The following is a 57,671-nucleotide window of genomic DNA, read 5'->3' on the forward strand; positions in this document are numbered from 1 at the left end:
GAACGTCACGATGTGGATGAGTACCGCCGCGATTGGGAAGCACCTAAGCATGAGGTGAACATCAATAAGCGCTTCGGAATTATGCCTACTGAGGTCACACGCGAAATGTTCGCGGCCTTTGTTGATGAGACTGGTTATGTAACCGCAGCGAACGGAATTGGTTTCCCTGACCCGCCGGAGTCCACGGAACCGACATCCTCCATGTACCGTGAGGGCGTTACGTGGCAGGAACCGGGTATTCCGCAAGATTCGGACAAGCACCCAGTAGTGCAGGTTTCTCGCGCTGACGCCGAGGCTTTCGCTGAGTGGCTCAGCGCTAAGACTGGGCAGACGTGGCGTCTGCCATCTGAAGCTGAGTGGGAATACGCAGCGCGTGCGGGCACAGATAGTGCTTACTTCTGGGGTGAGGATGTCGATGACGGCGCTGAATATGCCGCAGGATATGATCAGCGTACTGACAAAGCTACTGGATACGGGTTTACCCCAATCATGGAGGCGGATGACGGCGCCGAGTACACGGCTGAGGTTGGTAGCTACAAGCCAAATCCTTGGGGTCTGTACGATATGACCGGCAATGCCCGTGAGTGGGTGTCTGACTACTGGGAGCCTAACCTCGAATCTGGTCCTAAGGATGAGCAACCACGCACCGCTGGTGTGTCCACGTTCCCTGTGCTGCGCGGAGGTGCGTGGGATTACATGCCGCAGAACCTGCGTATCGCCTACCGTTCGGCCTACTACAACAACTACATCCACTCCACCATGTGGGGATTCCGCTTGGTTCGTGAGCTCTAGCCTAAACTAGCTATCCCGAGCACCCCTTGCCCTGAGAAGGATTTGTCAGGGCAAGGGGTGCCGATTTCTGAAGGTAAATAAGATGCGCTCACACTAGCTGAGTAGCGGTGGAATCGGCGGGAAAATAATAAAACGGAAGCCGTCTTTGACCAATCTCACAGAAAGTTAGTGCTGGAGTCGATGCCTGAGGTTTCGTGTGAAAACTGACGTCTGATTACTGGCTTACGCTGCATGTTCAGGGCGGGGAAGCGGAGCTTTGTGCCAGCCAAGTGTTTCCGACTTGTTGTGATTATGTGGATTCGGGCGTTTGTCCGCCATATTCCGAGGTCAAAACGTGCGGAAACGGGCAATCAGGCCTACATTGGTAGACATGAGCCCTAGAACTATTGGAGTGACCGAAGTCGCACTGCGCGACGCGCACCAGTCCCTGTTCGCTACTCGTATGGCCATGGAAGACATGGTTGATGCCTGCGAGGATATTGACAACGCGGGATTCTGGTCCGTGGAGTGCTGGGGCGGCGCAACATTTGACGCCTGCATCCGCTTCCTGAACGAGGATCCATGGGAGCGCCTGCGCACCTTCCGCAAGCTGATGCCTAATTCCAAGTTGCAGATGCTGCTGCGCGGACAGAACCTGCTTGGCTACCGCCACTACGAGGACATGGTGGTGGACAAGTTTGTGGAGAAGTCCAAGGAAAACGGCATGGACGTCTTCCGCGTATTCGACGCACTGAACGATCCTCGCAACATGGAGCGTGCCATGGCTGCGGTGAAGAAGGTGGGTGGCCATGCGCAGGGCACCATCTGTTACACCGTCTCCCCACTACACACTGTGGAAGGCTACATCGAGCAGGCTGGTCGCCTTCTCGACATGGGTGCAGACTCCATCGCCATTAAGGATATGGCGGCGCTGCTGAAGCCACAGCCAGCTTTTGATATCGTCCGCGGTATCAAGGAGGCTTACGGCGAGGATACTCAGATCAATCTCCATGCGCACTCCACTACCGGTGTAACTCTAGTGACCCTGATGAAGGCTATCGAGGCCGGTGTTGACGTAGTGGATACGGCAATTTCTTCTCTGTCTCTTGGCCCTGGCCACAACCCAACCGAGTCTCTCGTTGAGATGCTCGAAGGCACAGAGTACACCACTGACCTGGACATGGAACGCCTGATCAACATTCGTGATCACTTCAAGCAGATCCGCCCTAAGTACAAGGAATTCGAGTCCAAGACTCTGGTTGATACCAACATCTTCCTGTCTCAGATCCCAGGCGGAATGCTCTCCAACATGGAGTCTCAGCTCAATGCTCAGGGTGCTGGCGACCGAATCGATGAGGTCATGGCTGAGGTGCCACGCGTGCGTAAGGACGCCGGTTACCCACCGCTAGTGACCCCATCCTCCCAGATTGTGGGCACCCAGGCTGTGTTCAACGTTCTGATGGGACGCTACAAGGTCATGACTGCTGAGTTCGCAGACCTCATGCTCGGTTACTACGGCGAGTGCATTGGCGAGCGCAATGAGGACTTGATCAAGCGAGCTGCAGAGCAGACCAAGAAGGAACAGATTACGGTCCGTCCAGCTGACTTGCTGGAACCTGAGTGGGAGAGCTTGGCAAACCAGGCGGCAGAATTGGAAGGCTTTGACGGCACCGACGAGGACGTGCTGACCAACGCACTGTTCCCAGGCGTTGCGCCGGGCTTCTTCAAGACGCGCCCAGAGGGGCCAAAGAACGTGGGCAAGGATCCGTCCAAGCTCAAGACTCGAGAGAACCAGGCAGTAATGGAGCCAATTACCTACAAGGTCACCGTTGGTGGTCGCTCCCAGACTGTCCACGTGGAACCAGCAGACGACTAAGGAGTAAACAATGGCTCAAGATCCAACAATGGCCGAGCGCCTAGAGCGTCTGGCTGAAGCCCGCCGCGAGGTAGAACTCGGCGGCGGTGAGGACAAGCAAGACAAGCAGCGTGCCAAGGGAAAGATGACCGCGCGTGAGCGCATCGCCGCGCTTATCGACGATGGCACCTTCCACGAAACCGGAATGTTCACCAAGCACCGCACCACCCACTTCGGCATGGACAAGGCAAAGGCCCCAGCCGACGGCGTGGTCACCGGTTCCGGCTTCGTTTATGGGCGCCCAGTCCACATCGCTTCCCAGGACTTCACCGTCATGGGTGGCTCCGCGGGTGAGGCACAGTCCAACAAGGTTGCGGCGATGCTCGATGCATCCGCTACCACCGGTACCCCGTTCATCTTTATTAATGACTCGGGCGGAGCCCGAGTACAAGAGGGTATTGACTCCCTGTCCGGTTACGGCAAAGTCTTCTACCGCAACGTTCAGCTGTCTGGTCTGGTCCCTCAGATTTCCATCATCGCAGGCCCGTGCGCTGGTGGCGCTGCATACTCACCAGCGCTCACGGACTTCATCATCCAGACCCGCAAGGCCAACATGTTCATCACCGGCCCTGGCGTGATCAAATCCGTCACCGGTGAGGACGTCACCGCCGACCAGCTCGGCGGACCAGACGCACACATGGCCAAGGCTGGCAACATTGACTTCGTCGCTGAAGATGACGAGCAGGCGATTTTGATCGCCCAGAAGCTCCTGAGCTTCCTGCCACAGAACAATACCGAGGAGCCACCGATCGTGGATCCTGATGAGGTCGTTGAGCCAGACGAGTCCCTGCGTGACATCGTCCCAGTAGAGGGTAAGAAGGGCTACGACATTCGGGACGTGATCACCCGCATCGTGGACCACGCTGACTTCCTGGAAGTCCAGGCTGGTTACGCAACCAACTTGGTAGTTGGCTTCGGCCGCGTTGTTGGTCGCACCGTGGGCATCATCGCCAACCAGCCAAACGTCATGAGCGGTGTCCTCGACATCAACTCTTCTGACAAGGGCGCCAAGTTCATCCGTTTCTGTAACGCTTTCAACATCCCATTGATCACTTTGGTGGACGTCCCAGGCTTCATGCCAGGCGTGGCGCAGGAGCACGGTGGCATCATCCGCCACGGTGCGAAGATGCTCTACGCTTACTCCACCGCCACTGTTCCAAAGATCACCGTGGAAATCCGTAAGTCTTACGGTGGTGCGCACCTGGCTATGTGTTCCAAGGACTTGGGCGCTGACCGTGTGTTTGCATGGCCAACCGCAGAGATCGCCGTCATGGGTGCCGAGGGTGCCGTGAACGTGGTCTTCCGTAAGGAGATCGCCGAAGCAGACGACCCTGAGGCGAAGCGTGAGGAACTCATCCGCGAGTACAAGGAGACTTTCTCTACTCCATTCATGGCAGCATCCCGTGGCCTGGTCGATGACATCATTGACCCAGCCGAGACCCGCCTGCACATCGCGGATGCCCTCGAGGTTCTGGCAAATAAGCGCGTCACTCGTCCTGCCAAGAAGCATGGCCTGTTCCCGGTATAAGAGGTAAACGACATGAGTGAACTTTCTAATCAGGAACTCCAAGCACTGGTAGAGCAACTTGCTGGTCGCCTTGATGCGGCAGAGGCAGAGATCGCAGAGCTGCGCAAGCGTTCTGATGCCTCCATTCCTGAGGACGTCATCATCGCCATCTCCGCTGCGGTGTCCGCGTTCTTGGGCAATAGGGGCAAGATCAAGGCGGTACGCTACTCACGTCACCGCACGTGGGCAATGCAGGGACGCCAGCAAGTCCAGCAGGGCCGAAGAAGCTAACACAGAAGTAAAGGCACAAACTATGAAACTTAACGTGACAGTTAACGGCATCGCCTACTCTGTCGAGGTCGAGGTCGAAGAAGAGAAGCGCACCATGGCACCGATTATCTTCGGTGGCGGCAGCGCAGGCACCAGCTCTCACACTGAGCCATCCAACGCATCCGTTCAGGGTGTATCCGCTAACGCAGTGGTTGCGCCGTTGGCAGGCTCCGTGTTCAAGATTTTGGTGGAAGAAGGTGAGCAGATCGAGGCAGGTCAGGTTCTGCTCATCTTGGAAGCCATGAAGATGGAAACCGAAATCACCGCCCCTGCAGCCGGAACTGTTGGCAGCATCCGCGTTGACGTTGGCGAATCGGTGCAGGGCGGCCAGGCCCTCATCACCATCGACTAAACACGTCCACACTTAAAGCCGTCTTGGTCCATATTTTCCTACGGGCCAGGGCGGCTTTTGTGTGGGTACTCATCGTTGCGAAAACAGGGGAAATGCCGGTTGTGGTGTGCTTTTAATCCACTCGCCTGGGTTTAGTTAAAACTTGTCCTATACAGCAGTTTTAGGGGTTTACACCCAACGGGGGTGTGAATGATGTGAAAAGGGAAACTTAGTGGCAAGATGTAGAACATTCCGCCATGCGCCACCGACTTTTCGCAGAGAGGCTAGAGACTTTATGCGCATCTCATATCGCCTGAAACCACTGTTTACTTCCGCACTAGCAGCTTCCGTGGCGATGGGAATTTTCGCTAGTGCACCCGCGGCAAACGCTTCCGAAGTCTCGCCGTCAGTCATCACGGTGGAATCCTTAACCGCACAGGTTAAGACGGCCGTGGACAAAGTCAACAGGGATGTCCAGACTGCCGTGGATCAGGCAAACAGGGATGTTCATGCCGCAGTCGCGCAAGCACGTAAGGATGTGGACGCGGTGGTGTCCCATGTTCAGGCTGAGGTTTCCAAGCAGATTGAGTCTGTGCCAGTTTCTGCTCCGGCCCCGGTTTCCGCTCCCTCGGCTCCAAAGACCAAAGCGCCAGAGCGGGATACTCTGACGCAGGATGACCTTTTGGAAAAGCGCACTGGAGAAGACTTCGTTCCTCTTATCCAAGGGCCTAATTACCAGTGGCGCCATGACATCCCATCCATGATTGCAGCTCAGCACTTCGGTCCAGTCCTGCATCGTGTTCCAGGTAGCTACTTCAACCAGCCGGATATTCCACAGGAATCGCTTGACGCTGAGCGCGAGGGCTACTCCCTTTATGGTCCGGGCACGCCGGTTTACATTGGTGAAGAGCACCTGTGCACCATCGCCGCCACCGGTGTCGACGAGCAGGGCCACAAGGTTGCCATCACCGCCGGCCACTGTGGCAAGGTAGGTGAGGGTGTGACGTCCGCTGACTCCTGGCGTGTTGGACCATCGGGGACTGTTGTGGCTGTCGGAGAGAACCTTGACTACTCGGTGATTGAGCTTGGCTCCAATGCCAAGGTAACAAACAGCTACAACGGTGTGGTTATACACCAGCTCGGTGGTAAGCCACTCAAGGAAGGCGAGATGTCCTGTAAGCGCGGTGTGGCAACCGGCCGATCCTGCGGTATCACGTGGCTTACTGATGAAAACTCCCAGATGACCCAGCTGTGTGCGGGACAGGGCGATTCCGGCGGTCCAGTTCTCAAGCAGGGGCGTCTGGTGGGCATCATTTCCGGTGGTGTTATTCCAAACTACAACTTCTCCTGCCGCAGCCCATGGCAAGGGAACCTGTTCATGCCCACCATCTCCGTGTCTGCGGATGCCGTGTTAGCTGACATTGATGCTCGCGGCGGGGTTGGCAAAGGATTGAAACTGGTCCAGCGCTAAAAGCTTTCACCCTGTGCTCCTTAAAGAGCACAGGGTTTTCTCGTGGGCAGGTATAGCTGGGATGAGTGAATGAAACCCAAGGTGCGCCTATCATCACGCAGTCCCTACCTGCCATTTCGTTGTCCACGCCTTGCGCATGCCCGAATTAGGTTAGGGAACCTTTACTTCCTTTGGGGTCAGGCGTAGCTTGAGCCTTGTAGGGAATTTTAGTTGCGCATCGAAAGGCGTGCTATGGACATCCAAACTGCCTGCGCGGCAACCGAGAAACATGTTCAGCTCACCGCGGTGGAGGCGAATTGTGCCTGTGTGCTCGCGGATCTACATGATTGTCTAGATCCGTCTCATAGGCGCAGGCTCGCTGAGCTTGGGCTGCGTAAGGGGTGTGTTTTTCAGGTGGTGCAGAAGTCTTCTGCGGGTGCCGTGGTGATCAAGTGTGGTGCCACGCGTTATGCGGTGGATAGGAAGACTGCAGAGTGTATGGCTGTGAAGGTTGATCAGTAGTGGGTGATTTGTCCTGTAAGTGCGATGATGGCGGGCTTCGAATTGCCCCGCAGGGTTCGCCTGTTGTGGGTGTGATCGGTGCTCCCAACTCGGGTAAATCCACTCTGTTTAACGCATTGACTGGGGCAAGCGTGCAGATGGGCAAGGTCAAGTCCTGGGTAGTGGTGTATCTGTATTTCGAATCTGGGGTTAGTTTCATGGCGGTGGTTTAGGGGCCGTCTCGGGGATGGGGGGTGAGGGTATTCACGCGGCGTTTTCCTGGTTGTTGTCGCGGTCCTCGTCGATGACCCCAGCGGCGATGATCTCTTTGGTCTGTGTCAGGCTGGCCAGTGACATATAACGTTTCTGTTGGATCCAGTCATCGTGCTGTTCGGCCAAAACCGCCCCAACAAGGCGCACTACAGCGTCTCGGTTTGGGAAGATTCCTACGACATCGCTACGCCGGCGGATCTCTCTATTGAGCCGTTCAGTGGGGTTATTTGACCAGATTTTGCTCCACACCGCTTTCGGCGCAGCGGTAAACGCCAACAGCTCGTCGAGACACTCCTCGAGGTAGTCTGCCACGTTCGGGAATTTGTGCTGGCAGAACTCCACCACATCCCTGGCCTGGACCCACACGTTGGTGGCATCGGGTTGCTGGAAGATCGTGTGAAACATTGCTGATAGGGTCGGCCACTGGGTCTTCGGTACCTGGGTTGATAGGTTCTTCGCGAAGTGGGTGCGGCACCGCTGCCAACTAGCCTGCGGCAGGCAATCACCCACGGCTGCTTGAATACCAAGATGGGCATCGCTGGTGACCAGGAATACCCCGGTGAGGCCACGGGCGATGAGGTCGCGGAAGAAACCCGTCCACGACGCGGTAGATTCCGCTGTAGCAACCTGCATGCCAAGCAGTTCGCGGTAGCCGTCAGCGTTGACACCTGTGGCCAGTAGCACGCTGGCTTTGACGACTCGGCCGCCTTCCCGCACTTTCATCGTCAACGCGTCACAGGAGAGGTAGTAATACGGGCCCTGGTCCAATGGTCTGGTACGGAATTGTTCGACCATCGTGTCAAGCTCTTTGGCCATCTCGCTGACCTGTGATTTCGATAGGTTGTTGATACCGAGTGTGGCGACTAGGTCGTTCATCCTGCGGGTGGAGACCCCCTTGAGGTAGCAGGTGGCGATAACTGTGGTCAGGGCGCGTTCGGTGCGGCTGCGGCGCTCTAGCAGCCAGTCGGGGAAAAATGAGCCGGTGCGTAGCTTCGGGATTGCCACATCAATACTGCCGACGCGGGTATCTAGCTGTCGGTGACGGTAACCATTGCGGGTGTTTGTACGATCCGGCGACACTGTTGCATAATCTGCCCCGCAGACGGTGTCTGCCTGGGCGGAGAGAATCTGGTTGATGAAGTCAGTGAGCATTTGGCGCATCAGGTCTGGGGATGCTTGAGTCAGTAGCTCTTCGACATACGCGGTCGGATCGATATGATTGGGGTCAGCGGCCATCGCAGGGTACTTCCTTTCGAGGATAGGTAAGAGTTGATTCGAAAGGTACCCGCGATGGTCGCCTCATTGTGCACCGGCACAAGGCCTACCGCGGGCTACAGATACACCACGCTAGCGGACGCAACCGATGGGCAATTGGCCTGGGACGTCGGTGGAGATTTCGCGTGGTCAGTGGAAAACCCCTGCTGCCACGTATGATCTGATCGATTTCCCTGGTGCCTATTCTTTCGACCCAGTCACGCCGGACGAGGAGTTTACGCGCGACATGATCATTGATGCCGCGCCGGAAGATCGCCCGGATGCGGTGATTGTGGTGGTGGATGCAGTAAGCATGGATCGCGGGCTCTACATCTTGGCTCAGCTGCTGGAAACTCCGCATCGAGCGGTTGTGGTGTTGACCAAGCTGGATGTTGCACAATCCCATGGCATGCTTATCGACGTCCCCACGCTCGCCTCGCAACTTCAAACCCCCGTCGTTGCGGTGAACCCGCGCCAGCGGCGCGGAGTGGAGCAGGTAGCCCAGGCCCTTGATCAGGTGCTCCACCAAGAGCCGCGCACCCGTATGACTAATCCCGATGAAGATGTATTGGATGATCGTTTCGGGTGGATTGAGAATGCCACCAGTAAGGCACTGACAACGGCTCCTGATGCCCCGCGCACGTTTACTGAGCGATTTGATCGGGTTGCTCTGCATCCGCTGTTTGGACCGCTGTTGTTCATGGCTGTGATGTGGCTAGTTTTTCAGATCACCACGACGGTGGCTGGTCCTTTGCAGGATATATGCGCAGCCTTAATTGAGGGGCCAGTGGCGGATGGGCTCACGTGGGTTCTGAATGCGCTTGGCATTAGTAACAATGTGGTACGTGGTTTTGTGCTCAACGGTCTCGTGCCCGGTGTGGGGGCGGTGGTCAGCTTTGCGCCGTTGATGGCACTGATGTTTGTGTGCTTGGCGGTGCTGGAGGATTCCGGTTACATGGCGCGCGCTGCGGTAGTTACGGATCGGCTCATGAAGCTGATTGGTTTGCCCGGTAAGGCGTTCATCCCCATCATTGTGGGGTTCGGATGTAACGTTCCGGCAATTTCAGCTACCCGTGTTCTGGGCAGGCCGGAACACCGTATTCTGACAGCGCTGCTGATCCCGTTTGCTTCGTGTTCCGCTCGGCTCACCGTGTACGCCATGCTAGCTTCCACTTTCTTTCCTGACCACGTGGGGTCCGTGGTATTTGCTATGTACGTTCTGTCCATAGTGTTAATGATGGGTTTTGGATTTGCGCTTCGTTCCACCTTATGGCGCAGAGTGGGCAACGAACCGTTGGTAATTGACCTGCCGGTGTATCAGATTCCTGGTTTTCGGCTGGTGGGTATTGTTGCGTGGAATAGGCTGAAGTCATTCCTGAAAACGGCTGGATCCATCATTGTTGTCTGTGTGGCTGCGGTGTTCGTGCTGCAATCTACTCCGGTGGTAGAGGAGGAGCCCTTTGGCTCTGAAACACTGTCGGTCCAGGATTCTGCCTATGGCGTGGTAAGTGATGCGATCTCACCGATATTCGAACCCGCTGGCTTTGGGTCGTGGTCGCTGTCTGGAGCGTTGGTGACCGGTTTCATTGCCAAGGAGGCAGTGATTTCCACGTGGGCGCAGACTTACGCCTTGGAGGATCCATCCGATGCTTCGGTGGAGGAGCAAGGTCGCTCGAGCTTAGCGCACGCCATCTCACAGGACTTCGATCAGGCCTCTGGTGGCCACAGCATCGCAGCAATTTGGGCGTTCATGATTTTCCTGCTGGCCTACACTCCGTGTGTGGCCACGCTGGCAACTCAGCGACGGGAGATCGGCTGGAAATGGACGCTCATGGGGCTTGGCCTGCAGTTTGCAGGGGCGTGGGTGCTGGCGGTCGCGGTGTTCAATGTGGTGAAGATTTGGTGGTAAAGAGATGAAGCCTGCAACTGCGGTGCTGGAATCCATCCAACGTGGAAACAACAACATTCATGACATCTCGCGCGATACCGGTTTACGTGAGCAGCTGGTGCAGACCGTCATTCACGCATTGAAGGCCTCCGGTGCCCTGGGGCATGAGTCACCGGCGAACGCTTGCCTGAGCGGCAAAGAATGTAGTGGTTGCCCCGTGAATAATACGTGTGGCTCTGCTGTTCTACTGACGTTATCCGTGCCCCGTCACGTGCACGAGTGACTTCTTTTAATTGTGGGCAACCCCTTTAGGGGGTTGCCCACGTGGCGTTTTCTTGGGTTGTGGTTTTAGGTGACAAAAGTGTTCCTGACCATGGGGTAGTGGCGGTATGATTAGGGGTTGAACCTTGTTGTCTACGTGAAGGAAAAAACGTGACTGAAAATACCCGCATTGAAACCGACTCCATGGGCGAAGTTAAGGTAGCTAATGACCGCTACTGGGGTGCTCAGACTGAGCGTTCCCTGCACAACTTCAACATTGGTCGCGAGACCTTTGTTTGGGGCCGCCCAATGGTTAAGGCACTGGGTACCCTGAAGAAGTCCGCAGCTCTGGCTAATGCTGAGCTGGGCGAGCTGCCACAGGACATCGCTGATCTGATCGTTCAGGCTGGTGACCAGGTCATCGCTGGTGAGCTTGATGATCACTTCCCATTGGTTGTTTTCCAGACTGGTTCTGGCACCCAGTCCAACATGAACGTCAACGAGGTTATCTCCAACCGCGCAATCGAGATCGCTGGTGGAGAGATGGGCTCCAAGTCTCCTGTTCACCCTAATGACCACGTCAACCGTGGCCAGTCCTCTAACGACACCTTCCCAACCGCAATGCACATTGCCGTTGTCCAAGAGCTGCAGAACATGTACCCACGTGTTCGCCAGCTGCGTGACACCTTTGCTAAGAAGGCTGAGCAGTACCACGATGTCATCATGGTTGGCCGTACCCACCTGCAGGACGCGACCCCTGTTCGCCTGTCCCAGGTATTTGAGTCATGGGTAGCTCAGATCGACTTCGCTCTCGAGGGCATCGAGTACGCTGACTCCCGCGCTCGCGAGCTCGCAATTGGCGGTACCGCTGTGGGCACCGGTTTGAATGCCCACCCAGAGTTTGGCGCACTGTGTGCACAGAAGATCTCTGAGGAAACCGGCATCGAGTTCAAGCAGGCGGACAATCTGTTCGCAGCTCTGGGTGCACATGACGCACTGGTGCTTGTTTCCGGCGCTTTGACCGTTCTGTCTGACGCTCTGATGAAGATCGCTAACGACGTCCGCTGGTACGCTTCCGGCCCACGTAACGGCATTGGCGAGCTCATCATCCCAGAAAACGAGCCAGGTTCCTCCATCATGCCGGGTAAGGTCAACCCAACCCAGTGTGAGGCTATGACCATGGTTGCAACCAAGGTATTCGGTAACAACGCTACCGTCGGTTTTGCCGGTTCTCAGGGTAACTTCCAGCTCAACGTTTACAAGCCAGTTATGGCGTGGGCAATCTTGGAGTCCATCCAGCTGCTGGGTGACACCTGTGTTTCCTTCGACGAGAACTGTGCATACGGCATCGAGCCTAACCTCGAGAAGATCGAGCAGAATCTTGGTACTAACCTCATGCAGGTCACTGCGCTGAACCGCCACATTGGTTACGACAAGGCTTCCAAGATTGCCAAGAATGCTCACAAGAAGGGTCTGTCCCTGAAGGAGTCTGCTCTTGAGCTCGAGTTCCTCACTGAGGAAGAGTTCGACAAGTGGGTTGTTCCTGCTGACATGTGCCAGCCTTCTGCTGCTGAGGATTAATTCTCACTAGGCCTTTACAACAACTAAGCGTGCCCCGCGCAATGCGGGGCACGCTTAGTTTATGTCGGTACTAGGTGGTCAGTAGCGCGCGTACCTCATCATGCAGCAGGCCGTTGGTGGCGAGGGCATCCCCGCCGTGGGGCCCGTCTACACCGGCCAGGGACGTGAAGCGACCGCCGGCCTCTTCCACCAGGATGGCCAGTGGGGCCAGATCCCAAAGTGATACCTCCGGCTCTGCGGCGATGTCCACGGCTCCTTCGGCGACGAGGCAGTAGGAGAAGAAGTCACCGAAACCGCGCAGGCGCCAGGTGATGTCGGAAAGCTTGATGAAGTTATCGCCTAGGTTACGCTCACGCCAGCCGTCCAAGGATGAGAATGAGACTGACGCGTCCTCTAGCTCGGTCACGCCAGAGACGGAGATCTTTTGTGCTGCTCCGCCCTTGAATGACTTGTACGCTCCGTCACCCTTGGATGCCCACCAGCGACGTGCGAGCCCAGGGGCTGAGACCACGCCCACCACAGGCTTACCATCGTCGAGCAGTGCGATCAGTGTTGCCCACACGGGCACGCCGCGGACGTAGTTTTTGGTGCCGTCGATGGGGTCAATAATCCACTGGCGGCCTTCCAATACGGCGTCGCCCCCGAATTCCTCACCGAGGATGGCATCATCGGGACGTTCGCTTTCTATACGGCTGCGAAGCATCCGCTCGCACTCGATGTCGGCATCGGAGACTGGGGTCATATCTGGTTTGGAGTCCACAGACAAGTCTGAGGCTTCGAAACGGGACAGCGTCAGCTTGTCGGCGGCATCGGCCAGCTGCAAGGCAAAGGCGAGATCATCAGCAAAAGACATAACAGCAATCCTATGCGGTGAATGCGGACACGATCTCAGAAACGGTCTGCGAGTTTCCGGCCACGCACCAGGTCTTGCCACCGGACTCTACCTTCTGGCACACCCCGCCAGCGCCCTCGACGAGTGCACGGCCTGGCAGCCAATCCCACGCGGCGACGGAGTGCTGGGTCCACGCGCCCAAGGAACCGTCGGCGACGCCACCTAGGTCCACGCTGGCTGAGCCGAGCATTCGGATGGTAGCGACGATGGTGGATACCTTCAGCCACGCGTCGCGTGGCCCTGCCTCGGCGAGAAAGGTGGGGTGGATATAGGTGCCCAGGCTTACGACGGAGGCAGGAGCATCCGCCAGCGGGGCCACGCGCTTGCCGTCGCGGGTGGTGGCAATTCCAGGGCCACCGAACCAGGTGTAACCCATGGCGGGGCGGTGAACCGCCCCGAACACAAGCTTCGATGGATCCTCTGGGTCACCCTCCACTAACGCCACGGCGGAGCACCAGTAGTCAGAGCCAGATGTGAAGTTGTAGGTGCCGTCCACTGGATCCACTACCCATGTGCGGCCGGAGGAGGATTCGCGCTGTGTGCCTTCCTCTCCCAGTACGCCGTCCTCGGGGCGTACTAGCTCTAGCACGGTGGAGACGAACTGCTCGGCCGCGCGGTCTGCGTCCGTGACTACGTCTGATACGGAGGTCTTCTGATCTACCTCAACGCCCTGTTCGCGCATGCGCCACGCTAAGCGGCCAGCGTTGTACACCAGCGCTTGGGCGAGGTGCTCGTCTGAGTCTTTTTCATGCGCCACCGCAAATGTTTTGGCGATGGTAGCGATCATGTCATTCAAGCTGGAAGGTACGTGGGATTCATTGGAAGAACTCATGTATTCCATTGTGCAACATCGCGGCTCGCTTTCTCATCTTGAGCCATGCTCTTTGTCCTTGGGTATGTGGGCAATGCTGAGCTGAGGAGGGCCAGCAGGTGGGTTAGGTGAGGGGCTCGAGGTGCGAAAGAGGGCGTTGGCTTTTAATAGCTGACCCTCTTCGCTGTAGAATCGTGGCTTATGCGACCGGAAATCTCAGCTGCACTAGATAAGCTCGACACCACACTCACCACCATTGAGAAGGTCATGGACCCTGAGGAAATGGCGGCCCGTGTGCGCGAGCTCGAGCAGCAGGCGGCGGATCCGTCCCTGTGGGATGATCCCGACCATGCTCAACAGGTCACCACGGAATTGTCCGGTGTGCAGGCGAAGCTGAAAAAGCTTAATGCTCTGCGCCAGCGCATTGAGGACATGCCGGTCATGTATGAGCTTGCGGAAGAGGAGGGTGAAGACACAGATCTGGCCGATGAGGAACTCGCTGACCTCACTGAGGCCATTGAATCCCTCGAGGTAACCACCATGCTCTCTGGTGATTATGACGACCGTGAGGCAGTGATTAACATTCGCTCCGGCGCCGGCGGTGTCGAAGCCGCTGACTGGGCTGAGATGCTGATGCGCATGTACACCCGCTGGGCGGAGAAGAAGGGCTACAAGGTCGATATTTACGATATCTCCTATGCCGAAGAGGCTGGCATTAAGTCTGCCACCTTTGTCGTTCACGGTGACTACATGTACGGTACGTTGTCCGTGGAGCAGGGCGCACACCGCCTTGTCCGCATTTCTCCTTTCGATAACCAAGGCCGTCGCCAGACCTCCTTTGCTGAGGTTGAGGTCCTGCCGGTGGTGGAGCAGACCGACCACATTGATATCCCAGACTCTGAGGTCCGCGTGGACGTCTACCGTTCTTCCGGTCCAGGCGGCCAGTCTGTGAACACAACGGACTCCGCTGTCCGCCTGACCCACATCCCAACCGGCATTGTGGTGACCTGCCAGAACGAGAAATCCCAGATCCAGAACAAGGCATCTGCCATGCGCGTGCTTCAGGCAAAGCTGCTTGAGCGCAAGCGGCAGGAAGAGCGCGCCGAACTGGATGCACTTGGCGCTGGAGGTAACGCATCCTGGGGCAACCAGATGCGATCCTACGTCCTGCACCCTTACCAAATGGTCAAGGATCTACGTACCAACTATGAAGTCAATGATCCGACCAAGGTGCTTGACGGTGACATTGACAAGTTCCTAGAAGAAGGCATCCGCTGGCGCATGGCGGAGCAAAGCTCGGAGAACTAACGAGGCAGCCCTTTTAGCCGCTGGACCACGCCGTCCAGCGGCTTCTTTGTACGTGAGCGCCTTAGTAGGCGATGGGGCGTTCCCCTTGGAGCTTGTGCATCAGCCCTAACATCGCCCGCGGGTGAGTGTTCATTTGTGGTTTAGCCCCCGGCCACGGCCCAACGAACACGCGATTGAGGGGAACGTAGTGCGCGAGGTACGGATTTTTATTGCATTTGGCTACCCTAAGGCAGGGGACTTAAGACCTCTTTTTTGAAGATATCTTTTGAGTGTTTTTGATTCATTGACGGGTGTAATACTGGCAGCTAGCGTTAGGGTGCAAACGAAAAAAAGACAGGAGATGCTGTGGGAAAGTACCTGAGGACTCTTATTCTGTCGCTCCTGATAGGCGCGGTGGTATACACGGTAACAACCCTAGCCGGTTTTGAAGCAGCCCCCGCAGTTTCCATTAGCATCATTGCTGCTGTGGTTTTAACAACTGTCATCAGTCTCGTGCGCGAGACCTCGAAGAAAGACACTCACGTCTAGGACCGTGAAGAAATTTGGTTCCGCAGCGCTCTAGTGCACGGAGTCTGGAGAAAAGAGTTGTCATGCACCTCACGTTATAAGTCGTTTTCGGGCGCGTCGAGGGGAAAGCTATGAAACGCGAGAATCTGTGGATAGCTCTAGGCCGAGGGCGAAGGTTATCCACAGATTCTTAGGATGGCGGAGCGTTTATTGCGGCAGCTGGTAATCCATTGGGGTGCCTGGGCCGAGTGGCAGGCCGATCAGGTACCAGATGACGAAGAAGATGAACCAGCCGGCTATCATCGCCAGGGAGTACGGGAGGGCCATGGACATGAGTGTGCCAATGCCGGCCTTCTTGTAGTAGCGCTGCAGGAAGGTCAGCGCGAGCGCGAAGTACGGGCTCATGGGGGTGATGATGTTGGTGGGGCTGTCGCCGATACGGAACAACATCTGGGTGACTTCAGGGGAGACACCGATGTACATCATCATTGGAACAACCACCGGCGCCATCAGAGCGTACTGGGCAGACCCGGAGGTGATCAGGAGGTTGAGCACGGCCACCATGATCACGAAGCCCAAGAAGGTAACCAGGATTGGTAGGTCCCACTTCTGCAGGAGCTCGGAGCCCTTAATGGACGTCCACTGCCCAATGTTGGACCAGTTGAACCAAGCGATGAACTGGGATACGGCAAAGAACAGGACCAGCATTGGGATCATGGTCTTGAGGCCCTTGGCCATGAACTCTGGGATGTCAGACGCCTTAGTGATGGAGCCCACGACTACGCCGTAGACAGTGCCGAGCACGAAAAACATCAGGGCGATCGGTACGGCTACGGATCGGATCAGTGGGGACTCCATTGCGCCGTCTTCGTGTGCCAGCGGGGAAGCTGGGAGAAGCAGTAGCGCGAAGTATGCAGCGAGGAAGATGACGGTGGCAACGCCAGTTGCCACCAGTGCCTTGGATTCCTCCGGCTTGACCTTGAGCGCTTCTTCAGGGTGCTCGTCTGGGTCGTCGGAAAGCTGCAGAGATTCGGTTTCGATCTCATCGTGGTTGACTAGCTGCTTAACCTTCTTATTGATGAAGAACTCCGTGACCACGGTGATGATCAGTGCCAGCACGATGGAGGAAGGTATCACAAAGAAGTAGTTGGCCAACGGGTTGACCTCGTAGCTTTCCTCCACAATCTGAGCCGCGGAGGTGGAGATGCCACCCAAAAGGACGTCAGTGATGTTAGGAACCAAGGAAGCGTTAAAGCCTGCGGAGGATGCGGCGAATGCCACCATAGCGCCCACAATCGGGGAGCGGCCCACGGCGTGGAAAGCCATGGCGCCCAGCGGGATCAGGATGACATAGACGGCGTCGGAGGCGATGGAGCCGGTGACGCCGGCCAGCGCTACCGCGAAGGTGAGCATGCGTGGCCCCACGCGGGACACCATAGCGCGTACCAGTGCGGAGATGAGGCCTGAGTATTCGGCCACGGCCACGCCGAGCATCACGATGATGATGACGCCGAGCGGAGGGAAGCTGGTGAAGTTGGTTACGGCCTCCGTGACCATCCGTGAGATACCTTCGGAGGAAAGGAGGTTGGTGACCTTGATGGTTTCACCGGTGGCCGGGTCAGTCGCGGACATGCCCACGCGGTTGCCGATCCACGAGGAGACGGCCACAACGCCAGCTAGGATGACGAATAACCAAAATGGGTCCGGCAGCTTGTTGCCCACGCGCTCAACTGCCCCGAGGAAGCCGGTCGCCTTCTGCGGCTCAGCCTGCGGCTCGGCCGGATGTGATGCCGGATCGCCCGCCCTCTCTGGCGCGTTTTCGGTTTGAGAACTCATAAAAGCCCCTTATTTTCTTACACGTTTCATTTAATACAGGGGACTTTTGTGCCCTTGTTGCCTGCGCCACAGTACGGCGCGAACTTGACCACGCTAACAAGACTGGTGTGTCTTACGCATGTCAGGAGAGCTTGGGCGGGTGAATTGTTGCGCCTTTGTAATCAAGTGAGGGTGATGTAAAGCGGAGCAAATTACTCCACCTGCTGGGTGTGGAAACCATTTCATCAGTCACATGTGTTTCTTTTGTCACTTAAGTTTGGGTAAGCTACGCCTGTGATTACTTTCGACAACGTCACCAAAACCTACAAAACCTCAACCAGGCCTGCGTTGGACAACATCAGCCTGTCCATTGATAAGGGCGAGTTCGTCTTCTTGATCGGCCCATCTGGCTCCGGCAAGTCCACGTTCCTACAGCTGATGATCCGCGAAACCAACGTGACCAGCGGTGACATTCACTTGTCGGATTTCCACGTGAACAAGCTCCGTGGCAAAGACATCAATCGCCTGCGCCAGCGCATCGGCTATGTCTTCCAAGACTTCCGTCTGCTGCAGCAAAAGAGCGTGTACGACAACGTGGCTTTCGCCCTCGAGGTGATTGGTACCCGCAAGGATAAGATCGCCAAGATGGTGCCAGAAACGCTGGAGATGGTGGGACTTGCAGCCAAGGCGGATCGCATGCCCGCCGAACTCTCCGGTGGCGAGCAGCAGCGCGTGGCCATCGCCCGCGCCACCGTTAACCGCCCGCTGCTTCTGCTTGCCGACGAACCCACCGGCAACCTGGATCCAGAAACCAGCAACGACATCATGAACCTCATCCGCCAGATCAACCGTGGTGGCACCACGGTGATCATGAGTACCCACAACGCGCGCACGGTCAACGACATGCGCAAGCGTGTGATCGAACTGTCGCTCGGAAAGCTCGTCCGTGATGATGCCCACGGCGTCTACGGTGAGTCCTAAGAAAGAAGGCTAAACATGAATCTCGGATACGTATTCAAACAAGCCTTCACCGGCTTGGGTCGCAATATCACCATGACCATTGCGCTGATCATCACCACCGCGATCTCTTTGGCCCTGCTGGCAACAGGCTTCCTCGTTACCAACATGACCGAAAAGACCAAGGATATCTACCTCGACCGCGTAGAGGTTATGGTGCAGCTGGACGAGGAGATCTCTGCGGGGGATAAGGACTGCACCAGTCAGCAGTGCGTGGATGTTCGCGAGAAGCTCGAGGGTGCTGACGGTATTGAATCCGTAACTTTCCGTTCTCGTGAGCAGTCCTACGAACGCTTCGTGGAAGTATTCCAAGAGTCTGATCCACTCCTCGTCCAAGAGACCTCACCTGACGCCCTGCCAGCCGCCCTGCATGTGCGCCTTGTGGACCCGCTGGACCCTAGCCCGCTTGATCCGGTGCGTGACCTCCCACAGGTCACCGACGTGGTGGATCAGGTAGACGATCTTCGCGGAGCTACTGACAACCTGGACTCTATCCGCAATGCCACGTTCCTATTTGCTGCCGTGCAGGCGCTGGCCGCGATCTTCCTGATCGCGAACATGGTGCAGATCGCGGCGTTTAATCGTCGGGACGAAATTGGCATCATGCGCATGGTGGGTGCGTCGCGTTGGTACACCCAGGTGCCATTTATCCTGGAGGCCGTCATCGCCGTGCTTGCTGGTGCCGTGCTCGCCGGCATCGCGCTGTTCGCTGGAAAGAAGTTTGTGGTGGACGATGCCCTGCGTGGACTCTATGAGTCCCAGCTGATCGCCCCGATCACGAGCCAGGACATTTGGACCGTCTTGCCGATCGTGTCTGTGGTGGGCGTCATCTTTGCCGCGATCACCGCGCAGGTAACCCTTCGCCTGTACGTGCGCAAGTAGCTTTAAAAACCACAAGAACCGCTGGCCTCCACATCATGGAGCCAGCGGTTTTTGCGCGCTACGTGTCGCTTCACGTGGCAGGGAACGGGTTGTAGTGACCGCGCCCGTCCGTGTGTTTTTCCTGCCTGGTTACGCACGGCATGCGCCGTAAATAAACAGCCGTTCAGATCACAGCTGAAAACACCAGCGCTAGACCCAGAGTTTGGCTTTCTCGTTGAAGCAGTGTCCGCACATGGCGATATAGCGTGGGTTGTCTAGTGTTTCGATCTGGATGCTGTCACCTTCCAGCGTTATCTGGTCGTCGGCGCCAATGCGCGCGTTAAACACTGCTTTGCGCCCGCAGTCGCAGATGGTCTTGATCTCCTCAATAGAGTGCGCAAGCTCCATGAGCCTAGCCGATGCGGGGAAGAGGCGAGACTGGAAGTTGGTACGAAGCCCGTAACAGATCACGGGCACTCCGCGCAGCACCAGCGTCATCAGCTGGTCAACCTGTTCAGGCGCAAGAAATTGGCATTCGTCAATGAGCACGCAGTCACACTGCTCCTGCTCCTGGATGAGCTCGCGAAGGTCGTCGGAGCCGTTCACCACTAAGGCGGGGCTAGAGATTCCAATGCGGGAGTGGATGTGGTCATCGCCTAGGGTGTCGGTGGCGGGTTTCAGGATTACCGGCTTCATCCCTCTCTCGCGATAGTTGTGGGCCACGCGCAGGATTTCAATGGACTTGCCGGAGTTCATGGTGCCGTATCGGAAATATAGTTTTGCCACGAGGAGGTAGTTTAAACCATCTCGTCTGGCTTTACGACGCCGTTCGTGACTCCGCCCCGCCAGCGCAACCCCGCTCGCGCCGCTTCTGCTAGGGGGTGTACCTCCTCTAGGATCTACTGCGGTTGTCGCCGGCTCTACAAAAGTGGCTACTATATAAGGGTTATGGCGAAGAAGAATAAGAAGAAGGTAGCGGGCAACAATCCGGTTGTTGCTACCAACCGAAAAGCAAAGCACGAGTACAACATCCTCGATACCTATGAGTGCGGTGTTGTGCTGCTGGGCACGGAGGTTAAAAGCCTGCGTGAGGGCAAGTGTTCCATCGTTGATGCCTTCGCCACCATTGATGAGGGCGAAGTGTGGCTGCGCAACCTCCATATCCCTGAATACTCCATGGGGCACTGGACTAACCACAAGCCGATGCGCAACCGCAAGCTTCTGCTACACCGCCGTGAGATTGATACCTTGATGGGCAAAGTCCGCGACGGCAATAAGACGCTGGTCCCCATGAAGCTTTACTTCAAGGATGGTCGTCTCAAGTGCGAGCTAGCGCTTGCCCAAGGTAAGCAGGCCCATGACAAGCGCCAAGCCATTAAGCGTCGCACGGAAGAACGCGAAGTGGTTAAGGAACTAGGCCGCAGAGTGAAGGGCATCTCAGCATAGAAGGAAGGCACTGGCGTTAAGCCAGTGCCTTCCTAGCGGAGAGCGCAATCCCGCCCAGCAATGTGTAATCGATTCTTCTGCAATCAACTAAACCCGGGCGGATGCAAAAGGGGCTGCTGCCAGTTAGTGTGCGGTTTCGAGCTTGGCTGCAGCGTGCAGCTTGGATGGATCCTTAGCCTTGCGTACCTGTAGCGTCCAGGAATCGCCGGTGTTTTCCGTCCAACAAGCGACACGCGCCGGGAGAACTACCGGCTTGGAAAAGTCCACCGAGTAGCGCAGGTGCCCGGAGACGCGCCCCTCTAGGAGGGTGAGCATCTTTGCGGCGGTCCACATGCCGTGCGCGATGACGCTGGGGAAACCAAAGGCCTTTGCGCCGAGCTTGCTGGTGTGCACTGGGTTCTTATCACCGGAAGCTTCGGCGTACTGGGAAATGTCGCTGGCCGTAACCTTCCACTCTGCGGTGTTAGCAACCTTTGGCTTAACAGGCTCTTCCAAGTTGGTTCCACGGGACTCTGGGCGGTCAATGGAAGAGTTCTTATCCAGGCGAGCACCCATGCCGAGGAAGCTCGACACCTGCGACCATACAATCTCCCCATTAATCTCGATCTCAGTGATCATATCGATGATCACGCCACGGCGGTGCGGGCGCAGATTGTTAGCGTAAACCTTGAGGTCAAAGGTCTCATCCGCGCCAATCTCGCGCTTTTGATCAATAACATTGGAAAGGTGGATCGCACCCATAGCGGAGTATGGGAAGTCCGGCTGCGTCATGACTCGCATCATCACTGGGAAAGCCAAGATGTAAGGATACGTCAGCGGCAGGGTAGTGGAGTTGCGGAAACCAACAGCCTGGTTGTACTTGGCGAGGTGTGCTGGATCGACCTTCACATTTTCAACAACGAAGACGCTGGTTGGGTCTTCTTTGGCCGTGCGCTTGGTCTTAACTTTATCCAGCACAACTCGCCGGAATTCCTTGGATAGATCAGGAATCGTGTCTAGTTTCTGCACCTTAAGCTCCCAACATGGACTGGCCGCATACGCGGATGACATTGCCGTTAACAGCGCCGGAGGACTCAGCAGCCAGGTATGCGACGGTCTCGGCGACGTCAACGGTCTGGCCACCCTGGTTCAGTGAACTGGAGCGGCGCCCAACCTCGCGAGGAATGGTTGGCATAGCAGCGGTCATGTCGGTCTCAATGAAGCCAGGAGCTACTGCATTGATGGTGCCGCCCCTAGCAGCAAGGGTTTCTTTCATTGCATCAACGAAGCCGACAATTCCGGCCTTGGTAGTGGCGTAGTTGGTCTGGCCACGGTTGCCTGCTAGGCCAGCGATGGAGGATACACCGATCACTGCAGCGTTATCAGAGAGGTAACCAGACTCGATAAGCCCCTCGGTGATGCGTACTGGCGCAACGAGGTTGATGTTTTGAACCATGTTCCACATCTTCTCGTCCATGTTGACCAGCAGCTTATCTCGGGTGACGCCAGCATTGTGGACCAAGATATCCACTGGCTGGTTGTACCGGGATTCAGCGTGCTTAGCAATGATCTCAGCAGCCTTCGGGTCGGTAACGTCCAGAGGAAGGGAGGTGCCCTTGGTGTCATTCGCGGTCGCAACCAAGGCCTCAGCAGCGGCAGGGATGTCTACGCAGATGACGGAAGCGCCATCGCGTGCGAGTACTTCTGCCATTGTTTTACCGATACCGCGGGCAGCACCGGTGACTACAGCAAGGCGACCAGCCAGTGGCTTCTCCCAATCGGCGGGAGCCGGAGCATTGGTAGCGGATACGCGGATGACCTGACCGTTGACGAATGCGGATTTTCCGGAGAGCAAGAATCGCAAGGTGGACTCTGCGGAGGAAGCCTGTGCGTCCGGTGCTAGGTACACCAGCTGCGCGGTGGCGCCGTGGCGGAGCTCCTTAGCCAAGGAACGGGAGAAGCCTTCAAGGGCGCGGGCCGTGATTCGCTCGGTTCCTTCTGCCAATTCGGGGGTAGTTCCAAGAACGACGATTCGTGCATTTTTTGCGATCTTCTTCATCTGTGGGTTCATCACATCGAAGAGGGTGTGAAGGTCTTCCGGTTCAGTGATTCCGGTGGCATCAAGAACGATGCCGGCTCGTGGGGTGTCAGCCTCTGCTGGCACGTACTCGAAGGCGTCTCCCAGCAGCTCCTTCAGGGTTTCTGCGTAGCGCCCCTTACCGCAGATGACCAGCGGTCCGTCCAGCAACGGCTGGCCTGGGGTGTGGCGGCGAAGCTTCTCTCCCTGAGGTACTCCAGCCTTGGCCGCGAGTGGTGAGTTGATGAGCTTTTCGAGGATATCCATGGCTTAAAGATCCTTTCAAAATTAAAATGTGATCGACATCATGTATCAACGTGATGTAGGCTACAGTATCAGTTATAAGTGATCCACGCCATATGATTTTGGATACAAAAGGAGTTTCTATGAACAGCAGACGAGTAGCGATTCTCGGCGGCAACCGAACCCCATTTGCTCGTTCCAACAAGGAATACGCAAACGCGTCCAACCAAGATCTGCTGACTGCAGCCATTGAAGGACTCGTAGCCCGACTTGGTCTTCAAGATGAAGAACTGGGCATGGTAGCGGCTGGTGCAGTACTGAAGCACTCCCGTGATTTCAACCTCACACGCGAATCAGTGCTCGGTTCCTCCCTGGCGCCAACCACTCCAGCTATCGACGTACAGCAGGCTTGTGGCACCGGCTTAGCGGCCTGCATCCTCGTTGCGGACGGCATTGCGGCTGGCCGTTACGATGTTGGTCTCGGTGGTGGAACGGACACCGTCTCTGATGCGCCGCTAGCCGTAGGTGACCAGCTTCGCCGCACTCTCCTCAAGCTTGCTGCAGCGCGCACCACTGGTGACCGCATCAAGCTCGCTGGCAGCATTCGTCCTAGCCAGCTTGTTCCTGAGCAGCCAGCTAATTCCGAGCCACGCACGGGCAAGTCCATGGGTGAGCACGCGGCAATTACTGCGCGCGAGTATGGCATTAGCCGCGAGGCGCAGGATGAATTGGCAGTCGCATCGCACAAGAATCTCGCGGCAGCATACGATGCAGGTTTCTTTGAGGACCTTGTCACCCCGTTCATGGGCGTTACCCGCGATACCAACCTTCGTCCAGACGCATCCATGGAATCCATGGCCAAGCTCAAGCCAGTGTTTGGTAAGCAGGACGCTATTGAACATGGTGCCGCGGCAACCATGACCGCTGGTAACTCCACCCCGCTGACCGACGGCGCATCCGTTGCTCTTCTGTCCTCTGAGGAGTGGGCAGCCGCACACAACATCGAGCCGCTTGCTTACTTAGTCGACTCCGAGACGGCGGCGGTGGACTACCTCCACGGCGAGGATGGTCTGCTCATGGCCCCAACTCATGCGATTCCAAAGCTTCTTGAGCGTAACGGTCTGAGCTTGCAGGACTTTGATTTCTACGAAATCCACGAGGCCTTCGCTTCTCAGGTACTGGCAACCCTTGCCAGCCTTGAGCAGCAGGGGCTGGGTGAAATTGACCGCAACAAGCTCAACGTGAAGGGTTCCTCCCTCGCAGCCGGACACCCATTCGCTGGTACTGGCGCACGCATCCTCGCAACCGCGGCAAAGACTTTGGCAGAAAACGGCGGCGGACGCACTCTCATCTCCATCTGCGCAGCAGGTGGCCAGGGCATCGTCGCAATCATCGAACGCTAAACAACAAGAAAAGGAACAAGAAAATGGCACCAGAAGCACGTGCACCACAGACCCTCCCAACCGAGCCACAGCATCAGGTTGCTGCAGATCTGCAGAAGATCCTCGACGGACAGTTCGGCGTCCTCCGTGAGGAAATTCGTAACCTGATTGATGACGAGCGTTTCCTTCCAAAGCGTGAAGGTACTCTCGACGAGCAGCGTGATGCGCTGATCCCAGTTCTGAAGGAATTCGCTGAGGGCGGATTCTCCTACGATTCCTTCTCCCAAGCGAACGGTGGTTCAGGTAAGACGGACCGTGCAATCATCGGCCTTGAGACCCTTGCTCACGCTGACCTGTCAGCCATGGTTAAGTCTGGCGTTCAGTGGGGCCTGTGGGGTGGCGCGATTGATAACCTCGGCACCGAGCGTCACAAGAAGTACGTTAAGCCAACCATGGATCTTGAACTGCTGGGCATCTACGCTATGACCGAGATCGGTCACGGCTCGAACGTACAGCAGCTCGAAACCACCGCCACCTATGACCCTGAGACCCAGGAATTCATCATTAACAGCCCTAGCCCTTCTGCAAAGAAGTGCTACCTGGGTAACGCTGCCCGCCACGGCACCATCGCTGCCGTATTCGCGCAGCTTTACACCCCAGGCGTGGAGGAGTCTCACGGCGTTCACTGCCTCGTAGTTCCAGTTCGTGACGAGGACGGCAACCCGCTGCCAGGCGTCACCATTGGAGATCACGGCAGCAAGGGCGGCCTGCTGGGCGTAGACAACGGCACCCTGATGTTTGATAACGTTCGCATTCCGCGTGAGAACCTACTCAACCGTTTTGGTGACGTTTCAGAGGACGGCGTTTACTCCTCCCCAATTGATTCCAAGAACCGTCGCTTCTTCACCATGCTGTCCACCCTGATCCGCGGCCGCATTGCCGTAGCAGGTGCTGCTTCCTCTGCCACCCGCTCCAGCTTGGATATCGCAGTGTCCTACGCAACCCGTCGTCGCCAGTTCTCTCCAGGTGGCAATCTCCCTGAGAAGCGCCTGATCGATCACCGCTCCCACCGCCTGCGCCTGCTGGTACCACTCGCTAAGACTTACGCTTTGATGCTCCTGCAGAACCAAGTCACCGCGAAGCTCTACGATCAGCAGCGTTCCATCGCTGAAGGTGTTTTGGACCTTTCCAACCCAACTGAGGAACAGCTCATCGCTTCCCGCGAGCTGGAGTCTTGGGCAGCTGGTCTGAAGGTAATCTCCACCCAGCACGCAACCAGGACCATCCAAGAATGCCGCGAGGCATGTGGCGGTGCGGGCTACATGAGTGAGAATCTCCTGACCACCTTCAAGGCTGACTCTGATGTATTCACCACCTTCGAGGGCGACAACACGGTTCTCATCCAGATGGTGGGCAAGGAGATGCTGACCGCCTACGCGCGTGACATGGGTGACCTGTCCGCAATGGACTTGGTGAAGTATGGGATAAATGAGGTTGGTGACCTCATCCGTCGCCGTTCCGGACTGAGCAATACCGTGAAGACTGCGCTGGATAGCGTCCGAAACAAGGAAGACAACTCTATCTTCGACACTGGTTACCAGGTCACCCTGCTGGAGGAACGCTCCCAGGCCATCCTGAAGTCCCTTGCTCAGCGTATGCAGAAGGCACGCAAGGCTGAGCTGCAGGAAGCAGTACAGATCGTCGACAAGGCGCAGGACCACCTGATCGCGGCGGGCTACGCGCGGATGAATTCCCTCGCGCTGCAGGCGCTGGTTGAGGCTGAGGACAAGCTGCCTAAGGATTCACCAGCTAAGGGAGTACTTGAGCAGATCCGCCACCTCTACGCCCTGTCCACCATTGTCGAGCACGCTGCTTGGTACCAGGAGCACGGCATGTTGCCAGGTTCCCGCATCCGCGTTGCACGTGCTGCGGTCCGTGACCTCGTTGACTCCCTTGGCCCATGGGCTGAGGTACTGGTAGAGGCATTCGCTATCCCGAACGCTGTTCGCAACGTGCCAATGCTTTCCCAGGAAGGTGTAGACGAGCCACGCTACTAAAGACTTGGGTGCCAACTGGGTTCGGCATCCAATAACACGATCTATGTTGCGGTAGATCGAACGGCCACACCTCGGTGTGGCCGTTTTTAACGTAACGCCCACTCGAGGGCGGTTCAGACGTGAGAGTAGATTTGTAAGAGTAAACAAAACGGTTGGAGGGGTCCCATGCAGCCAGGCGTGTGGTCAGAGGTAGGAAAGCTTCATGAAGTAATGGTGTGCAGGCCGGGCCTTGCTCACGAAAGGCTCACGCCTGCTAACTGCAAGGATCTCTTGTTCGATGACGTGCTCTGGGTTGATGAGGCCATCCGTCACCATGAGGAGTTTGTCTCTGAACTCACCGCCTGGGGAGTAAAGGTGGTAGACCTGCATGATCTTCTGGCAGAAACCCTCGCGGTCCCGGAGGGGCGTGACTTCATCCTCAACCGCAAACACTTGGCCAAGAATACTGGTGTGGGTGTGGGGCGCGAACTGCGCGCATGGTTCGATGATCTCCCCAATGAGCGCGTCGCTGAGCTCATGATCGGTGGTGTGGCCATGAGCGAGATTCCTGCGCGGGGCGGGGTGATTGACATGCTTCGCGACGTCTTCCCGCCGCAGCACTTCGCGCTGCGCCCTCTGCCCAACACCCAATTCGCCCGCGACACGTCCTCATGGATTTATGGTGGTGTGTCCATGAACCCCATGCGCCTGCCCGCGCGACACCAAGAAACGCACCTATTGCGTGGCATTTACACGTTCCATCCTCGCTTTGCCAGTGCTGATTTTGAGGTCTGGTACGGTGACACGGACGATGATCCAGCCCTCGCCGCGCTGGAGGGCGGTGACATCATGCCGGTGGGCAACGGCGTGGTTTTGATGGGAATGGGGGAGCGCTCAACGTGGCAGGGAATTAGCAGGCTCGCGGAAGTCCTATTTGCTAAGGAAGCGGTGCGCGAAATTATCGTGGCTGACATGCCACCGGAGCGCGCCTCCATGCACTTGGACACAGTGTTTACCTTCATGGACGTAGACAAAGTGACTGCCTATCCACCGGTGATGAACGCCATCCGGCCAATTATCCTGAGGCCTTCTGACAAGCTATTCGATATTAGGGTAGGCAAGAATTTCATTGATGAGGTCGGTCGCGCTTTAGGCTGTGAGCTTCAGGTAGTAGAGACCGGCGGAGATGTCTACACCCAAGAACGCGAACAATGGGACGATGCTAACAACGTGGTTGCTATCGAACCTGGCGTAGTTGTGGCCTACGACCGCAACAAACATACCAACGCTAAGATCCGCGAGGCCGGTGTTGAAGTCATCGAGATCGGCTCTGCCGAGTTGGGGCGCGGTCGTGGCGGCGGGCACTGCATGACCTGCCCAATTGTGCGAGAAAGCGTGGACTAGCGGGCGAAGCCTAGACGAGTAGCTTAGTTCCGATAGATGAACTCACGGTCGCGGGAATTTCCCACGACGAACTGGTACTCGCCCGCCTTGCTAAAACCGAAGCGCTGGTAGAAGCGCTGGGCGCCGTAATTCTCGCTCCACACTCCGAGCCAGGTGGTGCGATCACCAATCCAGTCCATGGCGGTGTGCATGAGCCTGTGCCCATCACCGGAGTTCTGGTGTTCTTTCTTTACGTACAAGCGTTTTATCTCGCGGTCTTCTGGGGTGACGTCCTCGTGGGGGAGGGAGCACGGACCAGCAAGGATGTAGCCAATAAGCTCATCATCGTGCTCGAGTACCCAAATGGCGTGGTAAGGATCCTCCAGCATTCTCGCGTAAGCATCCGCCGTGTATGTGGTGGTGAGGAAGTACTCGAGATCCTCTGGTGGGTAAAGGTAGCCGAAAGTCTCTGTAAAAGTGTGTGCGGATAGTGACGCTAAAGCGTCTGCGTCCTCGAGAGTGGCGGGGCGGATAGTCATGATCTAACAGTACCCAACCTACTTCACCCGTTGCCGGCGCGATCACAAGACTAGTTTCGCTGGAAACTTAGAAAAGACAGTCACCAGCAGCCTATGTCCCCCTGCGGTTTCACAACCGGACTGCGCCAGTAGTCGTTGAAGCCTTGTGCATAATCCAACGTGGTGGCAGCCAGAACTCTACTGCGTAGCGTGCTGGATGATCAGGGATTGGGAGATCGGTTCTTTCCGGTACCTAAAGCGAAATCTCCAGATATTTCGCTTCGAGCACACAGACGATCAAGCGTTCACATCAAGCCATTCTGTGCACACTTACGGGCCTATAAACCTACTTTTATCGTGACATTAGAAAAGGAGCCTGAACAGTCAAGTGCTGTTCAGGCTCCTTGTGGTGGAGCCGCCGGGAATTGAACCCGGGTCCTACGTCACCTTGCCAGGGCTTCTCCGTGCGCAGTTCGCACATGGATCTCTACTTGGCCCTCCAGCTAGGACGAACACATCTGGATGATAGGCCCAGTCACCAGTTAGGGTCCCCACAGAACCTCGTGACCCATTCTGTGGGCAAGTCACTTAAACGACGCCAGGATCCGGATCAGTGACATACCCGGTCTGACGGACACGCAGGTCGCTGGCTTTTCTTATTAAGCAGCGAGGGCGTAGTCGCGCTGAGTGTTCTCTGCGCTTATAAAGTTGCAACGACGCTCACGGTGGTCGTAGCCTGCACCGGCACGCTTCCCCCGGCTTAATGCACGCAGTCGAAACCAAAATCGACCCCATGCTGCTTGGAAGCAGTATCACCACTTTACAACCGAGTACTTGAGAAGTCTATTCCCACACGGTGAGTCTCGCTGGGGTAACTGTGGCATGTCCAGTTGGTTACAAAGTGGGGGACTTAGCTCGAAGATAGGTTTGCTGCTGGTTAGACTTTTTAATGTGGTTGAGTTCTTAGCTAATCAGCAGATTCTCTTACTGTTCCTCCTCGTGGGAGTCGGCATGCTTGTCGGGCATGTCAAGATCAAGGGCGTCAGCTTGGGCGCCGCGGCGGTGCTGTTTGTCTCCATTGCAGTGTCGGCTCTTGCTGCGGCGAAGGATACTCAGCTACTGATTAGTTCGGAAATTGGGCATCTAGGGTTGGCTATTTTCGCGTTTGCGATTGGAACGATTTCCGGGCCCTCTTTTTTCCGGAACCTGAAAACGTCGCTCGCGCCGATCGTGGCGATGGTCGTGTTGTTCGTTGTAGTTGCCGGCGTGGGTTATGGCCTTGGCGTGGCTGCTTTTGGCATGGACATTGCCACGGTGGCGGGCGTGTTTGCGGGCGCAACCACTAATACCCCAGCGTTGTCGGCGGCGGGGGAGTCAAGCGGTGACATGGGTGCAGCCACCGTGGGGTATTCCATTGCCTACATCTTTGGCGTGGTGGGAATGATGGCAGCGGTGTTGCTTGCGCTGCGGGTGGGGCGGGGTGATCCTGACGCCCCAAGCGTGGTGACGCACGTAACCATTCGCGTGGATAGGGTGGACCGGCCCCGCGAATCGACGATTCACAATCTCATTGACGGTGATGTGCGTATTTCTCGCCTCCGCCGGGGCGAGCAGGGGCCCATCTGGATTCCGGTGCCGGAGGACCGCTTCGAAAAAGGTGACTTGGTTAACGTCGCGGGTACTCGGGAGTCAATTGAGCGTGCAGTTGAATTACTGGGGCACGTGTCTTCGCATTCCCTGCGTCGTGACCGGCATTTTTTGGACTTTAGGCGCATCACGGTCTCAGATCCCAAGGTAGCTGGCCATAGCGTAGCGCAGCTCAATGAAGACTTGTGGGCCAAGTACGGCGCACTCATCACGCGTGTACGTCGAGGCGACATTGACCAGGTGGCCTTCCCCGAAACATTTGTTGAAATGGGCGATCGTGTGCGCGTGGTGGCGGATACTAACCGCATGAAGGAGATTACTAGGTACTTGGGTGACTCCTCCCGTGGTCTGACGGACTTGAACCCCGTGATCTTGGGCTTAGGCTTGGCTGTGGGTATTGCCACTGGTGAGGTTCTGGGCATTGGCGCAGCCGCGGGCACGCTCATTGTGGGTCTTGTTCTGGGCAAGATTGGTCGCGTGGGTCCGGTAACCACTACCTTGCCTCATTCCTCGGCGCAGGTCCTCAGCGAGGCTGGGTTGCTCATGTTCCTAGTTCAGGCGGGCACTAACGCTGGCGGGCAGATCGCCTCTGCCTTCACGGGTGGTACGTGGCTGCAGATCATTGCGCTCGGCGCAGTGATGACGTCGCTGCTAGCGGTGGGGCTGTTCGTGATCATGCGGATGATGGGCATGGGAGGAACCAAACTCTCTGGTGTGATCGGTGGCGCTCAAACTCAGCCGGCACTGCTGGCGTTCGCGAACAATCGCACTGAGACTGATCCGCGTGTGGCGCTTGGGTATGCGCTGGTGTATCCGGTGGCCATGGTGGCCAAGATCCTCATTGCGCAACTACTCGGAAGTCTGTAGTTATTTTCAATAAAGGCGGGGTAGGGGTAGTAAAAACGCGCTGTGGGCGACCGTTCATTTTCAATTGAAAAACATTATCTTTAAGGCGTATGGTTTCCCCGTGCGTCTTATTTTGTTGCTCATTGCGTTATTGGGTACCGCTGTCGCAGCGCTTCTTGTAGGGCCAGTGGGTTTCAACTCACTCGTGGTCACAGAGATCCGCTTGCCGCGAGTGCTCATGTGTGCCCTCGTGGGCGGTGCTCTCGCAGTAGCGGGTGCGGCCATGCAGGCTGTGTTCAGTAATCCGTTGGCTGAGCCCGGCATCACGGGCGTAGGTGCGGGTGCGGCCACCTTCGCTGTACTGGCGATCATCATGGGGTGGACGGCCATCATGCCAGTGGGTGCTTTCCTTGGCGCTCTACTGGCCACGTTTGTGGTTCAAGCTGCGGGTAGGTCAGTGTCTTCCATCCTGCTGGTGGGTGTTGCCCTGAACTCGTTTCTCGGAGCAGTCATCGCCGCCATGGTGGCCAATGCCCCCAACGCGGAGCAGGCGCGTTCAGCCATGTTCTGGCTCAATGGCGATTTGACCGGCAGGACCATGGATGACGTCACCCTCGTGCTGGCGCCCATCCTGATCGGCGTGGCGGGCGTAGTGGTGTTCTATCGAGAACTCAACATGTTAAGCCTGGGCGGGGACACCGCGCAGTCCTCAGGTGTTGCGGTGAAGAAGGTCTCGCACGTGGTGTTGGCTTTCGGTGCGCTCGCTACTGCTGGCGCCGTGGCCACCTGCGGTGTGATCTCCTTCGTGGGCCTCGTGGTTCCGCACCTTATCCGCCTCGTCGCCGGAGCAAATCACAAATTCCTGTTGCCCGCCAGCTTTCTTGTGGGTGGCACGTTTTTGACTGTCGCCGATACCTGTGCGCGCATGATGTTCGACCCCATCACCTTGCAAACCGGCGTGGTCACAGCGCTTGTGGGCGCACCGTTCTTGCTGTTTTTGGTGATGAGGAGGGCTCATGTTTAAACCCGGTAATATCTACGGACTCATTGGGCCCAACGGGGCAGGCAAGACAACGTGGCTCAAGAAGATCATGCGCGATGCGCCAGGTAACGCGAAGAAGAAGGCGCGCGCCATGGCCTATCTGGAACAGACCGTCACCGCCACTGAGTTCACAGGGCGTGAGGTGGTAGAGATGGGCCGCTATGCGCGGATGTCGCGTTTTGGCACGTTGACCGCCCAAGATCATGCGGCAGTGGAGGAGGCGCTGACTATAACCGGCGCCAACGCCTGGTGTGAGAGGCCAACCGCCCAGACTAGTGGTGGTGAACGACAGCTCACCGGACTGGCACGGGTGCTTGCCCAAGATTCTCCAATGATGCTGCTGGACGAGCCCTTATCTGCCCTTGACTTGGCGCACGAAATGGCAGTGCTCAACACGCTGCGGCAGTGGATCACACCCGAGCGCACCGTGGTGATGGTCATCCATGACCTCACTCTCGCGGCCAGATTCTGCCACGAGCTGGTGCTTCTCAAGGATGCCGGGATCCTGGCCCAAGGTCCCCCGGATGTCGTCCTCACGCCTCAGAACATCAAGCAGGCCTACGGAGTCGATGTAGACGTGCACACCTCATCCGTTACCAACACACTCACCGTTGTTCCCCTATAGGAGATGAAAATGAAAAAGATTTTTGCTGCAGTCATGGCCTCTACCCTCGTAGCGTGTGGAAGCCCAGAAACGTCTAGTCCAGAAACCTCTCAGGTCCAGCAGGAAGCCGCTACCGCTTACACCAACATCGTGGCCGTGAGCAGCGAGACCGCTGATCTCGCCCTCAAGTTAGTGGGGCCGGAGAACCTTGCTGCTATCAATGAGGGCTCGAAGGCGCCAACCATGGGCACCGCCACGGACCTTGCCCGCCAAGTAGAGGCAACCATCCCAGTGGGAACCAACCCAGATGCTGAGCAGATCCTGTCCTACAAGCCGGACCTCGTGCTCCTGACTGCGCGCCACGGTGGTGAAAAGAGCGTGGGGGATCAGCTGGAGTCTGCCGGTGTGAACGTTGTGGAGTACCAAGCTAGCGATTTCGATTCTCCTGAATCCTTGGCTTCCACTATTCGCGATCTATCGGAGAAGCTGGGTGTGAAGGACAAGGGTGAGCAGATGGCCTCCGAGTTTGAGTCGAAGATCGCTGACGTGGATAAGCAAGAAAAGAAAGAGGGCACGTTCGCAGCGCTCATGGCCCGCGGAGGGAAGGTCATGGCGATGAGCGATGATCAGGTCATGGCGGGACTTGCTGCCCGTGCCGGCGGCACCAATACCGCGCGGGCAACCATGCCTATTGACGCCGAACAGCTCGTGGCGATGAACCCTGAGGTCATTTACGTGGAAGATTTCATGGGTCAAGGTATGCAGCCTTTCGAGGCGCTTTTGTCCAACCCAGCTCTCGCTCAGGTCCCCGCGATCAAGAACGATAAGGTTGTGCTGCTGCCTATGACTGAGGCTTCTGCGGTGGCAGGGGTTAACATGGCTGAAGGTTACGCAAAAATTAAAGGGGAATAATGGGCCATCCACACGCAGCAGGTGGTAAGCAGGACACCACCTTCTTCAAACCCGGCAATAAAGCCATTCAGAAACAGGCAATTTTCTTAGCCATCCAGGCTCTTGCCATCGCCGTGTGCCTTGTGAGTATCGGCAAGCTTATCGACGGCGACGGCAACGTGCTCCTCGCCGTGGGAGCCCTGCTCGTTGCGGTGGGCTGCGAAGTGGCGAATGTGCGCACCCAGGACCCCAGCGCGGAAAACGCGCGCATCCGCCAGGGCCTGCTCACGCAGGCCTTCAAGCTCGGGCCTGCGCGCATTGCCAAGGATGAGACGGGTTCGCTGGTGTCCACCATGACTGACTCGGTGGAGCGCGTGACCAACTACCGCCAGGGCTACATCGGCCAGCTGATTGGCAGTGTGCTCACCCCGTTTGTCACGCTCGTGGTCATCGCTTTTGTGGACTGGCTAACCGCCCTCGCGCTGGTGATCTGCCTGCCACTTGTCCCACTGGTTATTGGGCTGTTCCAGAAGCTGTTCCGCAAGGAATCACGGGAGTCGCGTATCATGCGCGGCCGCTTGGCCGCGCAGTTCCTGGAGTCCGTACAGGGCCTGAGCACCCTGATGGGAATCGGAGCGGGGGAGCGCGTCGGAAAGAAACTCGAGCAGACCGGTGAAGATAACCGCCAAGCACTGATGAAACTTCTCGCGCGCAATCAGCTGCTGCTGTTCGTGATGGAAGCGGCGTTTAGCTTGTTTCTTGTCTGCGTGGCCATCACTATGGCCTACCTACGCGCGGACACTGTGGGCGAGGCAGCAGCCATCGTGTTGCTCTCTACGCAGCTGACCACTCCCATCAACCAGGTGGGTGGCTTCTTCTACATCGGTATGGGTGGTAGGGCCTCCCAGAGCGCCATCTTGGGATTCCTTGCGAGGAAGACCGGCCGACCGCGCCACGACGGTGCGGTAGGTGAGCACGACGGCTCGGTAGCGCTGAAGGACGTTACCTTTAGCTACGACGACACACCAGTGCTGGAAGGAACAAACCTCACCGCGCGCCGGGGTGAACCAGAGGTACTCTCAGGAAAATCCGGTTCAGGTAAGTCCACCATGCTGAATATTTTGAGCGGTGATCTGGTACCTACATCAGGCACAGCCGTGGTAGACGGGATCACACTCGACAGCACCAACCAGCAGGAGGTGCGCGACCGTGTGGCCGTGGTGCGGCAATCTACCTGGCTGTTTACTGGCAGCTTGGCGGACAATCTCCGTGTGGCAGGCGACGTGACAGAAGATCAGATCTGGGATGCGCTAGAGCGCGTGGATCTAGCGCGCTGGGCACGCTCGTTGCCTGCAGGGTTGGACACTCAGGTGGGCGAGCGAGGCCAATCCGTTTCCGGAGGCCAAGCGCAGCGCATCTCCATTGCACGCGCGCTGCTGTCCGGTCGAGACATCATGATCCTAGATGAACCGACTTCTCAAGTGGACCTAGAGTCAGAGGCGATCATCGAACAGGTAATCAAGGAATTGGCAGCCGAAAAAACCGTGGTACTGGCCACTCACCGCGACATCATGGGAGGAAAGTAATGCTGTCACGAGTTTCATCGATGAGCTCCTGGCTGCTGGAGACCACCAAGCCAGTGCTGGGGCCGCTATCGGCCTCCATACTGTTTAGACACCTGTACTTCATCGCCCACATAGCCATTCTGGGCGTGGGTGCCTATACGGTGGTAACTCGGCAAAACCTATGGGTGTTGATTGCAGCGCTCGTTGCGTTGACCCTGGCCAAGGCTATATTTAACTACCTTGAGCACTTCCTAGGGCACCTCGTAGCGTTTAAGGCGCTGGAGCTTTTGCGTGTGCGTCTGTTCACGGACCTGCGCCGTCTGGGGCGCACCAAGTACACCTCTGGCGATATCCTCTCCCGGGCCACCAAGGACATCGACCGAATCGAAGTATTCTTCGCCCACACCATTGCTCCAGCCATCACCGCGGTGACTATTCCGGTGATCGCAGCCGTGCTGGGCTTCGTCTTCCTAGATTGGCAGCTTGCTCTCGTACTGACGGTAGGTGTGGCGTTGTCTGTGCTGGTGGTTCCGGCCGTCGGCGTGCGCGCTGCGTTTGAGGCTGCAACCGTATCCACCGCCCGCCGAGGCGAGTTAGTCCAACACGTGACAGACTCGGTGCAGGGCATGGCGGAAGTCACCGGCTACGGGCACCAAGAAAAGCGCTTGAAGGAGATGGCGGAAAAAGATCGCCAGCTGGCAGAAGCAGGCCATAGCCCCGCGCTACGCGAGGGACTTGCCCTAGCAGTCAAGCTCGGCACGATTCTGGCGGGCGTGGTCGTTGGCGGCGAGCATCTAGTGATTGCCCTTGCAGTCACGTGGGCGCTGTTCGACGTCACCGCGGGTGTTCGTGAATTCCTCTCTGGCCTAGATATCTCCATCGCCGCGGCGGAACGCATCCATCAGATTGCCACCGACGAGCCTGTGGTCACAGACGGCACAGCAGCTTTCCGCGGGGGCGACGTGACACTCAACCAGGTGACCTACAGCTATGGTGGCACCAACGCGGTGGAAAACGTTACCTTCACGGCCAAAGGCCACACGGTGATTGTGGGAGCCTCCGGCTCCGGCAAGTCCACTGTGCTGGGTTTGATAGGCCGTCTAGATGACCCAGATTCGGGCACCATTACTATCGGCGGTCGTGACATCCGTGATGTAGACCTCCGTGGACATGTGTTGCTAGTCGAGCAAAAGGCTACCCTATTCAACGGCACAGTCGGATCCAACCTGCGGCTTGCTGTTCCCGAGGCCACGGATGAACAGCTGCGCGAGGTACTCGATGTTGTTTGCCTAGACTTCGACCTCAACCACCACGTGGGTCAAGACGGCAATAAGCTCTCTGGTGGCCAGCGCCAGCGCCTAGCACTTGCGCGTGCACTCCTGCTGCACCCGGATGTCCTGCTCCTAGATGAGTACACCGCGCACTTGGACCTGGAGACCGCCGCCACTGTTCGCGCAGGTGTCAAGGCTTACCTGCCTGACGTAGTGATCATTGAATCCACGCACCAGCCTGCCGCTGCGGCTGGCGCGGACTACATCGTGGTGATGGACAATGGGCGAGTTGTGGAGCAGGGGACACCAAGCCAACTGCAGGATTCAGACAGTTTGGCTGCGTTGATGCTTCGCGGGTGACGCCTGCACCCATTGTGAGCTGGTACTACTTACTACCTCAGACGGGCGTGACCCGCTCCCCGTGGGATTTGCCGCGGTGGTGACCTAGTTGAACTGAAAAGCTAACTTACTTTGCGGAGGTGCCGGAAGAATTCGAACCGGAATTCTTTAAAAGCACCGAGGAAGGACCTGGGCCAAAACGGCTCGGGTCCTTTTTTCGTTGCACTGCACACGGCTTTGAGCCGACATATGCACCTTCGTCCATGAAGATAAGGCTCAAGAAACCAGAGTCGCTGATGCTTGTCCTTTGGTTAGTAAAGGCAAGCCTAACTAAAAATGGGGGGAGCGAAATAAAAGCTAATGTGCAGGTCAGATAATTAAGCTACACATATGTTTCCAAATTAGGGGGTTAGGCTTGCCTTAATTTTGGGGAACTGATTAACTCATTTCTCGGAAAGGTAATGTTCACCTAACTTTGGATAGGCGGCCAATAATATGGTGCGCCCCGAAACATTAAGGAAAACTATAGTGAAAAAGCTCATTGCGCTCGCTACTGCAGCAGCTCTGTCTGTTTCTTTGGTTGCATGCTCTGATGACTCCGCATCCACCGACAACTCTGCAGAAGAGACTTCTGCCGCTCAGTCTTCCAATGAGACCATCTCCATTGAGGACAACAACGGCACCATTGAGGTTCCTGCGTCTGCACAGTCCATCGTTGTTACGGATAACCGCGCATTTGAGCTGCTGGACAGCTGGGGCGTCAAGGTAGCTGCAGCTCCTAAGGGCTTGGTTCCTAAGACTGTTCCTAACTACAAGAACGACGAGGCAATCGTTGATCTCGGTAGCCACCGCGAGCCAAATCTCGAAGCTATGGTTGCAGTGAAGCCGGACCTGGTTATCAACGGTCAGCGCTTCTCCCAGTACCAGGAAGACATTCAGAAGCTGAACCCTGGTGTTCCAGTTGTTTCCCTCGACCCACGTGATGGCGAGCCACTGGACGAGGAGCTCAAGCGCCAGGCCACCACCTTGGGCAAGATCTTCGGCAAGGAAGCTGAGGCAGAGAAGGTTATCGCTGACTTCGAAGCTGCCGTAGAGCGCGCTAAGGCTGCGTACAACGGCAACTCCACCGTCATGGCTGTGAACGTTTCCGGTGGCGAGATCGGCTACATTGCGCCATCCGTCGGTCGCACCTTCGGCCCAATCTTCGACCTGCTTGGCCTGAAGCCAGCGCTTGAGGTTGAGGACTCTTCCTCCAACCACAAGGGCGATGACATCTCCGTTGAGGCTATTGCTCAGTCCAACCCTGAATGGATCTTCGTCATGGACCGCGATGGCGGCACCTCTGCAGCAGATGAAGAGGGCTACACCCCAGCTGCTGACGTCATCGCAAACAACGAGGCCCTGAAGAACGTCACCGCTCTGAAGGAATCCCAGCTGGTATTCGCACCTGCTGACACCTACACCAACGAGAACATCATCACCTACACCGAGATCCTGAACGACATCGCTGATGCGTTCGAGGGCAAGTAATTAAAGGGTGAACCCGTTAGTCGAAATGTGCTCTGAACAGTAGTTTTGAGTTCGTGGGATCGTGCACTATGTGCTCGATCCCTTTCGGCATGAAAAAGGCTATTTATGACACAAACCCAAGTACGACGAGAACGTACGCGTAGCAAGCTGGTGGATTGGCGCCTCATCGTGGGCATCGTAGCTGTTGTCGCGCTGCTGTTTTTGTCTTTGATGACAGGCGAGTACGACATCTTCTCCCAAGGTGATGGTCGAGAAATGTTCATGAACGTTCGCGTTCCTCGTACCATTGCGCTGATTCTGGCAGGCGCCGCTATGGCCATGTGTGGCCTGGTGATGCAGCTGATTACTCAGAACCGCTTTGTGGAACCAACCACCACGGGCACCACGGAGTGGGCAGGCTTGGGTCTGTTGGTCATGATGATCGTGGTGCCCACAGCAGGTGTATTGGAGCGCATGACTGCGTCCGTTGTGTTCTCTTTTGTTGGCACCATGGTGTTCTTTTTATTCCTGCGCAAAATCTCGCTGCGTGCCTCCCTGGTCGTTCCGATCATTGGCATCATGCTGGGCGCGGTAGTCAGCGCCGTCTCCAGCTTCCTAGCGTTGCAGACCGACATGCTCCAGTCCCTGGGTATTTGGTTCCAGGGCAGCTTCACTTCCATCTACAAGGGCCAGTACGAAGTCCTGTGGATCGTATTGATTGTTGTGGCGCTGGTCTTCTTCTACGCAGATCGTCTGACCGTTGCAGGTTTGGGCGAAGAGTTTGCTACCAACATCGGCGTGAACTACAACCGCATGGTCATCATGGGCACCGGCATGATCGCCATCGCCACCGGCGTGGTTACCGTGGTTGTGGGTAACCTTCCATTCCTCGGACTCATCGTGCCGAACCTAATTTCCATGTGGCGAGGCGATGACCTCCGCTCCAACCTGCCGTGGGTATGCCTTCTTGGTATCGCCCTAGTCACGGTGTGTGACTTGGTTGCGCGCACCATCATCTCCCCGTTCGAGATCCCAGTGTCCGTTGTTCTGGGCATTGTAGGTGCGGCAGTGTTCGTCTTCCTGATTGTGAGGCAAACCAAGCGTGGATAAGTTCAAACCAACCAACCCAGGCATTAACCCAGAGCGCAAGTCCTTGGGTATCCAGCCGGTCAATCACCTCCCAGAGGAGCTTGGCGACGGCACCAAGGCCAAGGTTATCGAGCGCGATCCTCAACATAAGACCGTAAAAATCAAGACCGACGACGGCCACGTTCAAGAGAACACTACTGAGCGCCGTTCCGGCGCGTTCCAGACGAGCAAGGCGGCACGCAAGTACTGGATCATTATGATCGCAGTGATAGTCGCGGCACTGGGTTTCGCCTTCGGTCTCTTGGCCTACGGCAATCCAATGCCGTTCGGTACGGAGCAGTTCTGGCTCATCGCCGAGCGACGCATGAACGCGGTCATCGCTATGGCCGTAGTGGCTTTCACCCAGGCTGTTGCAACAGTGTCCTTCCAGACCGTCACTAACAACCGCATCATCACGCCATCCATCATGGGCTTCGAAGCCCTGTATCGCACGATCCACACCTCGACCGTGTTCTTCTTCGGCATTGTCGGCCTGACCAATGCCCGCACCTTGGAGATGTTCATTGTGCAGCTGGTTTTGATGGTTGGTCTATCGCTGATTCTGTACTCCTGGCTTCTGACTGGCAAGAACGCCAACATGCACGCCATGCTTCTTGTGGGCATTGTTATCGGCGGTGGCTTGGGATCACTGTCTACATTCATGCAGCGACTGCTGACTCCAAGTGAATTCGACGTCCTGACTGCGCGCCTGTTTGGCTCTGTCAACAACGCGGATGCTGAGTACTATCCAATTGCAATCCCAATTTGCCTCGTGGCAGGCGGCATCTTGCTGTTCCTGTCCCGCCAGCTCAACGTAGTGAGCTTAGGTAGGGAAGCGACCACCAACCTCGGCCTTTCCCATAAAAAGCTATCCATCCTGGTGCTCGTATTGGTAGCAATTCTGATGGCAACATCTACCGCGCTGGTTGGGCCAATGACCTTCCTTGGTTTCTTGGTGGCTACGTTGGCATACCAACTGGCTGACACCTACGACCACCGCTACATATTCCCAATGGCTATCGGTTTCGGCTTCCTTGTCTTGACCAGTGCCTACTTCATCATGAACCATGTGTTCTATGCACAAGGTGTTGTGTCCATCATCATTGAACTTGTTGGTGGTTCCGTATTCCTGATCGTTCTGCTCCGAAAGGGTCGACTGTGATCAAGCTCGAGAATGTTACGAAAAACTACAACGACGAGACCAGCATTGGTCCCGTAGATATCGAAATCCCTCGCGGCGGTATCACTGCTCTTGTGGGCCCTAACGGCGCCGGTAAATCTACTCTGTTGACCATGATTGGCCGCCTTCTCGGTATTGACGAGGGCGCCATCTCGGTTGCCGGTATGGATGTTTCCACCACTAAGAGTGAGGACCTAGCCAAGGTGCTCTCCATCTTGCGCCAGGAGAACCACTTCGTCACACGCCTGACAGTGCGACAACTCGTTGGCTTTGGACGATTCCCTTATTCCAAGGGCCGCCTCACCAAGGAAGACGAAGAGATCATCTCTCGCTACATCGACTTCCTCAATCTCACCGCACTAGAGGATCGCTACCTGGACCAGCTTTCTGGCGGCCAGCGCCAGCGCGCCTACGTAGCGATGGTGTTGTGTCAGGAAACTGACTACGTGCTCTTGGATGAGCCACTGAACAACCTCGATATCGCCCACTCGGTGGAAATGATGCGTCACCTGGAGCGTGCTGCTAAGGAATTCGGGCGAACCATCATCGTAGTTTTGCACGACATTAACTACGCAGCCCGCTACGCGGACTACATTTGCGCTGTCAAGGACGGCAAGATCATCGAGTTTGGAAAGCCGGAAGAGATCATGACTAACAGCAAACTGTCATCAATCTTCAATACCGACATCTCCGTCATCACCTGCCCAGCAGGCCTCATGGCGTACTACCACTAAAAGTAGTTTTCCAGAAGTAAAGCGCCGCCCCACGGGACATTGAGTCCAGTGGGGCGGCGCTTTCAGTTTTGCGGGGCCAACGCGCACGGGATTATGAAGGGCTTAGATCATGGAGAGGCCACCGAGGTTAAGAAAGAACCTGTGTGATTACTCCGTTCGCAAGTCAGTCAGTAGCAGTTCATGAAAGCCCACTGCTGTGGGGAAGTATCGAGTCTGCGGCGTGAAAGAGTGGGCATTGCTAACAGTCAAAGGCCGAAAAAGCTTTCTGCGCCAGACGCTGTCGAAAGACCGAGGAGTGTTCATAGGGAAGAGGAACCGCAATAGTGTCATTTTGTGGGTTCAGATGACCGATGAGAAACACATGACGGTTTAGCAAACGATTACAAAGCAGAAAAATGCTTAATGACCTGCAGAGTTGTGTAAATCTGTGGATGTGTGTAACTTATAGCGAGTCGCCGGGGCAGCCGCTGGTTGGTTTGGTTGACAGAATGGATTTACTTCCTCGGGTTGACAGTTTCAGCTTAAGGGTGTAGGTTTGTTACTCGCTGCTCAGGTCGCTGAGGTTAATGTTCGGTGAACTGGTGGTGAATGTGTTGTTTGAGAACTCAATAGTGTGCCAATGTACTTTTTATTTTGTTTTGTTGGCTTTGTGGGGCTTGTTGTTTGGTGTGGCCGGCAAGGGTTGTTGTTTTTTCGCCCTTGTTAATCATGTTGAATTAACGTTAGATGTTCCCGCTTAGTTGTGACGAAGCGTGCAAGAGCAGTTTTTCCTCGTCGGATTGTGTTCTTGTTTTTTCATCTATTATTTTTTGGACAATCATTTGTGAACAATTTTTTGTTGTTTGTGCTGGTTGTTTGTTTTTTTGCCAGTTTTGGTTGGGCTTTTCACGAAGCCTGATAGGAAATTTGTTTTTCTTATTTTTTGTGGAGAGTTTGATCCTGGCTCAGGACGAACGCTGGCGGCGTGCTTAACACATGCAAGTCGAACGGAAAGGCCCAAGCTTGCTTGGGTACTCGAGTGGCGAACGGGTGAGTAACACGTGGGTGATCTGCCCCTAACTTCGGGATAAGCTTGGGAAACTGGGTCTAATACCGGATAGGACCGTGATTTAGTGTTCATGGTGGAAAGTTTTTTCGGTTAGGGATGAGCCCGCGGCCTATCAGCTTGTTGGTGGGGTAATGGCCTACCAAGGCGTCGACGGGTAGCCGGCCTGAGAGGGTGATCGGCCACATTGGGACTGAGATACGGCCCAGACTCCTACGGGAGGCAGCAGTGGGGAATATTGCACAATGGGCGCAAGCCTGATGCAGCGACGCCGCGTGAGGGATGACGGCCTTCGGGTTGTAAACCTCTTTCGACAGGGACGAAGCGTTTTGTGACGGTACCTGTATAAGAAGCACCGGCTAACTACGTGCCAGCAGCCGCGGTAATACGTAGGGTGCGAGCGTTGTCCGGATTTACTGGGCGTAAAGAGCTCGTAGGTGGTTTGTCGCGTCGTCTGTGAAATCCCGGGGCTTAACTTCGGGCGTGCAGGCGATACGGGCATAACTTGAGTGCTGTAGGGGAGACTGGAATTCCTGGTGTAGCGGTGGAATGCGCAGATATCAGGAGGAACACCGATGGCGAAGGCAGGTCTCTGGGCAGTAACTGACGCTGAGGAGCGAAAGCATGGGGAGCGAACAGGATTAGATACCCTGGTAGTCCATGCCGTAAACGGTGGGCGCTAGGTGTAGGGGTCTTCCACGACTTCTGTGCCGTAGCTAACGCATTAAGCGCCCCGCCTGGGGAGTACGGCCGCAAGGCTAAAACTCAAAGGAATTGACGGGGGCCCGCACAAGCGGCGGAGCATGTGGATTAATTCGATGCAACGCGAAGAACCTTACCTGGGCTTGACATACACCGGACGGGTGCAGAGATGTATCTTCCCTTTGTGGCTGGTGTACAGGTGGTGCATGGTTGTCGTCAGCTCGTGTCGTGAGATGTTGGGTTAAGTCCCGCAACGAGCGCAACCCTTGTCTTATGTTGCCAGCGCGTTATGGCGGGGACTCATGAGAGACTGCCGGGGTTAACTCGGAGGAAGGTGGGGATGACGTCAAATCATCATGCCCCTTATGTCCAGGGCTTCACACATGCTACAATGGTCGGTACAACGCGCTGCGAGCCTGTGAGGGTGAGCGAATCGCTGAAAGCCGGCCTCAGTTCGGATTGGGGTCTGCAACTCGACCCCATGAAGTCGGAGTCGCTAGTAATCGCAGATCAGCAACGCTGCGGTGAATACGTTCCCGGGCCTTGTACACACCGCCCGTCACGTCATGAAAGTTGGTAACACCCGAAGCCCATGGCCTAACCACATTTTGTGGAGGGAGTGGTCGAAGGTGGGATTGGCGATTGGGACGAAGTCGTAACAAGGTAGCCGTACCGGAAGGTGCGGCTGGATCACCTCCTTTCTAAGGAGCATTATTATTTTCAAGTCCGCATGGTGGTTACCGTGCGGCACATATTTTATCCGGGTGGAGCACACCCAAAGGTGTCATGACTGGGAAACACTGATTGTTTCCGGTGGTGCCTGGTTCAGTTAAGTCTTTTAAAGTCAACGTTATAAAAAGACAAAATAAGTTTGAAGTGGTTGGCATGCTGTTGGGTGTCTGGGGCAACATTGTTTGTTCCTGTGGCCAACGATAATAAGCATCAGCATAGTGTGTTGGTGGTTGTTGTGGTTGGTGTGTTGTGTGAGAACTGTATAGTGGACGCGTATTTTTTGCATTTTCATCGTGGTCAAAATGTTTTTTGATTGTGATGTGTGTGAATATGTTTTTTCTTCATTTTTGATGAAAAGAAGATTCTATTCTTTTTTGTTCTTAGTGTTTTTTGTTTGTGAGTATCTGTTTGTTGTGTTGTTTGGTTAAGGGCACACGGTGGATGCCTTGGCATGCTGAGCCGATGAAGGACGTGTAAGGCTGCGTTAAGCCTCGGGGAGTTGCCAATAGAGCGTTGATCCGAGGATGTCCGAATGGGGAAACCTGGCCGTGGTTATGTGCGGTTACCCTTCAGTGAATTCATAGCTGTTGTGGGGGTTACGCGGGGAAGTGAAACATCTCAGTACCCGTAGGAGAAGAAAACAATTGTGATTCTGCTAGTAGTGGCGAACGAACGTGGATGAGGCTAAACCATGTGCGTGTGATACCTGGTAGGGGTTGCGTGTGTGGTGTTGTGGGGCATGATCGTCAGTGGGCTACCGACTGCTGGAAAATTGCTTGTTGTGTTAACGGAAGTGGCTTGGAATGGTCTACCGTAGTGGGTGAGAGTCCCGTACGTGAAAGCATGATGGTGTTTTTTGATTGTGTTCCCGAGTAGCAGCGGGCTCGTGGAATCTGCTGTGAATCTGCCGGGACCACCCGGTAAGCCTAAATACTCAGTGTGACCGATAGCGGATGAGTACCGTGAGGGAATGGTGAAAAGTACCCCGGGAGGGGAGTGAAATAGTACCTGAAACCGTGTGCTTACAATCCGTCAGAGCCTCCACTTGTGGGGTGATGGCGTGCCTTTTGAAGAATGAGCCTGCGAGTCAGCGGCATGTCGCGAGGTTAACCCGGGTGGGGTAGCCGTAGCGAAAGCGAATCCTAATGAGGGTGTGTGAGTGGCATGTTCTGGACCCGAAGCGGGGTGATCTACCCATGGCCAGTGTGAAGCAGCAGTAAGATGCTGTGGAGGCGCGAACCCACTTAGGTTGAAAACTGAGGGGATGAGCTGTGGGTAGGGGTGAAAGGCCAATCAAACTCCGTGATAGCTGGTTCTCCCCGAAATGCATTTAGGTGCAGCGTTGTATGTTTCTTGCCGGAGGTAGAGCTACTGGTTGGTTGAGCGGGACCACAATCTTAGCAATGTCAGCCAAACTCCGAATGCCGGTCAAAGTGAGAGTACAGCAGTGAGACTGCGGGGGATAAGCTCCGTTGGTCGAGAGGGAAACAGCCCAGATCGCCGGTTAAGGCCCCTAAGAGTGTACTAAGTGGAAAAGGATGTGGGATCGCGAAGACAGCCAGGAGGTTGGCTTAGAAGCAGCCACCCTTGAAAGAGTGCGTAATAGCTCACTGGTCGAGTGGTTCTGCGCCGACAATGTAGTGGGGCTCAAGTACACCGCCGAAACCGCGGCAATAACACCCTTGGGTGTTGTTGGGTAGGGGAGCGTCGTGCACGACTGTGAAGCACCAGGGTAACCTGCGGGTGTGGAGTGTGTGCGAGTGAGAATGCAGGCATGAGTAACGAATGATAAGTGAAAAACTTATCCGCCGAATGACTAAGGGTTCCTGGGTTAAGCTAATCTTCCCAGGGTGAGTCGGGACCTAAGGCGAGGCCGACAGGCGTAGTCGATGGACAACCAGTTGATATTCTGGTACCCGTGTGTGCGCGCCCAGTGGTGAATCAATGGTACTAACCACCCACACACCTCCACTGCTTTTCTTTGATTAGTTGTGGTGTGTGTGTGCGTGGGACCTTCGTTGGTAGTAGCCAAGTGATGGGGTGACGCAGTGTGGTAGCCGAGCCACTTATTGGATTGTGGTGTAAGCGTGCAGCCCGTGGCATAGGTAAATCCGTGCCACATGAGGGTGAGGCGTGATGCGTACCCATTGTTGGGGATGTTGGTGATCCTGTACTGCCGAGAAAAGCCTCTAGCGAGTGCACATATGGCCCGTACCCATAACCGACACAGGTGGTCAGGTAGAGAATACTAAGGCGATCGGGTGAACTGTGGTTAAGGAACTCGGCAAAATGCCCCCGTAACTTCGGGAGAAGGGGGACCACTGCTGGTGACAGACTGGTTGAGCTGGTGGTGGTCGCAGAGAATAGAGGGAAGCGACTGTTTATTAAAAACACAGGTCCGTGCGAAAACGTGGAAGTTGATGTATACGGACTGACGCCTGCCCGGTGCTGGAAGGTTAAGAGGACCTGTTAGCAACCCTTGTGGTTGCGAAGCGGAGAATTTAAGCCCCAGTAAACGGCGGTGGTAACTATAACCATCCTAAGGTAGCGAAATTCCTTGTCGGGTAAGTTCCGACCTGCACGAATGGCGTAACGACTTCCCTGCTGTCTCAACCACAGGCCCGGTGAAATTGCAGTACGAGTAAAGATGCTCGTTACGCGCGGCAGGACGAAAAGACCCCGGGACCTTCACTATAGCTTGGTATTGGTGTTTGGTTCGGTTTGTGTAGGATAGGTGGGAGACGTTGATTCATCATCGCTAGGTGATGCGGAGTCGCAAGTTGAAATACCACTCTGATCGAATTGAGCATCTCAACCTTGGCCCATGATCTGGGTTGGGGACAGTGCCTGGTGGGTAGTTTAACTGGGGCGGTTGCCTCCTAAAACGTAACGGAGGCGCCCAAAGGTTCCCTCAGCCTGGTTGGCAATCAGGTGTTGAGTGTAAGTGCACAAGGGAGCTTGACTGTGAGAGCGACAGCTCAAGCAGGTACGAAAGTAGGGACTAGTGATCCGGCACCTACGAGTGGAAGTGGTGTCGCTCAACGGATAAAAGGTACCCCGGGGATAACAGGCTGATCTTCCCCAAGAGTCCATATCGACGGGATGGTTTGGCACCTCGATGTCGGCTCGTCGCATCCTGGGGCTGGAGTAGGTCCCAAGGGTTGGGCTGTTCGCCCATTAAAGCGGCACGCGAGCTGGGTTTAGAACGTCGTGAGACAGTTCGGTCTCTATCCGCCGCGCGCGTTGAAACTTGAAAAAGGCTGTCCCTAGTACGAGAGGACCGGGACGGACGTACCTCTAGTGTGCCAGTTGTCCCGCCAGGGGCATAGCTGGTTGGCTACGTACGGAAGGGATAACCGCTGAAAGCATCTAAGCGGGAAGCCTGTTTTAAGATAAGGTTTCATTTGAGGTACCCCACAGACTATGGGGTTGATAGGCCAGACCTGGAAGCACCGCAAGGTGTGAAGGCGACTGGTACTAATTTACCAACAAACAACCAACAACAAACCCACAACATTCTACGAACAAAAACAGTAATAGACTACGCGTCCACTATGCAGTATCTGACACAACACAACACACCCCACCAAGGCGGTTGTGTCCACACTCAGTAATAGATGTGTCGGTGGTTATAGCGTCGGGGCCACGCCCGGTCCCATTCCGAACCCGGAAGCTAAGCCCGACAGCGCTGATGGTACTGCACTCGGGAGGGTGTGGGAGAGTAAGTCACCGCCGACCAAAAACTTAACAACAAACTAAGGCCCTAGAACCTCAAGTTCTAGGGCCTTAGTCGTGTATCCGGAACTAATATCTCCTTGTGTCGGGGATATAAAAAGCAGCGGAGGTCTATCGGCTTAAAAACTGATCTTTCTTATTGCTTCGGCAGCTTTCAGCATGGTTTCTTCGTTTTTGCAGAAAGTAAATCTGATTAATCTACGCCACGGTTCCTTGTGATCGCTAAATACCTCTACGGGGATGGTAGCTATTCCATGCTCTTCTAAGAGGAAGGTTGCAAATTCGGTGCCGGATTTGAATTGTTCCGGTGCTTCGGCAAGAACAAAGTACGTGCCGTGGGTTTCAAACGTTTTGATTCCCGCTTCACTCAGCGCCTGTTCTAACAATTCCTTTCGGGAGCTGAGGCTAGTTCGCATCTTCTCCACCCACGGTTGTTCCTCTTCCAGTGCGTAAGCAACAGCTGGTTGGAAGGGCGTTGCACCTACGTAGGTGAGAAATTGTTTTGCTTTCGTCACGTGGGCTAAAAGGTGGGAAGGTGCAACAGCCCAGCCAGTCTTCCAACCGGTTACATTAAATGTTTTCGCGGCACTTGAAACCGTGATGGTTCGTTCCCACATACCCGGCAGGGAGGCGATGTTGATGTGGTGTACGTCGAAGGTAAGATGCTCGTAAACCTCATCAGAGAGGATGAGGATATCTCGTTCCTTCGCCATTTCCGCGAGTTTCTTTATGGATTGCTCAGTGAACACGGAACCTGTGGGGTTGTGCGGAGAGTTCACGATGATCATCGCTGTTTTATCGGTCATTGCATTCGCAACAGCATCTGGGTCTAGATCCCATGTGTTGCCACAGCGTCTGAGAGGAACGGGCACACGAGTTGCTCCTGCAAGTGCGATTGCGGCGGCGTAGGAGTCGTAATACGGCTCCAGAACGATTATCTCTTGTGTAGGTTCCACTAGGCCCATAATCGTGGCTGCAATTGCCTCTGTGGCGCCAACGGTGATGAGGACTTCCTCAGCAGTTGCAGGAACGCCGTAATGAAGTTTTTGATGGCGCGCTACAGCTTCTCTGAGCTCGAATACACCCTTGCCAGGGGCATATTGGTTGTTGCCTCTTGCGATCTCTTCTTGGGCACGTTTCAGCATTGGGGCGGGGCCACCATCATCGGGAAATCCTTGCCCCAGATTTAATGCGTCCAGTTCAGTTGCGCGGGCAGATATGGTGGCGAAAATCGTTTCGCCAAATTCGCTGAGACGGCGTACCCCATAAGTCATGTCGCAATTTTACGCATGAAAAAAGCCCCGTGCGGGGCTTTTGCTTAGGTAAGGGGGAGCAGATCGAACTTGGTGTCGCGGACCTTGTCCAGCTGGCCGATATTCTTCTCCAGCTTTTTCCACTGCTCGTGTGGGATCTGCTTCTCAGCTCGCCGGATGGTTGCTTCATCCTTGGTAGCCCAAGCGATGGGCATTGGCGTAATTTGATCCCACCAGTCCGAGCCAGCGCTGCGCTGCCCGGTTACGGCCACAGAAGGTACTCGCTCACCCACGCGGCGGTGGTGGCCATGGATGTTAGTGACAGTGCGGGCTGCAAGTGCCCAACGTGGCTTCTGGCTAGAATCCATGCTGGTGTTGACCAATGCTAAGAGCACGACGTCGCGTGGATTAACTTTGGCCACGATTGCCGGCACCAGATCATAGTTGTTATACAGCTGGTGCGGATCGCCTACCTTCTTAGGGATGATGATGGTAAGGGACAACGTCAGCAGCGCCATCACCGCGAAGCAAATGAGGACAATCCATCCCATGGCGTCTTTGTCTAGGTAGAGCCACACGCCTACGCCGATGGCGATTTGGATGAGGGCGAAGATCAGCGCTGATAGCTGCAAGCGGCGGGTGTCCTTGAGCAGCTCGTTGTTCTTGCGTGCATATTCTTCGTCAATATCAAAGGTGAATCGTGCCATCATGTACCGCTTCTAGTTGGGGAATGTACGCAGATTAGTTTAGCCGGTGATCATGGGTAACGCCTGATCCAAATCCGCGGCATCGACGATGCGGAAGGCGTAGCCTTGTTCGGCCAGGAATCGTTGGCGGTGTGCAGCGTAAGTGGCGTCCACGCTGTCGCGGGAAACCAGAGTGTAGAAGTAGGCCTCGCCCCCGTCAGCTTTGGGGCGCAGCAAGCGCCCAAGACGCTGTGCTTCTTCCTGGCGTGACCCAAAGGTGCCGGAGACCTGAATAGCTACCGCAGCTTCGGGTAGGTCAATGGAGAAGTTCGCAACCTTGGACACTACCAATGTGGAAATCTCTTGGCTGCGGAATGCATTAAAGAGTTCTTCACGTTTCTTGGTGCTGGTTCGACCATCGATGATGGGGGCGTTCACAATGCCAGCAATTTCTTCTAGCTGGTCGATGTAGGCTCCAATGATGAGTGTCTGTTCGCCCTCATGGTGGGCCAGAATCTTCTTAATCCCAGCGATCTTGCTGCTTGCGCACGCGGCAAAGCGATACCGGTCCTTAGTTTCAGCGGTGGCGTACATCATGGACTCAGTCTTACTCATGGTTGACCGAACCTCCACGCACTCGGCAGTTGCGATGAAGCCGGCGTGTTCGAGGTCCTTCCATGGGGCGTCGTAGCGCTTGGGGCCAATGAGGGAGAAAACGTCGCCTTCGCGGCCGTCCTCGCGCACGAGCGTGGCGGTGAGTCCGAGCCGGCGGCGAGACTGCAAGTCAGAAGTCAGGCGGAACACTGGGGCAGGAAGAAGATGGACCTCGTCGTAGATGATGAGTCCCCAGTCGCGAGAGTCGAACAGCTCAAGCGCGCGGTACTCGCCTTTAGTTTTGCGGGTCACTACTTGGTAGGTGGCGATAGTAACGGGGCGAATCTCTTTTTTCTCCCCTGAGTACTCGCCAATCTCAGACTCAGTGAGGGTGGTGCGGCGCAGCAGCTCATCGCGCCACTGACGGCCTGCCACTGTGTTGGTGACCAAGATCAAGGTCGTGGCCTGTGCTTTGGCCATGGCGGCTGCACCTACCATTGTCTTGCCCGCGCCACACGGCAGAACAACCACGCCGGAGCCACCCTCCCAGAAGGAATCCGCGGCCGTTTCTTGGTAGTCGCGCAAACTCCATTGTTCGTGCTCGGTGGACAGGGAAATAGGGTGGGATTCCCCGTCCACGTAGCCGGCCAGATCCTCTGCAGGCCAACCTACCTTAAGCAGCTCCTGCTTGAGGCGGCCACGCTCTGACGGGTGAACGGGAATGACACCGTCCTGTCCACTGATAGGTGCGCCGAGCATTGGCGCGATCTTTTTGTGTCGCGTGATTTCTGCAAGAATGGCGGGCTCATCGGACTCGAGGATCAACCCGTGGGCGGGGTGCGCGTGCAAGCGCACGCGGCCGTATCGGGACATGGTCTCCGCGACGTCGATAAGCAGCGCCTGCGGCACAGGGAACCGTGAGTACGTTTCGAGCACATCAACCACCTGCTCCGCGTCGTGGCCAGCGGCGCGTGCGTTCCACAGGGCGAGCGGGGTGATGCGGTACGTGTGGATGTGCTCCGGGGCGCGTTCCAGCTCTGCGAACGGGGCGAGCTTGGTGCGGGCCTCGTTCGCTAACTCGTGATCAACCTCCAAAAGCACAGTCTTGTCAGATTGAACAATCAGTGGTCCGTCACCAAACGCCACAATTTCTCCTCTTTACCACGTAATCTCTGTGATCTCCTTGAGCGAGATGGAGACCAGATCAGCGGTGTCAGCATTGACTGCAGACAACCTACCCATACGAACGTCAATGGGGCTTACTGTTATTTCATCCTCGCCCAACGTTAGCTTCAGATCGTGTTTTTCCTTAATCGCTTTCTGGATCACGGTGTGAAAGTTCTCCGTGAACACGCCCCCGCTGTTACCGTCCAGCTCGCGGATCTTAGCAATAGCGGTCACCACTCGGTCATGGCTTGGATCCGCCCTGCGTGGGGCAGGGGCGAAGCGGACGCGCGCGGGTTCGGGGCGGATGTCAATGCTAATGCCATCCTCATTCTCTGCAGCGGGGTTGAGCCCAGAAGCTTTGAGCTCATTCATGAGCTCCGGCAGTGGCTTGTGTGAAATTGCAACAGTGGGCGCGAGCAACCGCAGCCCCAAGTTCTGTGCAACAGGCGCAAGAGCATCTGGATCTTTGCTGGTCACGTAACTGAGTGCAGTGCCGGCTCGTACCGTACCGTGACGGCGGGCCAAGTCATTGACTAGGTAGTTCAGTGACTGGGGCACTTCGCTCATGCTGTGGCGGGTGAAAAATCCCATGATTTCCTGGTCGCTGCGACCGGCCTCAAAACCGCGGGCGAGGCTTTCCTCTGTGATGCGGTAGACGCTGGCCATGCCCGCGGACTCCAGATCAGCGAGCAGGGCGAGCTCCACCTGTAACGGGCGGGGCATTGGTCCAGGCACCAGCACCGTCATGTCCGCCTGCATGATGAACTGGTCCACCTCAGCAGGAGTGAGTTCTTCTGTGATGGGCACGAGGGCGTGGTAGGCCTCAAAACTCTGCAAGGCCTTGCCTTCGTCCGTAACCGCAGTGATCGGGGCAAGTTTAGTCACCTGCTGGCCCAGAAGACCCCGCAGAACCGGCGTTGGATGCAGGTGGGTGGTCTCTGCGAGCACGCCCAGAGAGATTGCTTCATCAATGACGCCGTTAATGTCCTCCTCACTACGGTGTGCGATGACGAGTGGGCGCTCGTAGGCAGCTAGGTTCCTAAGCTCCTTGCGGGTCAGTGGGGCGCGGCCAACGATCTCCAGAAGTACCTTGCGCACCAGGGGTAACGAGGAATCCTTCATCTCCTTATCCAGAAGGCGTACCGCCTTGGGCTTGCCTGCCTCCATTCGACCAGGCAATCCGATGGCCCACGGCTTAGCCGATGAATACTCAAACCAGCACGCCACAAGATAAGCCCACTGTTGTGCAAGCGTTAGCTCCACAAACTCATCCAACATGCCCGTGGGCGCCAAATAGTTTTTGAGCTCATCCTCATCAGGGCGTGGCCGTGGTACACCAGTGCCCAACAATCCAGCTTGGAGCGCAAGCGTGAACAGGGGGTACAGATCCTCTTTATCCTTGCGGAGGTCTTTGGTGGTACTGCCCAAGTTTCGTACACCCACAGCGCCATCGCGCAGCAACGCGATGGGATTCCTACCGACGTATTCAACGAGGTCACGTACCCCACGTACAGTTTCCAGAGCGGTACCGGACACTTCCGGCGCGGTGGCTAGCTCGGCGTGACCAGATCCCGACGGTGGCAGAAACGACGTGGGCACGGGGGCGCCGGAGAGCACGGCGCGCACACTGCGCGGAATAGCGACCACTGACTCGCTCACGCGAGTCAGTAAGCCTGAGGCAATGAGCTGGGGGATAGGTCGCGTAGGGTCCGCGTCAGCAGCCGCGTCCTTGGTAATCCCAGTGCCCCCAGACAACATGACGGTGTCTAGGATCTTGCGCTGGCGCTCATCAATTTTTGCCAGCCTTGCTGAAATTTCTTCAGCACTAGGCGCGTCCGGCTCTGGCAGGCGAATAGGGATGTGCTCAAACTGGGCAGCTACGCCCTCCGTAAGCAGGAAGGAACTGGGTGTGCCGTACACAAGCGCGAAGTCAGTGAGCTTCTCTAGGCTTGTTTCAACGAGGCTGCCGAGCTCCGGTTGAGAGCCTAAAGACGCCGCGATTTCGGGGGCAGACAAAGGGTTAGTTTTACCCCCGAGTGCGATGGTCTTTTCAATGACTGCGAAGTCAAAAACACTCAACTTGGAAAAAGCTGGGCGGATGGATCCCGGCAACTGCAAACGCACAGCTAGAGAGGTGGATCCCGGTGGAATTGGGTGCAAAACATCCTCCCTGTTGGCGAGGATTCTGCCTAGTTTTTCGTCTCCAATGGACTTAATCCATGAGGCTAAGTCAGACAGCGTTTTGGTCTCCCGATTCGAAATTGTCATAGTGCTGATCAATTTTAGTGCTATTTCAGGTGACTTTTACACCTGAAAAGTGAGACAATAGGTGACATGTCGAACGCAAAGAAGAATGGATACGTTGATCCGGCTTGGCCAACCCACGTTCCTGGCGATGGCCACGCCGTAACCGAGCTCCACGCAAAGATTGCTGGCGCTTACAGCCCTTACGGTGAAGTTGAGTTCCCAGTACCAGCTGAGGAACTCGGTTACGTTCACCCTTACACCCGCATTAACAAGTAACTGCAACTTTTTAGTGCACTAGCCTCGCGTTTGCTGACGCGAGGCTAGAGGTGTTTGCCGGCTGCCACAGCTAGCTGTCTTCTTGTCTAGGGAAGAGCCAAGAAGGCATGACTATATACGCAGTTCCTCCTGGATTTCATTTAGGTCTCTTCCCAACAATGGGGCTGCCTCAAATCACTCGGCTCTGGCTGACAAAGATTAAGCAAAACCCCGTATCAAGGTTAATTACTTGGTTCTCGCACTTAGCGCTTTAAGACCGCGGGCAACCACATCAGGCTTGCGTTTAGTTTTGGCGCTTCACTTGGCTCATGGCACTCCATTCTTGCCTCCTAAACGTCGCTACAAGAATTGTTTGATGGGCAGCCATACTAGCGGGTTTACCACAAATCTTGGCTCAGCTGCCTAGTCACATTGTGCGGGGCAAGCAACAACGCGATCAGCCGATTAATGAAGACTCTCTAACTGTTTACAACCATGACCTAAGTTGTGACGCTACCTATGCGGCCCCCTCTGCGTCAGCATTAGTTAACAGGACAGGGCGTGAAGTTATTCGCAATCATCCACGCTCCGGGGTTTTCATAGGTTGGCAAGACCATGGGAAATAACATTCCTACCAGCAGCGCTGAATGGGGCAGAGTCACGTGATAAAGGGGCAACGATACGAAGACCGTAACCCATGGGTTACGGTCTTTGCTCCAAGCGCGTGCGCAGTTAAGGCTTAGTGTTCAACAGCTTTCTCTACACCTACACCGGTCATGGAACGGACTTCCATCTCTGCTGCCTTCTCAGGCAGGTTGTCTGGCTTACCAATCAGCGTACCTACGATGCCCATGATGAAGCCTGCAGGAATTGCAATGATAGACGGGTTGGTCAGAGGGAAGATATCGAAGTCAGCGTTCGGGAACAGTGCGGTCTCAGAACCGGAGAATGCTGGGGATAGAACGATAAGGACGATTGAGGTCAGCAGGCCCGCGTAGATGGAGCAAACTGCGCCGGTGGTGTTGAACTTCTTCCAGTACAGGGAGTACAAGATGGTAGGCAGGTTAGCTGCAGCAGCGATACCGAATGCCAGAGCCACGAGAAACGCGATGTTCTGGCCCATTGCACCGATGCCCAGGCCGATGGCAAGAATGCCGAGCACGATAACGGTGATGCGGGAAACGCGAACCTGCTCCTCCTCGGTAGCCTCACCGTTACGGATAACGTTGTTGTAGAGGTCGTGTGCAACGGATGCGGAAGCGGTAATTGCCAGACCCGCCACAACGGCGAGGATGGTTGCGAACGCGATAGCGGAGATCACAGCCATGAAGATAGAGCCGCCCACCTCTTTAGTCAGGAGCAGAACGGCGGAGTTCACTCCACCAGGAGCAGCCAAGATAGTCTCAGGGCCAACCAGTGCAGCAGCGCCGTAGCCCATGACAACGGTCAGCAGGAAGAACAGTGCAACGATACCGGTGGTCCAGGTGATGGACTTACGAGCCTCAGCGGCGGTGGGAACGGTGTAGAAACGCATCAGAACGTGTGGCAGACCGGAAGTGCCGAATACCAGAGCCATACCCAAGGAAACGAAGTCCAGCTTGGTTAGGGTTGATTCGCCGTACTTGAGGCCTGGTTGCAGGATTGCCTCGCCATCTGGGTGGTTAGCAACAGCTTGGCCGAGCAGCTCATTGAAGCCACCACGGATTGCCCAGAAGGTAAGCAGTGCGATGATGATGGACCCACCAACGAGCAGAACTGCCTTAATCATCTGAACGTAGGTGGTGCCCTTCATGCCACCAACCAGAACGTAGACGATCATCAGGATGCCTACGATGGCAACAACGCCAGCCTGAGCTGCGGTGGAGTCAAGGCCGAGGAGCAGGGACACTAGGCCACCGGCGCCAGCCATCTGAGCAATCAGGTAGAAGAGAGTGATGGTGATGGTGGAGACAGCAGCAGCAGTACGCACTGGCTTCTGCCTCAAGCGGAAGGACAGAACGTCAGCCATGGTGAAGCGACCTGTGTTACGCAGTGGCTCCGCTACCAGGAACATAGCAACCAAGAGAGCGATCAGGAAGCCAACGGAGTACAGGAAGCCGTCGTAACCTGCGGTTGCGATAGCGCCGGTAACGCCGAGGAATGCTGCTGCAGAAAGGTAGTCACCTGCAATGGCAAGACCGTTCTGTGGGCCGGAGAAGGAGGCGCCACCGGTGTAGAAGTCAGAGCCCTTCTGAGAGGTTTGGCGGGTCTTAACCACGACGAAGGCCATGGTAGCGACAATGAAGATGACGAAGATGGCGATATTGAGCAGCGGGTTACCGGTGTCAATTTCCTGCGCCTGTGCGAAGAGGGCGGTGTTCATTAGAGTGCGCCTCCAGCTGGGTTGGTCATCTTTTCACGGATGTTCTCGGATAGTGGATCAACCTTGGAGCCCATGAACTTTACGTAGAGCCAGGTGAAGATACCGGTAGTTACGAACTGGAGGATACCGAGGGTCATGCCCAAGTTGATGTTGCCCCAGACGTAGGTAGACATGAGGTCCACGGCGAAGGTAGCGACGGTGATGTAGATCAGGTACCACGCCAGGAAGAGTACTGACATTGGGAAGGCGAAACCGCGGAAGGTCTTCTTCAGGGTCTCGAACTCCTGTGAGTCGTTCATTGCAACGAACTCAGCAGGTGGTGGCGCATGGGGTGCGCTTGCATGTTGCGACATGGTTGCCTTTCGGTAGTGGGAAGTCGGAGGGGAAACATTGCATTACTGGCACTAATGCTCGGGCACTTCGATCGGTTTGAGGAGAACACGAGGGCATGCGAACAGCGCCTCGTCAGTTGCCCTACGGTGTCAGGTTCCCTGCGAGATAGATCACTCATTGATAGTGATGTGGCTAATTACACACTATTGGCAGTGATATTGTCCCGAAAATGGTTTTGTTAAGTAGGGGAAACTTTTTAACCTAAGGATTCGCAAACTTGTGAAGGTGGGGTCTTACGTAATCACAATGCGTGGAAGTCGGATGTCTGACAACTAAATTATCTGGTCAGGAGTATTTTGGGTAAAAAAGATCACCGCCAAAGCGAAGGCTTTGACGGTGATCTTGTTAATTGCCCAGCGTGACTGGGTTACCCTCTTTAGGGGGTGCTTAAAGACCTAGAACGGTGTCAATGGTCTGGCGGTTAGCTGCGTAGAAAGCCTGGAAGTTGTGGCGGTTTGCAGCGTAGAAAGCATCTACCTGAGGCGGAACCTGAAGGCCGTAGGAAGCAAGACGCTCCTTGACGGCAGCGTAGAGGGCGTCCACAGCCAAGGTCTGTGCATTCTGGCCCGTGGCGGAAGCGGTGCGCTCAGCCTTTTTAACAACATTGCGTACGGGAGCCGGAGCGTCTGCTACAACAGTGCCAGGCACTGGACGAGCGGTAGGTGCGGAGTTCAGGCCCAGGCGTGCGGAGCAAGCTGGCCATGCCCCCCAGCCCTGGCCGGCCAGGGTCTTTTCAGCGATGAAGATCTGCTGCTCGCGGGTAGCAAGGTTAGCTGTTGGCGCGAACTGGCCGCCACCGTAAGCCTGCCAGGTGGATTGAGAGAACTGTAGGCCACCGTGGTAGCCGTTGCCGGTGTTGATAGCCCAGTTGCCACCGGACTCGCATTGTGCCAGACGATCCCAGTCAGAATCAGGGGCGGCGGATGCGGTTGGTGCAAATAGGGCGGAAGCGGTACCCACAGCAACGGTGGAGGCTGCGAACTTTGTAAAAGCTGTTGCGGTTGCAGTCTTGCGTGCGTGACGTGCCATAAAAGAAAGTTTCCTCTCGTAATCTCGCCTGTATCAACGGATCAACGTTAGGTAATCGTTTGAGCGTTGGCCCCTGCCTGCTTTTGAGTTGTCTATATGGTTGATGGTTTTGAAGTTGTGAGAAACAAGAAACCATCGCGGTCAAGTACTTCTCTTGCACCTTGAAAATCGTGTGCTGTGCTGACGCTCAAGCAGGGGACTGGCGAAACGTTCAGCAGCTCCACGGGTGCCTGACATAAAACTGTAACGCTTTGTAACGGTTGTGTCACGTTTTGGTTTTCTTGGCGTACGAAGTTCCGAGAGTTTTCTTGAAGTTTACGCAGGTAGAAGGAGTATATTAATTTTTCTGTGAATTTGTAACATTTTGTTATTTTGCCT

Annotated in this window: 43 protein-coding genes, 3 rRNA genes, 1 other RNA gene and 1 pseudogene (1 of these 48 running past the window's edge); 32 read left to right on the forward strand and 16 right to left on the reverse strand. The window is 56.0% G+C overall.

Annotated features, from left to right (window positions below; genetic code table 11):
* The 8 genes and pseudogenes from ACXM2N_RS02905 to ACXM2N_RS02940 all read left to right on the forward strand — a co-directional run.
* Positions 1–792, forward strand: the 3' portion of a protein-coding gene (locus ACXM2N_RS02905; RefSeq protein WP_458489844.1) for a formylglycine-generating enzyme family protein. Its footprint begins 606 nt before the window's first position; the window shows 792 of its 1,398 coding nt (coding positions 607–1,398); its start codon lies off the left edge, out of view; it ends in the stop codon at positions 790–792.
* 370 nt (positions 793–1,162) lie between these two features.
* On the forward strand, positions 1,163–2,647 hold the full coding sequence (locus ACXM2N_RS02910; RefSeq protein ID WP_458489846.1) for a methylmalonyl-CoA carboxytransferase subunit 5S: 1,485 nt from the start codon (positions 1,163–1,165) through the stop codon (positions 2,645–2,647).
* A gap of 10 nt (positions 2,648–2,657) precedes the next feature.
* Positions 2,658–4,214 (forward strand): acyl-CoA carboxylase subunit beta, encoded by a 1,557-nt coding sequence (locus ACXM2N_RS02915; RefSeq protein ID WP_458489848.1) that lies wholly within the window; start codon positions 2,658–2,660, stop codon positions 4,212–4,214.
* Between the two features lie 12 nt (positions 4,215–4,226).
* On the forward strand, positions 4,227–4,484 hold the full coding sequence (locus ACXM2N_RS02920) for a hypothetical protein (protein ID WP_458489850.1): 258 nt from the start codon (positions 4,227–4,229) through the stop codon (positions 4,482–4,484).
* 22 nt (positions 4,485–4,506) lie between these two features.
* Positions 4,507–4,875 carry a biotin/lipoyl-containing protein gene (locus ACXM2N_RS02925; RefSeq protein ID WP_458489852.1) on the forward strand — a complete coding sequence of 123 codons (369 nt, stop codon included), beginning with the start codon at positions 4,507–4,509 and terminating at the stop codon, positions 4,873–4,875.
* Positions 4,876–5,149: 274 nt separating this feature from the next.
* Positions 5,150–6,325, forward strand: a complete 1,176-nt coding sequence (locus ACXM2N_RS02930) for a hypothetical protein (RefSeq protein WP_458489854.1) — start codon at positions 5,150–5,152, stop codon at positions 6,323–6,325.
* Positions 6,326–6,556: 231 nt separating this feature from the next.
* Complete coding sequence (locus ACXM2N_RS02935) at positions 6,557–6,826, forward strand: FeoA family protein (RefSeq protein WP_458489856.1); 270 nt, start codon at positions 6,557–6,559, stop codon at positions 6,824–6,826.
* A gap of 41 nt (positions 6,827–6,867) precedes the next feature.
* A pseudogene (locus ACXM2N_RS02940) lies at positions 6,868–6,969 on the forward strand (GTPase domain-containing protein); the annotation flags it as partial.
* Positions 6,970–7,069: 100 nt separating this feature from the next.
* Here ACXM2N_RS02940 and ACXM2N_RS02945 read toward each other — a convergent pair.
* A complete protein-coding gene (locus tag ACXM2N_RS02945) occupies positions 7,070–8,314 on the reverse strand; it encodes an IS256 family transposase (protein ID WP_458488790.1) in 1,245 nt (414 codons plus the stop codon).
* A 127-nt stretch (positions 8,315–8,441) separates the two neighbouring features.
* Here ACXM2N_RS02945 and feoB point away from each other — a divergent pair, with 127 nt between their 5' ends.
* The 3 genes from feoB to fumC all read left to right on the forward strand — a co-directional run bounded on the left by feoB (position 8,442) and on the right by fumC (position 12,062).
* Positions 8,442–10,241: a ferrous iron transport protein B gene (gene feoB, locus ACXM2N_RS02950; protein WP_458489858.1), complete on the forward strand. Its 1,800-nt coding sequence runs from the start codon at positions 8,442–8,444 to the stop codon at positions 10,239–10,241.
* A 4-nt stretch (positions 10,242–10,245) separates the two neighbouring features.
* Positions 10,246–10,503 carry a hypothetical protein gene (locus tag ACXM2N_RS02955; protein ID WP_458489860.1) on the forward strand — a complete coding sequence of 86 codons (258 nt, stop codon included), beginning with the start codon at positions 10,246–10,248 and terminating at the stop codon, positions 10,501–10,503.
* Positions 10,504–10,652: 149 nt separating this feature from the next.
* On the forward strand, positions 10,653–12,062 hold the full coding sequence (gene fumC / locus ACXM2N_RS02960) for a class II fumarate hydratase (RefSeq protein WP_458489862.1): 1,410 nt from the start codon (positions 10,653–10,655) through the stop codon (positions 12,060–12,062).
* 70 nt (positions 12,063–12,132) lie between these two features.
* On the opposite strand, the gene hisN is transcribed toward fumC, so the two are convergent.
* The gene (hisN, locus tag ACXM2N_RS02965) at positions 12,133–12,915 is read right to left on the reverse strand and encodes a histidinol-phosphatase (RefSeq protein WP_458489864.1); all 783 of its coding nucleotides are present in this window, start codon (positions 12,913–12,915) and stop codon (positions 12,133–12,135) included.
* Between the two features lie 10 nt (positions 12,916–12,925).
* Entirely contained in the window at positions 12,926–13,795 is an 870-nt protein-coding gene (locus ACXM2N_RS02970) for an inositol monophosphatase family protein (RefSeq protein ID WP_458489866.1), read from the reverse strand.
* 171 nt (positions 13,796–13,966) lie between these two features.
* Between ACXM2N_RS02970 and prfB the strand changes: the two genes are divergently transcribed.
* Complete coding sequence (gene prfB / locus ACXM2N_RS02975; protein ID WP_458489868.1) at positions 13,967–15,073, forward strand: peptide chain release factor 2; 1,107 nt, start codon at positions 13,967–13,969, stop codon at positions 15,071–15,073.
* A 714-nt stretch (positions 15,074–15,787) separates the two neighbouring features.
* Here the strand turns inward: prfB and ACXM2N_RS02980 are convergent.
* Positions 15,788–17,416, reverse strand: coding sequence for an AbgT family transporter (locus ACXM2N_RS02980; RefSeq protein WP_458489870.1), 1,629 nt, complete (start codon positions 17,414–17,416; stop codon positions 15,788–15,790).
* Between the two features lie 273 nt (positions 17,417–17,689).
* Here ACXM2N_RS02980 and ftsE point away from each other — a divergent pair, with 273 nt between their 5' ends.
* Both ftsE and ftsX read left to right on the forward strand, forming a co-directional pair.
* The gene (gene ftsE, locus ACXM2N_RS02985) at positions 17,690–18,376 is read left to right on the forward strand and encodes a cell division ATP-binding protein FtsE (protein WP_458489872.1); all 687 of its coding nucleotides are present in this window, start codon (positions 17,690–17,692) and stop codon (positions 18,374–18,376) included.
* A gap of 15 nt (positions 18,377–18,391) precedes the next feature.
* Positions 18,392–19,294, forward strand: a complete 903-nt coding sequence (gene ftsX / locus ACXM2N_RS02990) for a permease-like cell division protein FtsX (protein WP_458489874.1) — start codon at positions 18,392–18,394, stop codon at positions 19,292–19,294.
* A gap of 189 nt (positions 19,295–19,483) precedes the next feature.
* Here the strand turns inward: ftsX and ACXM2N_RS02995 are convergent, their stop codons facing one another.
* Positions 19,484–20,059: a thymidine kinase gene (locus ACXM2N_RS02995; protein WP_458489876.1), complete on the reverse strand. Its 576-nt coding sequence runs from the start codon at positions 20,057–20,059 to the stop codon at positions 19,484–19,486.
* Between the two features lie 162 nt (positions 20,060–20,221).
* Between ACXM2N_RS02995 and smpB the strand changes: the two genes are divergently transcribed.
* Entirely contained in the window at positions 20,222–20,719 is a 498-nt protein-coding gene (gene smpB / locus ACXM2N_RS03000) for an SsrA-binding protein SmpB (protein ID WP_458489878.1), read from the forward strand.
* Between the two features lie 123 nt (positions 20,720–20,842).
* Here smpB and ACXM2N_RS03005 read toward each other — a convergent pair whose 3' ends face one another.
* Together ACXM2N_RS03005 and ACXM2N_RS03010 are read right to left on the reverse strand one after the other, a co-directional pair.
* The gene (locus ACXM2N_RS03005) at positions 20,843–21,727 is read right to left on the reverse strand and encodes a MaoC family dehydratase (RefSeq protein ID WP_458489880.1); all 885 of its coding nucleotides are present in this window, start codon (positions 21,725–21,727) and stop codon (positions 20,843–20,845) included.
* Between the two features lies 1 nt (position 21,728).
* Positions 21,729–23,042 (reverse strand): 3-oxoacyl-ACP reductase, encoded by a 1,314-nt coding sequence (locus tag ACXM2N_RS03010; RefSeq protein WP_458489882.1) that lies wholly within the window; start codon positions 23,040–23,042, stop codon positions 21,729–21,731.
* A 119-nt stretch (positions 23,043–23,161) separates the two neighbouring features.
* On the opposite strand from ACXM2N_RS03010, the gene ACXM2N_RS03015 reads away from it, so the two are divergent.
* From ACXM2N_RS03015 to ACXM2N_RS03025, 3 genes are all read left to right on the forward strand, one after another.
* Positions 23,162–24,421 carry an acetyl-CoA C-acetyltransferase gene (locus ACXM2N_RS03015; protein WP_458489883.1) on the forward strand — a complete coding sequence of 420 codons (1,260 nt, stop codon included), beginning with the start codon at positions 23,162–23,164 and terminating at the stop codon, positions 24,419–24,421.
* Between the two features lie 23 nt (positions 24,422–24,444).
* Positions 24,445–26,457 carry an acyl-CoA dehydrogenase family protein gene (locus tag ACXM2N_RS03020; protein ID WP_458489885.1) on the forward strand — a complete coding sequence of 671 codons (2,013 nt, stop codon included), beginning with the start codon at positions 24,445–24,447 and terminating at the stop codon, positions 26,455–26,457.
* Between the two features lie 165 nt (positions 26,458–26,622).
* Positions 26,623–27,840: an arginine deiminase gene (locus ACXM2N_RS03025; protein ID WP_458489887.1), complete on the forward strand. Its 1,218-nt coding sequence runs from the start codon at positions 26,623–26,625 to the stop codon at positions 27,838–27,840.
* Positions 27,841–27,863: 23 nt separating this feature from the next.
* Here ACXM2N_RS03025 and ACXM2N_RS03030 read toward each other — a convergent pair whose 3' ends face one another.
* Together ACXM2N_RS03030 and ssrA are read right to left on the reverse strand one after the other, a co-directional pair.
* Positions 27,864–28,358: an N-acetyltransferase family protein gene (locus ACXM2N_RS03030; RefSeq protein ID WP_458489889.1), complete on the reverse strand. Its 495-nt coding sequence runs from the start codon at positions 28,356–28,358 to the stop codon at positions 27,864–27,866.
* Between the two features lie 386 nt (positions 28,359–28,744).
* Positions 28,745–29,130: a transfer-messenger RNA gene (ssrA, locus tag ACXM2N_RS03035) on the reverse strand.
* A 158-nt stretch (positions 29,131–29,288) separates the two neighbouring features.
* Between ssrA and ACXM2N_RS03040 the strand changes: the two genes are divergently transcribed.
* From ACXM2N_RS03040 to rrf, 13 genes are all read left to right on the forward strand, one after another.
* Positions 29,289–30,851, forward strand: coding sequence for an aspartate:alanine exchanger family transporter (locus ACXM2N_RS03040; RefSeq protein WP_458489891.1), 1,563 nt, complete (start codon positions 29,289–29,291; stop codon positions 30,849–30,851).
* A 100-nt stretch (positions 30,852–30,951) separates the two neighbouring features.
* Positions 30,952–31,854, forward strand: coding sequence for a FecCD family ABC transporter permease (locus ACXM2N_RS03045; RefSeq protein WP_458489893.1), 903 nt, complete (start codon positions 30,952–30,954; stop codon positions 31,852–31,854).
* A complete protein-coding gene (locus tag ACXM2N_RS03050; RefSeq protein WP_458489895.1) occupies positions 31,847–32,497 on the forward strand; it encodes an ABC transporter ATP-binding protein in 651 nt (216 codons plus the stop codon). Before ACXM2N_RS03045 ends, ACXM2N_RS03050 begins: the two co-directional genes overlap by 8 nt.
* A 9-nt stretch (positions 32,498–32,506) precedes the next feature.
* On the forward strand, positions 32,507–33,388 hold the full coding sequence (locus ACXM2N_RS03055) for an ABC transporter substrate-binding protein (RefSeq protein ID WP_458489897.1): 882 nt from the start codon (positions 32,507–32,509) through the stop codon (positions 33,386–33,388).
* On the forward strand, positions 33,388–34,953 hold the full coding sequence (locus tag ACXM2N_RS03060) for an ABC transporter ATP-binding protein/permease (RefSeq protein ID WP_458489899.1): 1,566 nt from the start codon (positions 33,388–33,390) through the stop codon (positions 34,951–34,953). Before ACXM2N_RS03055 ends, ACXM2N_RS03060 begins: the two co-directional genes overlap by 1 nt.
* Complete coding sequence (locus ACXM2N_RS03065) at positions 34,953–36,563, forward strand: amino acid ABC transporter ATP-binding/permease protein (RefSeq protein WP_458489901.1); 1,611 nt, start codon at positions 34,953–34,955, stop codon at positions 36,561–36,563. The genes ACXM2N_RS03060 and ACXM2N_RS03065 overlap by 1 nt, the downstream gene beginning before the upstream one ends.
* A gap of 474 nt (positions 36,564–37,037) precedes the next feature.
* A complete protein-coding gene (locus tag ACXM2N_RS03070) occupies positions 37,038–38,072 on the forward strand; it encodes a siderophore ABC transporter substrate-binding protein (RefSeq protein WP_458489903.1) in 1,035 nt (344 codons plus the stop codon).
* A gap of 105 nt (positions 38,073–38,177) precedes the next feature.
* Positions 38,178–39,161, forward strand: coding sequence for an ABC transporter permease (locus ACXM2N_RS03075; protein ID WP_458489905.1), 984 nt, complete (start codon positions 38,178–38,180; stop codon positions 39,159–39,161).
* A 139-nt stretch (positions 39,162–39,300) separates the two neighbouring features.
* Positions 39,301–40,341 (forward strand): iron chelate uptake ABC transporter family permease subunit, encoded by a 1,041-nt coding sequence (locus ACXM2N_RS03080; protein WP_458490979.1) that lies wholly within the window; start codon positions 39,301–39,303, stop codon positions 40,339–40,341.
* The gene (locus ACXM2N_RS03085; RefSeq protein WP_458489907.1) at positions 40,338–41,093 is read left to right on the forward strand and encodes an iron ABC transporter ATP-binding protein; all 756 of its coding nucleotides are present in this window, start codon (positions 40,338–40,340) and stop codon (positions 41,091–41,093) included. Before ACXM2N_RS03080 ends, ACXM2N_RS03085 begins: the two co-directional genes overlap by 4 nt.
* Before the next feature lie 921 nt (positions 41,094–42,014).
* Positions 42,015–43,541, forward strand: a 16S ribosomal RNA gene (locus tag ACXM2N_RS03090).
* A gap of 445 nt (positions 43,542–43,986) precedes the next feature.
* Positions 43,987–47,072, forward strand: a 23S ribosomal RNA gene (locus ACXM2N_RS03095).
* Between the two features lie 121 nt (positions 47,073–47,193).
* Positions 47,194–47,310 (forward strand): 5S ribosomal RNA (gene rrf, locus ACXM2N_RS03100).
* The 16S, 23S and 5S rRNA genes sit together here, the layout of an rRNA operon.
* A 116-nt stretch (positions 47,311–47,426) precedes the next feature.
* Here rrf and ACXM2N_RS03105 read toward each other — a convergent pair.
* From ACXM2N_RS03105 to ACXM2N_RS03120, 4 genes are read right to left on the reverse strand one after another with little or no spacing between them, the layout of a single operon-like run.
* Complete coding sequence (locus ACXM2N_RS03105) at positions 47,427–48,581, reverse strand: aminotransferase class I/II-fold pyridoxal phosphate-dependent enzyme (protein WP_458489909.1); 1,155 nt, start codon at positions 48,579–48,581, stop codon at positions 47,427–47,429.
* Positions 48,582–48,625: 44 nt separating this feature from the next.
* Positions 48,626–49,267 (reverse strand): DUF3239 domain-containing protein, encoded by a 642-nt coding sequence (locus tag ACXM2N_RS03110; protein WP_458490981.1) that lies wholly within the window; start codon positions 49,265–49,267, stop codon positions 48,626–48,628.
* Positions 49,268–49,306: 39 nt separating this feature from the next.
* On the reverse strand, positions 49,307–50,986 hold the full coding sequence (locus tag ACXM2N_RS03115; protein ID WP_458489911.1) for a DNA repair helicase XPB: 1,680 nt from the start codon (positions 50,984–50,986) through the stop codon (positions 49,307–49,309).
* A 12-nt stretch (positions 50,987–50,998) separates the two neighbouring features.
* On the reverse strand, positions 50,999–53,275 hold the full coding sequence (locus ACXM2N_RS03120) for a helicase-associated domain-containing protein (RefSeq protein ID WP_458489913.1): 2,277 nt from the start codon (positions 53,273–53,275) through the stop codon (positions 50,999–51,001).
* Positions 53,276–53,341: 66 nt separating this feature from the next.
* Here ACXM2N_RS03120 and ACXM2N_RS03125 point away from each other — a divergent pair, with 66 nt between their 5' ends.
* Positions 53,342–53,530: a hypothetical protein gene (locus ACXM2N_RS03125; RefSeq protein WP_458489915.1), complete on the forward strand. Its 189-nt coding sequence runs from the start codon at positions 53,342–53,344 to the stop codon at positions 53,528–53,530.
* Positions 53,531–54,248: 718 nt separating this feature from the next.
* Here the strand turns inward: ACXM2N_RS03125 and ACXM2N_RS03130 are convergent.
* The 3 genes from ACXM2N_RS03130 to ACXM2N_RS03140 all read right to left on the reverse strand — a co-directional run bounded on the left by ACXM2N_RS03130 (position 54,249) and on the right by ACXM2N_RS03140 (position 57,293).
* On the reverse strand, positions 54,249–55,871 hold the full coding sequence (locus ACXM2N_RS03130; RefSeq protein WP_458489917.1) for a solute symporter family protein: 1,623 nt from the start codon (positions 55,869–55,871) through the stop codon (positions 54,249–54,251).
* On the reverse strand, positions 55,871–56,224 hold the full coding sequence (locus ACXM2N_RS03135; RefSeq protein ID WP_458489919.1) for a DUF485 domain-containing protein: 354 nt from the start codon (positions 56,222–56,224) through the stop codon (positions 55,871–55,873). The genes ACXM2N_RS03130 and ACXM2N_RS03135 overlap by 1 nt, the downstream gene beginning before the upstream one ends.
* Before the next feature lie 427 nt (positions 56,225–56,651).
* On the reverse strand, positions 56,652–57,293 hold the full coding sequence (locus ACXM2N_RS03140) for a resuscitation-promoting factor Rpf1 domain-containing protein (RefSeq protein ID WP_458489921.1): 642 nt from the start codon (positions 57,291–57,293) through the stop codon (positions 56,652–56,654).
* Positions 57,294–57,671 lie beyond the last annotated feature (378 nt).

This window comes from Corynebacterium sp. ZY180755 (assembly GCF_054331495.1).

Excerpts from the sequence above, each read along its gene's own strand:
- ACXM2N_RS03135 (WP_458489919.1), bottom strand. The coding sequence starts at position 56,224 with ATGTCGCAACATGCAAGCGCACCCCATGCGCCACCACCTGCTGAGTTC.
- ACXM2N_RS02935 (WP_458489856.1), top strand. The coding sequence starts at position 6,557 with ATGGACATCCAAACTGCCTGCGCGGCAACCGAGAAACATGTTCAGCTC.
- ACXM2N_RS02930 (WP_458489854.1), top strand. The coding sequence starts at position 5,150 with ATGCGCATCTCATATCGCCTGAAACCACTGTTTACTTCCGCACTAGCA.
- ACXM2N_RS03110 (WP_458490981.1), bottom strand. The coding sequence starts at position 49,267 with ATGGCACGATTCACCTTTGATATTGACGAAGAATATGCACGCAAGAAC.
- ACXM2N_RS03070 (WP_458489903.1), top strand. The coding sequence starts at position 37,038 with ATGGTGCGCCCCGAAACATTAAGGAAAACTATAGTGAAAAAGCTCATT.
- ACXM2N_RS03075 (WP_458489905.1), top strand. The coding sequence starts at position 38,178 with ATGACACAAACCCAAGTACGACGAGAACGTACGCGTAGCAAGCTGGTG.
- ACXM2N_RS03050 (WP_458489895.1), top strand. The coding sequence starts at position 31,847 with ATGTTTAAACCCGGTAATATCTACGGACTCATTGGGCCCAACGGGGCA.
- ACXM2N_RS03125 (WP_458489915.1), top strand. The coding sequence starts at position 53,342 with ATGTCGAACGCAAAGAAGAATGGATACGTTGATCCGGCTTGGCCAACC.
- ACXM2N_RS02910 (WP_458489846.1), top strand. The coding sequence starts at position 1,163 with ATGAGCCCTAGAACTATTGGAGTGACCGAAGTCGCACTGCGCGACGCG.
- ACXM2N_RS03055 (WP_458489897.1), top strand. The coding sequence starts at position 32,507 with ATGAAAAAGATTTTTGCTGCAGTCATGGCCTCTACCCTCGTAGCGTGT.
- ftsX (WP_458489874.1), top strand. The coding sequence starts at position 18,392 with ATGAATCTCGGATACGTATTCAAACAAGCCTTCACCGGCTTGGGTCGC.
- ACXM2N_RS02915 (WP_458489848.1), top strand. The coding sequence starts at position 2,658 with ATGGCTCAAGATCCAACAATGGCCGAGCGCCTAGAGCGTCTGGCTGAA.
- ACXM2N_RS03060 (WP_458489899.1), top strand. The coding sequence starts at position 33,388 with ATGGGCCATCCACACGCAGCAGGTGGTAAGCAGGACACCACCTTCTTC.
- ACXM2N_RS03030 (WP_458489889.1), bottom strand. The coding sequence starts at position 28,358 with ATGACTATCCGCCCCGCCACTCTCGAGGACGCAGACGCTTTAGCGTCA.
- ACXM2N_RS03120 (WP_458489913.1), bottom strand. The coding sequence starts at position 53,275 with ATGACAATTTCGAATCGGGAGACCAAAACGCTGTCTGACTTAGCCTCA.
- smpB (WP_458489878.1), top strand. The coding sequence starts at position 20,222 with ATGGCGAAGAAGAATAAGAAGAAGGTAGCGGGCAACAATCCGGTTGTT.
- ACXM2N_RS03025 (WP_458489887.1), top strand. The coding sequence starts at position 26,623 with ATGCAGCCAGGCGTGTGGTCAGAGGTAGGAAAGCTTCATGAAGTAATG.
- ACXM2N_RS02955 (WP_458489860.1), top strand. The coding sequence starts at position 10,246 with ATGAAGCCTGCAACTGCGGTGCTGGAATCCATCCAACGTGGAAACAAC.
- ACXM2N_RS02920 (WP_458489850.1), top strand. The coding sequence starts at position 4,227 with ATGAGTGAACTTTCTAATCAGGAACTCCAAGCACTGGTAGAGCAACTT.
- ACXM2N_RS03105 (WP_458489909.1), bottom strand. The coding sequence starts at position 48,581 with ATGACTTATGGGGTACGCCGTCTCAGCGAATTTGGCGAAACGATTTTC.
- hisN (WP_458489864.1), bottom strand. The coding sequence starts at position 12,915 with ATGTCTTTTGCTGATGATCTCGCCTTTGCCTTGCAGCTGGCCGATGCC.
- ACXM2N_RS03010 (WP_458489882.1), bottom strand. The coding sequence starts at position 23,042 with ATGGATATCCTCGAAAAGCTCATCAACTCACCACTCGCGGCCAAGGCT.
- ACXM2N_RS02945 (WP_458488790.1), bottom strand. The coding sequence starts at position 8,314 with ATGGCCGCTGACCCCAATCATATCGATCCGACCGCGTATGTCGAAGAG.
- ACXM2N_RS02980 (WP_458489870.1), bottom strand. The coding sequence starts at position 17,416 with ATGAGTTCTCAAACCGAAAACGCGCCAGAGAGGGCGGGCGATCCGGCA.
- ACXM2N_RS03020 (WP_458489885.1), top strand. The coding sequence starts at position 24,445 with ATGGCACCAGAAGCACGTGCACCACAGACCCTCCCAACCGAGCCACAG.
- ACXM2N_RS03140 (WP_458489921.1), bottom strand. The coding sequence starts at position 57,293 with ATGGCACGTCACGCACGCAAGACTGCAACCGCAACAGCTTTTACAAAG.
- ACXM2N_RS03065 (WP_458489901.1), top strand. The coding sequence starts at position 34,953 with ATGCTGTCACGAGTTTCATCGATGAGCTCCTGGCTGCTGGAGACCACC.
- ACXM2N_RS02970 (WP_458489866.1), bottom strand. The coding sequence starts at position 13,795 with ATGGAATACATGAGTTCTTCCAATGAATCCCACGTACCTTCCAGCTTG.
- ACXM2N_RS03015 (WP_458489883.1), top strand. The coding sequence starts at position 23,162 with ATGAACAGCAGACGAGTAGCGATTCTCGGCGGCAACCGAACCCCATTT.
- feoB (WP_458489858.1), top strand. The coding sequence starts at position 8,442 with ATGGGCAATTGGCCTGGGACGTCGGTGGAGATTTCGCGTGGTCAGTGG.
- prfB (WP_458489868.1), top strand. The coding sequence starts at position 13,967 with ATGCGACCGGAAATCTCAGCTGCACTAGATAAGCTCGACACCACACTC.
- ACXM2N_RS02925 (WP_458489852.1), top strand. The coding sequence starts at position 4,507 with ATGAAACTTAACGTGACAGTTAACGGCATCGCCTACTCTGTCGAGGTC.
- ACXM2N_RS03130 (WP_458489917.1), bottom strand. The coding sequence starts at position 55,871 with ATGAACACCGCCCTCTTCGCACAGGCGCAGGAAATTGACACCGGTAAC.